General features: G+C 56.0%; 74 protein-coding genes and 2 pseudogenes (2 of these 76 cut by a window edge). 56 read left to right on the forward strand and 20 right to left on the reverse strand.

All coding sequences use genetic code 11. The features are described 5' to 3' along the window. The 4 genes in view from P3G59_RS10545 to P3G59_RS10560 are tightly spaced (at most 48 nt apart) and all read right to left on the reverse strand, a layout consistent with a single transcriptional unit that may run on beyond the window. Positions 1 to 387 carry the 5' portion of a tyrosine-type recombinase/integrase gene (locus tag P3G59_RS10545; protein ID WP_277762132.1) on the reverse strand. 726 nt of this gene lie to the left of the window's left edge, so only the first 387 of its 1113 coding nucleotides appear in the window; it begins with the start codon at positions 385 to 387; its stop codon lies off the left edge, out of view. Then, a complete protein-coding gene (locus P3G59_RS10550) occupies positions 387 to 599 on the reverse strand; it encodes a hypothetical protein (protein WP_277761460.1) in 213 nt (70 codons plus the stop codon). The genes P3G59_RS10545 and P3G59_RS10550 overlap by 1 nt, the downstream gene beginning before the upstream one ends. Positions 600 to 647: 48 nt before the next feature. Then, a complete protein-coding gene (locus P3G59_RS10555) occupies positions 648 to 983 on the reverse strand; it encodes a hypothetical protein (protein ID WP_277761461.1) in 336 nt (111 codons plus the stop codon). Continuing rightward, positions 976 to 1161, reverse strand: coding sequence for a hypothetical protein (locus P3G59_RS10560; RefSeq protein WP_277761462.1), 186 nt, complete (start codon positions 1159 to 1161; stop codon positions 976 to 978). The genes P3G59_RS10555 and P3G59_RS10560 overlap by 8 nt, the downstream gene beginning before the upstream one ends. 377 nt (positions 1162 to 1538) lie before the next feature. On the opposite strand from P3G59_RS10560, the gene P3G59_RS10565 reads away from it, so the two are divergent. From P3G59_RS10565 to P3G59_RS10580, 4 genes and pseudogenes are all read left to right on the forward strand, one after another. Further along, positions 1539 to 1841 (forward strand): DUF6388 family protein, encoded by a 303-nt coding sequence (locus tag P3G59_RS10565; RefSeq protein WP_277761463.1) that lies wholly within the window; start codon positions 1539 to 1541, stop codon positions 1839 to 1841. 54 nt (positions 1842 to 1895) lie between these two features. Further along, positions 1896 to 2108 (forward strand): hypothetical protein, encoded by a 213-nt coding sequence (locus P3G59_RS10570; protein ID WP_277761464.1) that lies wholly within the window; start codon positions 1896 to 1898, stop codon positions 2106 to 2108. A gap of 16 nt (positions 2109 to 2124) precedes the next feature. After that, a pseudogene (locus P3G59_RS10575) lies at positions 2125 to 2337 on the forward strand (phage tail protein); the annotation flags it as partial. Positions 2338 to 2371: 34 nt separating this feature from the next. Beyond that, positions 2372 to 3127, forward strand: a complete 756-nt coding sequence (locus P3G59_RS10580) for a zeta toxin family protein (RefSeq protein WP_277761465.1) — start codon at positions 2372 to 2374, stop codon at positions 3125 to 3127. Here P3G59_RS10580 and P3G59_RS29465 read toward each other — a convergent pair. Both P3G59_RS29465 and P3G59_RS10590 read right to left on the reverse strand, forming a co-directional pair. Continuing rightward, entirely contained in the window at positions 3084 to 3509 is a 426-nt protein-coding gene (locus P3G59_RS29465) for a hypothetical protein (RefSeq protein ID WP_347276972.1), read from the reverse strand. The genes P3G59_RS10580 and P3G59_RS29465 overlap by 44 nt on opposite strands. 159 nt (positions 3510 to 3668) lie before the next feature. Then, positions 3669 to 4907 carry a hypothetical protein gene (locus P3G59_RS10590; protein WP_277761466.1) on the reverse strand — a complete coding sequence of 413 codons (1239 nt, stop codon included), beginning with the start codon at positions 4905 to 4907 and terminating at the stop codon, positions 3669 to 3671. A 218-nt stretch (positions 4908 to 5125) separates the two neighbouring features. Between P3G59_RS10590 and P3G59_RS10595 the strand changes: the two genes are divergently transcribed. Beyond that, complete coding sequence (locus P3G59_RS10595; protein ID WP_277761467.1) at positions 5126 to 5989, forward strand: hypothetical protein; 864 nt, start codon at positions 5126 to 5128, stop codon at positions 5987 to 5989. A gap of 313 nt (positions 5990 to 6302) precedes the next feature. Continuing rightward, complete coding sequence (locus tag P3G59_RS10600; protein WP_277761468.1) at positions 6303 to 7352, forward strand: hypothetical protein; 1050 nt, start codon at positions 6303 to 6305, stop codon at positions 7350 to 7352. 228 nt (positions 7353 to 7580) lie between these two features. Here P3G59_RS10600 and P3G59_RS10605 read toward each other — a convergent pair whose 3' ends face one another. Next, positions 7581 to 7997 (reverse strand): Arc family DNA-binding protein, encoded by a 417-nt coding sequence (locus P3G59_RS10605; protein WP_122597666.1) that lies wholly within the window; start codon positions 7995 to 7997, stop codon positions 7581 to 7583. A gap of 315 nt (positions 7998 to 8312) precedes the next feature. On the opposite strand from P3G59_RS10605, the gene P3G59_RS10610 reads away from it, so the two are divergent. Both P3G59_RS10610 and P3G59_RS10615 read left to right on the forward strand, forming a co-directional pair. After that, positions 8313 to 8624: a DUF3077 domain-containing protein gene (locus tag P3G59_RS10610; RefSeq protein WP_277761469.1), complete on the forward strand. Its 312-nt coding sequence runs from the start codon at positions 8313 to 8315 to the stop codon at positions 8622 to 8624. After that, positions 8621 to 9412 carry a phage antirepressor KilAC domain-containing protein gene (locus tag P3G59_RS10615; RefSeq protein WP_277761470.1) on the forward strand — a complete coding sequence of 264 codons (792 nt, stop codon included), beginning with the start codon at positions 8621 to 8623 and terminating at the stop codon, positions 9410 to 9412. Before P3G59_RS10610 ends, P3G59_RS10615 begins: the two co-directional genes overlap by 4 nt. A 45-nt stretch (positions 9413 to 9457) precedes the next feature. Here the strand turns inward: P3G59_RS10615 and P3G59_RS10620 are convergent, their stop codons facing one another. Continuing rightward, the gene (locus tag P3G59_RS10620; RefSeq protein ID WP_277761471.1) at positions 9458 to 9883 is read right to left on the reverse strand and encodes a hypothetical protein; all 426 of its coding nucleotides are present in this window, start codon (positions 9881 to 9883) and stop codon (positions 9458 to 9460) included. A gap of 98 nt (positions 9884 to 9981) precedes the next feature. On the opposite strand from P3G59_RS10620, the gene P3G59_RS10625 reads away from it, so the two are divergent. The 9 genes from P3G59_RS10625 to P3G59_RS10665 all read left to right on the forward strand — a co-directional run bounded on the left by P3G59_RS10625 (position 9982) and on the right by P3G59_RS10665 (position 15129). Then, positions 9982 to 10227: a YdaS family helix-turn-helix protein gene (locus P3G59_RS10625; RefSeq protein WP_182400839.1), complete on the forward strand. Its 246-nt coding sequence runs from the start codon at positions 9982 to 9984 to the stop codon at positions 10225 to 10227. Positions 10228 to 10295: 68 nt separating this feature from the next. Continuing rightward, positions 10296 to 10718: a phage regulatory CII family protein gene (locus tag P3G59_RS10630; RefSeq protein ID WP_277761472.1), complete on the forward strand. Its 423-nt coding sequence runs from the start codon at positions 10296 to 10298 to the stop codon at positions 10716 to 10718. Between the two features lie 20 nt (positions 10719 to 10738). Beyond that, positions 10739 to 11239 carry a hypothetical protein gene (locus tag P3G59_RS10635; RefSeq protein ID WP_277761473.1) on the forward strand — a complete coding sequence of 167 codons (501 nt, stop codon included), beginning with the start codon at positions 10739 to 10741 and terminating at the stop codon, positions 11237 to 11239. A gap of 76 nt (positions 11240 to 11315) precedes the next feature. Then, positions 11316 to 11537: a hypothetical protein gene (locus tag P3G59_RS10640; RefSeq protein ID WP_277761474.1), complete on the forward strand. Its 222-nt coding sequence runs from the start codon at positions 11316 to 11318 to the stop codon at positions 11535 to 11537. A gap of 3 nt (positions 11538 to 11540) precedes the next feature. Then, complete coding sequence (locus P3G59_RS10645; RefSeq protein ID WP_277761475.1) at positions 11541 to 12305, forward strand: hypothetical protein; 765 nt, start codon at positions 11541 to 11543, stop codon at positions 12303 to 12305. Between the two features lie 289 nt (positions 12306 to 12594). Then, the gene (locus tag P3G59_RS10650) at positions 12595 to 13092 is read left to right on the forward strand and encodes an ATP-binding protein (protein ID WP_277761476.1); all 498 of its coding nucleotides are present in this window, start codon (positions 12595 to 12597) and stop codon (positions 13090 to 13092) included. Further along, positions 13089 to 14456 (forward strand): DnaB-like helicase C-terminal domain-containing protein, encoded by a 1368-nt coding sequence (locus P3G59_RS10655; protein WP_277761477.1) that lies wholly within the window; start codon positions 13089 to 13091, stop codon positions 14454 to 14456. Before P3G59_RS10650 ends, P3G59_RS10655 begins: the two co-directional genes overlap by 4 nt. Before the next feature lie 17 nt (positions 14457 to 14473). Beyond that, entirely contained in the window at positions 14474 to 14743 is a 270-nt protein-coding gene (locus P3G59_RS10660) for a hypothetical protein (protein ID WP_277762133.1), read from the forward strand. Next, positions 14740 to 15129 (forward strand): antiterminator Q family protein, encoded by a 390-nt coding sequence (locus tag P3G59_RS10665; RefSeq protein ID WP_277761478.1) that lies wholly within the window; start codon positions 14740 to 14742, stop codon positions 15127 to 15129. Before P3G59_RS10660 ends, P3G59_RS10665 begins: the two co-directional genes overlap by 4 nt. Before the next feature lie 89 nt (positions 15130 to 15218). Here P3G59_RS10665 and P3G59_RS10670 read toward each other — a convergent pair whose 3' ends face one another. Further along, a complete protein-coding gene (locus P3G59_RS10670; RefSeq protein ID WP_277761479.1) occupies positions 15219 to 16106 on the reverse strand; it encodes a hypothetical protein in 888 nt (295 codons plus the stop codon). Positions 16107 to 16277: 171 nt separating this feature from the next. On the opposite strand from P3G59_RS10670, the gene P3G59_RS10675 reads away from it, so the two are divergent. From P3G59_RS10675 to P3G59_RS10705, 7 genes are all read left to right on the forward strand, one after another. Further along, entirely contained in the window at positions 16278 to 16529 is a 252-nt protein-coding gene (locus P3G59_RS10675) for a hypothetical protein (protein ID WP_277761480.1), read from the forward strand. Positions 16530 to 16995: 466 nt separating this feature from the next. Beyond that, entirely contained in the window at positions 16996 to 17334 is a 339-nt protein-coding gene (locus P3G59_RS10680; protein WP_277761481.1) for a hypothetical protein, read from the forward strand. 735 nt (positions 17335 to 18069) lie between these two features. Next, the gene (locus tag P3G59_RS10685) at positions 18070 to 18441 is read left to right on the forward strand and encodes a chemotaxis protein (protein ID WP_121183968.1); all 372 of its coding nucleotides are present in this window, start codon (positions 18070 to 18072) and stop codon (positions 18439 to 18441) included. After that, the gene (locus P3G59_RS10690; RefSeq protein WP_277761482.1) at positions 18441 to 18758 is read left to right on the forward strand and encodes a hypothetical protein; all 318 of its coding nucleotides are present in this window, start codon (positions 18441 to 18443) and stop codon (positions 18756 to 18758) included. The genes P3G59_RS10685 and P3G59_RS10690 overlap by 1 nt, the downstream gene beginning before the upstream one ends. Before the next feature lie 53 nt (positions 18759 to 18811). Then, entirely contained in the window at positions 18812 to 19003 is a 192-nt protein-coding gene (locus tag P3G59_RS10695; RefSeq protein ID WP_277761483.1) for a hypothetical protein, read from the forward strand. Beyond that, positions 19000 to 19188 carry a hypothetical protein gene (locus P3G59_RS10700; protein WP_277761484.1) on the forward strand — a complete coding sequence of 63 codons (189 nt, stop codon included), beginning with the start codon at positions 19000 to 19002 and terminating at the stop codon, positions 19186 to 19188. The genes P3G59_RS10695 and P3G59_RS10700 overlap by 4 nt, the downstream gene beginning before the upstream one ends. Next, positions 19185 to 19439, forward strand: coding sequence for a hypothetical protein (locus P3G59_RS10705; RefSeq protein ID WP_277761485.1), 255 nt, complete (start codon positions 19185 to 19187; stop codon positions 19437 to 19439). The genes P3G59_RS10700 and P3G59_RS10705 overlap by 4 nt, the downstream gene beginning before the upstream one ends. 23 nt (positions 19440 to 19462) lie before the next feature. On the opposite strand, the gene P3G59_RS10710 is transcribed toward P3G59_RS10705, so the two are convergent. Next, entirely contained in the window at positions 19463 to 19792 is a 330-nt protein-coding gene (locus P3G59_RS10710; protein ID WP_277761486.1) for a hypothetical protein, read from the reverse strand. 76 nt (positions 19793 to 19868) lie between these two features. Between P3G59_RS10710 and P3G59_RS10715 the strand changes: the two genes are divergently transcribed. Genes P3G59_RS10715 through P3G59_RS10730 form a run of 4 tightly spaced genes read left to right on the forward strand, consistent with a single transcriptional unit; the run spans position 19869 to position 24405 of the window. Then, complete coding sequence (locus P3G59_RS10715; protein ID WP_277761487.1) at positions 19869 to 20390, forward strand: hypothetical protein; 522 nt, start codon at positions 19869 to 19871, stop codon at positions 20388 to 20390. A gap of 1 nt (position 20391) precedes the next feature. Beyond that, on the forward strand, positions 20392 to 21879 hold the full coding sequence (locus P3G59_RS10720; protein ID WP_277761488.1) for a terminase: 1488 nt from the start codon (positions 20392 to 20394) through the stop codon (positions 21877 to 21879). Then, on the forward strand, positions 21879 to 23339 hold the full coding sequence (locus P3G59_RS10725; RefSeq protein ID WP_277761489.1) for a DUF4055 domain-containing protein: 1461 nt from the start codon (positions 21879 to 21881) through the stop codon (positions 23337 to 23339). The genes P3G59_RS10720 and P3G59_RS10725 overlap by 1 nt, the downstream gene beginning before the upstream one ends. After that, positions 23314 to 24405: a minor capsid protein gene (locus tag P3G59_RS10730; protein WP_277761490.1), complete on the forward strand. Its 1092-nt coding sequence runs from the start codon at positions 23314 to 23316 to the stop codon at positions 24403 to 24405. Before P3G59_RS10725 ends, P3G59_RS10730 begins: the two co-directional genes overlap by 26 nt. Here the strand turns inward: P3G59_RS10730 and P3G59_RS10735 are convergent. Continuing rightward, positions 24394 to 24921 (reverse strand): hypothetical protein, encoded by a 528-nt coding sequence (locus P3G59_RS10735; RefSeq protein ID WP_277761491.1) that lies wholly within the window; start codon positions 24919 to 24921, stop codon positions 24394 to 24396. The genes P3G59_RS10730 and P3G59_RS10735 overlap by 12 nt on opposite strands. A 91-nt stretch (positions 24922 to 25012) precedes the next feature. On the opposite strand from P3G59_RS10735, the gene P3G59_RS10740 reads away from it, so the two are divergent. The 14 genes from P3G59_RS10740 (at position 25013) to P3G59_RS10805 (ending at position 35989) form a co-directional block, all read left to right on the forward strand. After that, positions 25013 to 25720, forward strand: a complete 708-nt coding sequence (locus tag P3G59_RS10740; protein WP_277761492.1) for a hypothetical protein — start codon at positions 25013 to 25015, stop codon at positions 25718 to 25720. A gap of 11 nt (positions 25721 to 25731) precedes the next feature. Next, positions 25732 to 26700 carry a major capsid protein gene (locus P3G59_RS10745; protein WP_182400876.1) on the forward strand — a complete coding sequence of 323 codons (969 nt, stop codon included), beginning with the start codon at positions 25732 to 25734 and terminating at the stop codon, positions 26698 to 26700. Between the two features lie 51 nt (positions 26701 to 26751). Continuing rightward, positions 26752 to 27327, forward strand: coding sequence for a hypothetical protein (locus P3G59_RS10750; RefSeq protein ID WP_277761493.1), 576 nt, complete (start codon positions 26752 to 26754; stop codon positions 27325 to 27327). Positions 27328 to 27384: 57 nt separating this feature from the next. After that, on the forward strand, positions 27385 to 27888 hold the full coding sequence (locus P3G59_RS10755) for a DnaT-like ssDNA-binding protein (protein ID WP_277761494.1): 504 nt from the start codon (positions 27385 to 27387) through the stop codon (positions 27886 to 27888). 16 nt (positions 27889 to 27904) lie between these two features. Then, the gene (locus P3G59_RS10760) at positions 27905 to 28273 is read left to right on the forward strand and encodes a hypothetical protein (RefSeq protein ID WP_277761495.1); all 369 of its coding nucleotides are present in this window, start codon (positions 27905 to 27907) and stop codon (positions 28271 to 28273) included. Then, positions 28270 to 28923 (forward strand): hypothetical protein, encoded by a 654-nt coding sequence (locus P3G59_RS10765; RefSeq protein ID WP_277761496.1) that lies wholly within the window; start codon positions 28270 to 28272, stop codon positions 28921 to 28923. Before P3G59_RS10760 ends, P3G59_RS10765 begins: the two co-directional genes overlap by 4 nt. After that, the gene (locus P3G59_RS10770) at positions 28920 to 29336 is read left to right on the forward strand and encodes a phage tail terminator-like protein (protein WP_277761497.1); all 417 of its coding nucleotides are present in this window, start codon (positions 28920 to 28922) and stop codon (positions 29334 to 29336) included. Before P3G59_RS10765 ends, P3G59_RS10770 begins: the two co-directional genes overlap by 4 nt. A gap of 70 nt (positions 29337 to 29406) precedes the next feature. Further along, the gene (locus P3G59_RS10775) at positions 29407 to 30063 is read left to right on the forward strand and encodes a phage tail protein (protein WP_277761498.1); all 657 of its coding nucleotides are present in this window, start codon (positions 29407 to 29409) and stop codon (positions 30061 to 30063) included. A 9-nt stretch (positions 30064 to 30072) separates the two neighbouring features. After that, positions 30073 to 30453, forward strand: a complete 381-nt coding sequence (locus P3G59_RS10780; RefSeq protein WP_277761499.1) for a phage tail assembly chaperone — start codon at positions 30073 to 30075, stop codon at positions 30451 to 30453. Positions 30454 to 30497: 44 nt separating this feature from the next. After that, positions 30498 to 30770, forward strand: a complete 273-nt coding sequence (locus P3G59_RS10785; protein WP_277762134.1) for a DUF1799 domain-containing protein — start codon at positions 30498 to 30500, stop codon at positions 30768 to 30770. Continuing rightward, entirely contained in the window at positions 30767 to 34096 is a 3330-nt protein-coding gene (locus P3G59_RS10790) for a phage tail tape measure protein (RefSeq protein ID WP_277761500.1), read from the forward strand. Before P3G59_RS10785 ends, P3G59_RS10790 begins: the two co-directional genes overlap by 4 nt. Further along, on the forward strand, positions 34096 to 34434 hold the full coding sequence (locus tag P3G59_RS10795) for a phage tail protein (protein ID WP_277761501.1): 339 nt from the start codon (positions 34096 to 34098) through the stop codon (positions 34432 to 34434). Before P3G59_RS10790 ends, P3G59_RS10795 begins: the two co-directional genes overlap by 1 nt. 9 nt (positions 34435 to 34443) lie before the next feature. After that, positions 34444 to 35223, forward strand: coding sequence for a phage minor tail protein L (locus P3G59_RS10800; protein WP_277761502.1), 780 nt, complete (start codon positions 34444 to 34446; stop codon positions 35221 to 35223). Position 35224: 1 nt separating this feature from the next. Next, positions 35225 to 35989 carry a C40 family peptidase gene (locus P3G59_RS10805; protein WP_277761503.1) on the forward strand — a complete coding sequence of 255 codons (765 nt, stop codon included), beginning with the start codon at positions 35225 to 35227 and terminating at the stop codon, positions 35987 to 35989. Positions 35990 to 36098: 109 nt separating this feature from the next. On the opposite strand, the gene P3G59_RS10810 is transcribed toward P3G59_RS10805, so the two are convergent. Both P3G59_RS10810 and P3G59_RS10815 read right to left on the reverse strand, forming a co-directional pair. Continuing rightward, positions 36099 to 36347, reverse strand: a complete 249-nt coding sequence (locus P3G59_RS10810) for a hypothetical protein (protein WP_277761504.1) — start codon at positions 36345 to 36347, stop codon at positions 36099 to 36101. Between the two features lie 79 nt (positions 36348 to 36426). Continuing rightward, positions 36427 to 36726, reverse strand: a complete 300-nt coding sequence (locus tag P3G59_RS10815; protein ID WP_277761505.1) for a hypothetical protein — start codon at positions 36724 to 36726, stop codon at positions 36427 to 36429. Between the two features lie 235 nt (positions 36727 to 36961). Between P3G59_RS10815 and P3G59_RS10820 the strand changes: the two genes are divergently transcribed. Continuing rightward, positions 36962 to 37468 carry a GNAT family N-acetyltransferase gene (locus tag P3G59_RS10820; RefSeq protein WP_277761506.1) on the forward strand — a complete coding sequence of 169 codons (507 nt, stop codon included), beginning with the start codon at positions 36962 to 36964 and terminating at the stop codon, positions 37466 to 37468. Between the two features lie 462 nt (positions 37469 to 37930). Here P3G59_RS10820 and P3G59_RS10825 read toward each other — a convergent pair whose 3' ends face one another. Continuing rightward, a complete protein-coding gene (locus tag P3G59_RS10825; protein WP_277761507.1) occupies positions 37931 to 38326 on the reverse strand; it encodes a GNAT family N-acetyltransferase in 396 nt (131 codons plus the stop codon). Between the two features lie 157 nt (positions 38327 to 38483). Between P3G59_RS10825 and P3G59_RS10830 the strand changes: the two genes are divergently transcribed. The 6 genes from P3G59_RS10830 to P3G59_RS10855 all read left to right on the forward strand — a co-directional run bounded on the left by P3G59_RS10830 (position 38484) and on the right by P3G59_RS10855 (position 40672). Further along, the gene (locus P3G59_RS10830; protein ID WP_277761508.1) at positions 38484 to 38669 is read left to right on the forward strand and encodes a hypothetical protein; all 186 of its coding nucleotides are present in this window, start codon (positions 38484 to 38486) and stop codon (positions 38667 to 38669) included. A 105-nt stretch (positions 38670 to 38774) separates the two neighbouring features. Beyond that, entirely contained in the window at positions 38775 to 38996 is a 222-nt protein-coding gene (locus tag P3G59_RS10835) for a hypothetical protein (protein WP_277761509.1), read from the forward strand. Positions 38997 to 39077: 81 nt separating this feature from the next. After that, positions 39078 to 39404, forward strand: coding sequence for a hypothetical protein (locus P3G59_RS10840; protein WP_277761510.1), 327 nt, complete (start codon positions 39078 to 39080; stop codon positions 39402 to 39404). Between the two features lie 2 nt (positions 39405 to 39406). Beyond that, positions 39407 to 39751: a hypothetical protein gene (locus tag P3G59_RS10845; protein ID WP_277761511.1), complete on the forward strand. Its 345-nt coding sequence runs from the start codon at positions 39407 to 39409 to the stop codon at positions 39749 to 39751. A gap of 61 nt (positions 39752 to 39812) precedes the next feature. Then, complete coding sequence (locus P3G59_RS10850; protein WP_277761512.1) at positions 39813 to 40406, forward strand: tail assembly protein; 594 nt, start codon at positions 39813 to 39815, stop codon at positions 40404 to 40406. After that, on the forward strand, positions 40403 to 40672 hold the full coding sequence (locus tag P3G59_RS10855) for a hypothetical protein (RefSeq protein ID WP_277761513.1): 270 nt from the start codon (positions 40403 to 40405) through the stop codon (positions 40670 to 40672). The genes P3G59_RS10850 and P3G59_RS10855 overlap by 4 nt, the downstream gene beginning before the upstream one ends. Here the strand turns inward: P3G59_RS10855 and P3G59_RS10860 are convergent. Further along, positions 40650 to 40874: a hypothetical protein gene (locus P3G59_RS10860; protein WP_003225208.1), complete on the reverse strand. Its 225-nt coding sequence runs from the start codon at positions 40872 to 40874 to the stop codon at positions 40650 to 40652. The genes P3G59_RS10855 and P3G59_RS10860 overlap by 23 nt on opposite strands. 130 nt (positions 40875 to 41004) lie before the next feature. Between P3G59_RS10860 and P3G59_RS10865 the strand changes: the two genes are divergently transcribed. The 6 genes from P3G59_RS10865 (at position 41005) to P3G59_RS10890 (ending at position 47853) form a co-directional block, all read left to right on the forward strand. Beyond that, positions 41005 to 44610 (forward strand): DUF1983 domain-containing protein, encoded by a 3606-nt coding sequence (locus tag P3G59_RS10865; protein ID WP_277761514.1) that lies wholly within the window; start codon positions 41005 to 41007, stop codon positions 44608 to 44610. After that, positions 44610 to 44906, forward strand: coding sequence for a hypothetical protein (locus P3G59_RS10870; protein ID WP_277761515.1), 297 nt, complete (start codon positions 44610 to 44612; stop codon positions 44904 to 44906). Before P3G59_RS10865 ends, P3G59_RS10870 begins: the two co-directional genes overlap by 1 nt. A 9-nt stretch (positions 44907 to 44915) precedes the next feature. Further along, complete coding sequence (locus tag P3G59_RS10875) at positions 44916 to 45641, forward strand: hypothetical protein (protein WP_277761516.1); 726 nt, start codon at positions 44916 to 44918, stop codon at positions 45639 to 45641. Between the two features lie 64 nt (positions 45642 to 45705). Continuing rightward, on the forward strand, positions 45706 to 46863 hold the full coding sequence (locus P3G59_RS10880) for a tail fiber domain-containing protein (protein WP_277761517.1): 1158 nt from the start codon (positions 45706 to 45708) through the stop codon (positions 46861 to 46863). A gap of 58 nt (positions 46864 to 46921) precedes the next feature. After that, complete coding sequence (locus P3G59_RS10885; RefSeq protein ID WP_277761518.1) at positions 46922 to 47344, forward strand: cell wall hydrolase; 423 nt, start codon at positions 46922 to 46924, stop codon at positions 47342 to 47344. Continuing rightward, positions 47344 to 47853 carry a lysis system i-spanin subunit Rz gene (locus P3G59_RS10890; protein ID WP_277761519.1) on the forward strand — a complete coding sequence of 170 codons (510 nt, stop codon included), beginning with the start codon at positions 47344 to 47346 and terminating at the stop codon, positions 47851 to 47853. The genes P3G59_RS10885 and P3G59_RS10890 overlap by 1 nt, the downstream gene beginning before the upstream one ends. A 67-nt stretch (positions 47854 to 47920) precedes the next feature. Here the strand turns inward: P3G59_RS10890 and P3G59_RS10895 are convergent, their stop codons facing one another. The 5 genes and pseudogenes from P3G59_RS10895 to P3G59_RS10915 form a co-directional block, all read right to left on the reverse strand. Further along, positions 47921 to 48739 carry a TIR domain-containing protein gene (locus P3G59_RS10895; protein WP_207867401.1) on the reverse strand — a complete coding sequence of 273 codons (819 nt, stop codon included), beginning with the start codon at positions 48737 to 48739 and terminating at the stop codon, positions 47921 to 47923. A gap of 253 nt (positions 48740 to 48992) precedes the next feature. Continuing rightward, positions 48993 to 49145 (reverse strand): annotated as a pseudogene (locus tag P3G59_RS10900) (DUF159 family protein); the annotation flags it as partial. Between the two features lie 23 nt (positions 49146 to 49168). Continuing rightward, positions 49169 to 49894: a hypothetical protein gene (locus P3G59_RS10905; RefSeq protein ID WP_277761520.1), complete on the reverse strand. Its 726-nt coding sequence runs from the start codon at positions 49892 to 49894 to the stop codon at positions 49169 to 49171. Between the two features lie 83 nt (positions 49895 to 49977). Further along, positions 49978 to 50187 carry a hypothetical protein gene (locus P3G59_RS10910; RefSeq protein ID WP_016774031.1) on the reverse strand — a complete coding sequence of 70 codons (210 nt, stop codon included), beginning with the start codon at positions 50185 to 50187 and terminating at the stop codon, positions 49978 to 49980. Between the two features lie 492 nt (positions 50188 to 50679). Then, entirely contained in the window at positions 50680 to 50958 is a 279-nt protein-coding gene (locus tag P3G59_RS10915) for a hypothetical protein (protein ID WP_277761521.1), read from the reverse strand. 154 nt (positions 50959 to 51112) lie between these two features. Between P3G59_RS10915 and P3G59_RS10920 the strand changes: the two genes are divergently transcribed. Continuing rightward, positions 51113 to 51336, forward strand: the 5' portion of a protein-coding gene (locus tag P3G59_RS10920; RefSeq protein WP_277761522.1) for a hypothetical protein. It continues 106 nt past the right edge of the window; only the first 224 of its 330 coding nucleotides appear in the window; it begins with the start codon at positions 51113 to 51115; the stop codon falls past the right edge of the window.

Below are 51336 nucleotides of genomic sequence, written 5' to 3' on the forward strand. Positions count from 1 at the left end.
ATCCAGCATCTCGGCGATCATGCGGATCGTGATCTGGTCGACCGCTTTGCCTTCGAACTGTTTCCGGAAGCGCCGGAAGTGCACGGCGTAAAGGCCCAAGGTCCCTTTTGCCAGTTCCCGTGGCGGCAGCACGTCGCGCTCGTATGTGTCCAGGAAGCCGGCGAACAATTCCGACGTGCTGCCCATCACGGCACCGATCAGGTCGGCGCCGCGCATGAACTCCAGATTCAACTGCTTCGCGGCATCGATCGCTTTGATTCGGTCGGAGCCGAACTGGAACCACTTACCGTCGGTAGGCCGGCGGTAGCGATAAGTCGAGCGCCGCGAATCGAAATACAGGTTCTGCGGGAGGCTCTTATTCGCCTTGTTGCGCGGCCGTGGGACCATCATGCAGCTCCTTTCAATACCATCGTGACCAGGTCGTTGCCTTCCGACTTGCTGAACGCCGTCCAATCGACGTACCAGAGTTTTCCAATCTGCTCACCGGGCACCTGACCGTTACGGATGTAGTTGCGGATTGCTTGGGGGCACGGGGGAGTGCCGTTTGCGCCCCATCGCCGACGTTGAAATTCGCTGATCTTGATCAATTCTCGATTCATTGATTACCTCGGAAGCATCCGCGACGGATCGGCTGACATCATGATGGATTAGGCGGTTGCCAACTGGGCGCGGCGGAGAGGGAAGGCCTCTCCCTCCCACGGTCCCGGCTTCCCGCGTATCACGCCATACTGTTTGTAACGCTGAGGTCTTTTGCTGGAGAACAGCTTCTCACAAGCTTCAAACAGGGCTTTCTCCCCCTTGAGAGCGATCAGCTCTTGCCCTGCAATTGACCCCACCTGAACCCATCCCGACTTGTCGCGACCATAGTTCTCAGTCTTGAACAGCCGGTAACGATTTCGGTGCCCAGTACTGGGAGAGGAGGTCTCAGTGTTCAGGTAGAAATGGATCCCATCCCGGTGAGTGCGAAGGATTGTTTTAGCCATTGTGCAACTCCGGTTTGGTTACGGAACGAAGGTTCAGCAGCTTGATGCCGCACGCTTTAGCCAACTCCTGCAGATCCTGTACGGTGGTCTGATCTCGCTTCATTGCCATTCCCAGATCTATCAGGCGCTGGCCGAACTCTGCAAATTCGCTTGCTTGGCTCTGTGTTTGATTCGTCATGGTCTGTCTTCTCAGTTGTTGTAGCCAAAAATGCACTTTCTCCAGACGAGCAAATGCCTGCCGCGTTTGTTGGCGTTCGCGCAGGATGATCAGAGCTCTAGGTTGTCGTGTGGCAAAGGAGATGCAGACAGAGATTAGCAAAAGCTAAAACAAAACTCAATGCGAGTTGCTAAATGTTATCTGAGATTCGCTTTCCCGGTTCAGGCCGAGCCAGTTGCCACTCGTGGTGGCGATTTAATGGTGCTAGATTTCGGCCACTGTATGTCGCTCGGCCTCGGCTTGAATAATCAGGTTTGGATCTGGTGACGACGAAGGCCGTAGGCGAGTGCTCCACTAGTACTCGATCCTGCACGGGTAGGGTGTCCAAGGAAGAACCTATGATTACGAATGATGAAGTGTACGAACTGGCCACGAAGATTTATCTAAAGGGAAATGCATCCTTGCAGGCTGCGCTAGCGGCGCTGGACCCCAATGAAGCTGATGCCCTAGGAATTACTGACGAGCAGCAGCGCGATCAGTTTTTACAACTGGCACTCCAAGCCGCCGCTGCCGATCGTGGTCTTCTTCCTTGGGCGTATATGCTGACTCTCGTAGAGACAAGTGGAGTCGACGTTCGGCACTTTCGTGAAAAGGCAGCTCGCGAAGAAGCTGAAGCCCTCGGATTGGATAAGCTGATCTAGCTTCTGAAAGAAACTTGACGACCGTATGGATAAAGCGGCGCGTGGAATAGACGAATGACCTCATGGCGAACCCTGGGTTTCTGGGGCAAGGTTTCGGCCTGTGTTTGGATGGTGTTCCTGGTGGTGATCGCTAGCGAATCAGGCGTTAGTTGGATGGATGGAGGTTCTTCCGGCCGTAAGCGCGTTTTCAGTCCTGGCTTTCTCGTGCTGTGCGTTTTTGTCGCTGTGGTAGAGCTCATACTACTTGACCACTTGTACGGCGCATGATTGTGATGGGGGGGGGGGGCGAACGGTTTATCCGAACCATGCGGGGATCTTCCTCGGCGCCGATCCGGCGTTGCCCGGTGGGGAAGTAGCAACGTTCGGCCCTGGTTCTTTCCTGCTGCACCACCTGTACGGCAGGCCGTCGGATGTAAACGTTTTCGGCGGCTCATGGCTTGACAGCACTGCGCTTGTGTACAGGATGGACGCTAAAGGTAAACTGTGCCAAATGTAGACCCAACTATTCACGTTGAGACGTTGAGCTTCAGATGACGAGAGACGAATTATTGATAGAGGAGGCAGCCTTCGAATTTGCAAGGCTTAATAGATCCGCTCTCGCCAGACGGATTGCCGACACCAACATTTTCCCACCAGAAGACTATCCGATCACCGTTTTTATGGCAGGCTCACCAGGTGCGGGAAAGACGGAGATCTCCAAAGCGCTCGTGGAAATCATTGAGGAAGGCGATAACGATGTTCAGGCCAGAAGGGTCCTGCGCATAGATCCAGACGACTTTCGAGTTTTAATACCAGGATACAATGGTAGCAATTCTTTTTTATTCCAAAGAGCCGTTACGAAAATTCTTGAAAAAGTGCTAGATCGAGCTTTTGAAAAGCGTATCTCCTTTATTCTTGATGGCACGCTGGCCAACATAAATGTAGCAAGACGTAATATTGACCGAGTATTGGGCAATCGCCTAGCCGCCCAAATTATGTATGTTTATCAACGACCTGAGTTGGCGTGGAAATTTGTTAGGGCTAGGGAAATTACAGAGGGGCGGAACATCCCAATGGATGAGTTCGTCAAACAGTACTTGGCAGCCAGAAGGAACATTGTCGAGATAAGGCGTTCCTATGGGGAAAGCTTGATCGTCAATTTGCTCGTCAAAAACACTGATGGCACTGATGGAGCGTACGAAGGCGACGTTACGGCGGACCAGATTGACGATCTGATACCTGAGACCTATGATCACATTGAGCTTATAGAGCTCTTAACTGAGGCAGAGAAAAATGAGTGCAGCTAAGACCGGAAAATCCAGTCCATTGGCTGAATTTTTCTGCAAAGCTTCCCCCGAGACCAAGCGGGACGTATTCACAGTGGCGATGACTAAAGCAATCGCTTCTCAACGTGACGTGCTGGATAAGGCGGAAGCTATCAAAATGGCGCGAAAGACCGAGAACGCGTCCGGTTGAAAGTACGTTGTGTAAAAAGCCCGGCCCAGCGCCGGGCTTCTTGTTTCTGTGATCCTGTGTTCCGCCCTCGAGCCGCTCAGTCGTCTCAGAGAACTTCACGCCAGCCTTTCGCACTAGCTGGCGCCACTCTTCAGCAGTGATTAGCCCCTCCTGTTCCATCGTGTCAGCCATTTTCAGCAGCTCGTCATACTGTTCCTCGGCGGCCATTCGCATTTCTGGCTCCTCCAGCAACTTGCGCCAGGCGGCTAGGGCTTGTTTTTCTCTTCTTCTCTCATGGCGATTCACCTAATGGAGTGTGAATCGGTAGAGCTCATCCGAAGCAGGAGGGTTCAGTTGCGGTGATTGACGCCCGTCTTAACCTAATCGCGCAGACTATGGCAAAGAGGGCAAAACGGCTAAGAGCTCATCCAGCGTCGCCTTGTCCCGATCAAAGTAAGCACCGCCGGCGTTTGTGACAGGGAACTGGAGGTCGCCAATCTCGACGACGTCTGCAACGGAAAATAGTGGGATCAGCTCAAACCCTTTCGCTTCTCTGATCTCGATCCGCCACGACTCATCATCCTCGGCTATCATCGCCGAAAAGACCTCCGCATCCTCCCGTGTACTGAAGAGCTGCAGCAACTCGATCGACCAGGATTTCCCATGGTCGCGATATCTCACGATGTCAGGCTCTCCATCGCTCAGAAGGTAATAGGCGCTCTTTTGTCCGAGTAGTTGAGCGTCGGGATGATTGGGGCCTCTCCGAATGATCCAAGCGCCGTTGGGGCCTTTGGCACTGATATGCGGGATCAGCGCGAACTGCTCGATCGTCGGCTCATCGTCAAACGGGTGATACGGTAGGGCTGGCCTGCCGAGGTGTAAGACAGTGGCGCCGCATCTCAATCTTCCTCGATGAGTCTCTGACGCGTCCCAATATCCGAAAAGTGAGTACCTGGCCATCAACCGAATGATCGCGGGCATTAGCGTCTGGGATTTTTTACCCATCATGGGCGAGACCCGTATGAGCCTACGGTCACGTTCGCTTAGCGCAGAGGTGTCGATGGGCTCGAGATCCTTCTGAGTGATCTGTACAAAGTCCCACGCGATGATTCCGTCTCTCTCCTGTACCACAAGCTGCTGAAGTCGCTCAGGGGCCATGTAGAGTTGTTCCGCTCGCAAGGGAATAGAGTCCGTCTCTCGTTCAGCGCGGCCGGCGCCTGGGTCCGGAGTGATCGAATTGATCGGCGCTCTCCAATCACACCCAGGACTGTTCCAGATCTGAACGGCGTTCTCGAACACGATACCAGCGGTGCTGCTCTCCGGCGTTCCAAAGTAATAGCGAACGTATTGAGGCGTGCCGAAGAATGTCTTTGTCATGGAGGTAGTCGAGGGATGGGTTCCCTCAACTACCTTGTATTCGAGGACGAGATCTAAGTCTCCGCATGTCACGGCGCCGCGGGCGTAGGAGCCCACCACCCACAAAGAGGTGATCTCAACCAGGGAAGTCGCCGGCCTGTTGAGGAAGTTTTTGTAGGCGATCGAGCGGACTGATGCCTCGTCCAGCCTCTGGCAGATTCGCTCCAGCTTCTTGGTAAATGACTCGCGGGGATAGCGCTTTTCGAGTGCGGGCATGCTAGTAACTTGGTTGTGTGGTGAGTAATTAACCCTATCACCATCAGACGTCTCGCTGCCATTAGCAGCTGGTAAAGGATTTCTGGGCGCAAGATAGCATGCGATACACTTATAATTATTCGTTTGCTCTAATTTAGCAATTCGTACTAAGGATTTTTGCATGGGCTCCTATTTGCTCAGCTATATATATTGACTCATACAGCGAAATGGAAATTGCCATGTCAATAATCGTAACGTTGGATATGTATTCTGGGAGGCAGAATCCGTCATGGGAGTTGTCTGAGGCAGATGCCAAAAAATTTATGAAGATGATGTCTAAAAGGAAAGAAATATCAACCACCACATCTCCAGGTTCGTTAGGCAGGCTTGGCTATCGCGGTTTGGTCGTGACGCATGCAACCACGCCTGTTGCCTCTGGAACTATGCAGTTTAGAGTGTTCGACGGTATTGTGGAGCCTGCAAGCCTTGCAGTACCTAATCTGATTGATAACGATAGTGAGGTCGAAGCATTTCTGATTGATGCGGCTGGGACCGCTTTAAGCTCAGATGAAATAGGCTTTATAAAGGGTGAAGTGGAAAAAAACGTAAAAGGCGGTGTTGCGAATAGTTTTCTGCAGTTTGAGATGTTGGCAGCACCGCCGTTTGATCCAACAAAGTGGAACAGCTCAGATGCGATAAGATTGCATAATAATTGTTATAACTATGCAAATGACAAGATCACCAACACATTTGCGCAACCAGGAAAAGGAAGCGGACAGGAAGGGCCCTATCCTCCAACGTGTCCGGGTACCGGCCAGGCAGCAGTACGGGATGGTCAAATTGTCGTAAAAAATCCTGACGTGTCTCCAGCCGAGGGGCAGATCATTGCCTTGGTCGTCTCTTCAACACCGGGCTTTTTCGACTACCACTGGTATCGGCGTGACTCGAATGGAATGTGGTCGCATAAGCCTGGACAAACCCCGGCGAAAAATACAGACAACTCTGGGAGGACAATATCTAACCCAGAAACCTGTGATCGTGGCCCCTACAATTTATTCTGTGGTTATTTCAATAGCATTCCTTCAAAAACTACGATTCGGTGACATTTCCTCATCCAGATCAGCCCGCCGTCGCGGGCTTTTCTGTGACCCCGCTTTTTTTCCTGTGCAGGCCTTCGATGCTTCTGGTGTGATAGCCAGTTCATCGATTAGGCGTATTCAATTTTCGCCTCCTTCTTTCGCTCCGCGCCCCGTGTTGAATGAATAGATCCTAATCTTGTCGATTCAGACCTCATGCCCGCTTATCAATACTGGCTTTGGGAGCATCTAGCTCGTTCTCGACTATTACATTTTGCTAACTGGCGATAGACTGGATGCTATCGAAATCGGAAGAGCCGAAGGGGCTGAGGTTAGGAGAATGGGTGCGTCTGACTTTTTGGATCGGATTTTTGAGAAATTTGTTTGTGTTACTGATTTGCTTGTAAGTGTTTCCTTCTCGGATGAAAAAAACGTGTTGTCCTTGCAAGAGGCCGCTCAGGTTGTACTTGGCTGTTTTCAGTCAGTGAATAGTTTGCTAGTCCCGCAGAAGCTGGATGCGACGGGTTTGCCTATAGATGATGACTCTAAATATGCTGTGAGTTTGCTCGAAAAAATAGCCGGCTCCTCAGACTACCGAGAACAGAGCTTAGGTCGATTTAGCGATGGTTTCTTTTTAGTGGCAGATGAGAGCTTGCGTTATGGGTTTAAGAACAATGTTTGGGATCTACTGAGTCGTAGTGGAATAGAGAATAGCTGGAGGATTAATCCAAAGGTTGGCGATCGTAAGCTTTCTATTCTTGCAAGTGTGTGGAAGGCGACGCCTAGAGAGATTAGTCTGCTTTTGGAGACTTACAATTATAAGCGTCCTGTCATTATTAAAAGTTTGCGAGAAGGATTTAATAATGATCGTATTACGTTAATAGATGAGGGCGATAGGCCAGATGTTCTTGGAATTGATCAGCAGATAAATTTGTTTGAAGTGGTAGGGTGGTTTGAAAATAATAATATTAAATGGCCTATTCCAGAAGTAGTTGATGTAGCGTCGCGTCGTTACGGTGGGATTGTAGGCTTAACAGCTGTAGATGAGGCTCGTCTTAAAGTTGTTGAGCGCAGATTGACTCAACTCGAGAACGAAAACCTTGCTTTGGTTGATGAGAACAATGATCTGAAGGTGTTGCTTGAGATCCAACAGCAGTCGAATTTGGCCTTTAAAACCGAAAGTGCAGGCGAGAGGTTCCCTTACTCAACCAAATTGCTTTCAGCAATGAAGCTCGCAGCGGAGCATTTCTGGATGGATTTCGACGCTGATCGGCCACCCCTTCAAAAACAGGTCAGAGCCTTTATCGCGGAGCGTGCGGGTATTCCGAATGACCGTAAGGCCGCGGAGCTTGCCGGGGCTATCAAGCCTGACGGTCAGCCAGACATTTGATGCCATATGACATAGTGACATGCCAGCATGTCACTACTTTCATCGCCTCTGCTCGTGCGGCATTCTTTCTCCCATGCACTGGGGTTCAAGTGAAAGAGACTACATAAGCCACTGATACCCCATTTCTCTTCAGAAGATGGCGTTCAGCTCGCGTGAAATGACTGATGAGTTCGGCGGTGGTGGGATTCAATACTAACGTGCGCTTTTCTGGCGTCACTTATTAGCAGGTCAAAATGATACGACGATTACATCACCGCCCCAGGAAATCTCATAGCCGGCACTCGTTAATTCCTGTTCGATCCCTCCGAAGATCTCATCACGCTCGTCCGAGGTCATGGAGTCCAGGTTGTACCCGACTAGCTCTACTGTTGTGCTGCTGAGCCCTCGAGAGACTGCTTCGTTGAGATCTTCCAGTAGTACTTCTCGGAGTGTTTGAGAGAGGTTGCGGCGAGCTTTCGCGGATAGCTCCTTCGCTCTGCTGGCTGGTAATAATTCAGGAACCGGCATCGCTTCAAAGACGCTGTCTTCGAGGCGAGCGATTATCTCCGCATTTAGGGAACGTTTTGCCTCTCTAGCAGCGTCTTCGATTTTTTCTCGGAGATCTGGAGGCATGCGTAATTTGAACTGCGAATCTTCTCTACTCATGCGGCAGATGATGGACCACGGTGGTGTTGACAGCAATAGGACCACCGTGGTTCTATGGTCTTGCGGACCACGGTGGTCCGTAAGGGGGGTGGCAAAATTGCGTAGCCAATATCAGTTGAAGGTTCGGCTTCCCGCTGAGCTGAAGCAGTGGCTTGAGACGGAGGCGCTATCTAATCGACGCTCTAAATCCGCAGAGATTGTATTTAGGCTGACGAAAGAGAAGTCGCGGTTGGAAGAGGTGAATGCCTTAAACGAAAAAGCCCCGGCGTTTGCAGACGCCGAGGCTCAGATGTGATTAATTTCGAGGTCAACCACATGAAACAGAATACGGCATCACAGGAAAAACTCAATGCTGGCGCCGTCAAGGTGCCACTCACCGTTGAGAACTCATTCGTTAGCTGTAATGTCGAGAGACAGGAGTTGTTTGCGGTGCGCCCAGGAATTCCTGCCGTGGATGCGCTTAACCAGGCGTCCTGCATTCTCTACAGCGTGAGGGAGTCGCTGTGTGAGGCCGGGATGCAAACGCTGGTCATATCTCCAAGCCAAGCATGGTTGCTCCACATGGCGGTCGAGTCAGCCAAAGCGGTTATTGACGCTGTGGGTGAAGGCCTGGAGAAGCTCGCATGAACAATTCCTTAAGCCAACATGGGTATCCAGCCGGCGCAGCGTCACATTTTCAGATTCACCAGCATGTGTCGCGGACTATGTCTTCCATTGATATTTCCGAGCTTGTCGGGTCGCGCCACGATAGCGTGAAGCGCACCATCGAACGCCTTCAGGAGAAGGGGGTTGTGAGCTTTACACCGTCGGTGGAAACCTCACACGAAGGTGCAGGCGCGCGGCCCGTGGAAGTTTACTTGGTCAACAAGCGCGACAGCTTCATTATCGTCGCCCAGCTATGCCCAGAGTTCACGGCTCGCCTGGTCGATCGCTGGCAGGAGCTGGAAGAGCACCTTGTAAAACCTGACTACTCTGCAGCCCTTAGCGATCCCCGTACGCTCCTTGCATTGCTCACTGAAAACGTTACGAAGGTCGTCGCGTTAGAGGCGAACAACACTGAACTGATCAAGGAGAACCACCTGTTGGAGGTGAAAGTGGAGCAGGACGCTCCGAAGGTGGCATTCCACGACATGGTCACGGTGTCGCACAAGACGTACAACGCAGCCCAGGCAGCAAAGATCATTGGTACCGGCCGTACGCGCCTGCTGCAGTTCATGCGCCAGAAGGGGTGGGTGACGAGGAGTAATGAGCCTTACCAAGCGAAGATCGAAGCGGGCCTGCTTGATGTGAAACTGGGTACGTTCGAGCATCCTTTAGAGGGCACAGTCCCAACCTGTTCAACGCTGATCACCGGAAAGGGGCTCACCAAGCTTCAGGCCATGTGGCTGAGCAGGGAAGAGGACTTGCTTTCCTAGAAGTGAAGAGAGCCCGGCCTAGCGCCGGGCTTTTACTTTCTGGTCTCATGACTTTTCAGAGTTCGCCTTCTCGAGCAGGCCGGCGATACCTTCAAGTAATATCAGATCTGACTCCCTGAGCTTTCCCTTCGCCGCGGCGCGGGCCAGTTTGTCGATGATGGCAATCGATTTAGCTGAGGCGGTCCCAAGCATCGCCTGATAGGCAGGGGATTGTTCCCGGACGACTTCAAAGCGGGCGAACTCACCCTCAATCACGTTGGAGCCGTAGCCTGCCGGGTTGACCAGTACGCCAGGCGCCAAGCCGATTTTCTGCTCAAGGTTCAACGCCGCTTTCTCGCCCAAACCTCGATGACCATTGAGAATCTGTGACAGATAGGAAGCGTCCAAATCGTGCTGTTCGGCAAATTCTTTTTGGCTGAGTTGGCCGATTACGCGCCGCAGCGCTTCGACCCTAAGAGTTTTCATATCCATAGACGAATAATGGTCTCGATTTAGCAGTTGGTAAATTACAAATAGCTGTTGCTGAATAAATTAGCAATGTGTAATCTGAAGCTCTTTCGGAGATCACCATGACGCTACTCGAACTCATCCGCTCCTTGGAGCCGGCGCAACTGGATGCTCTAGCGGAGCGAAGCGGTACAAGCGTTGGCAACCTCAAACAGATTGCTTACGGATACCGACTCGCAGGACCTGGCCTGGCGATCAATCTTGATCGCGAGTCGGGGAGGGCGGTGACGTGTGAAGAACTGCGTCCTGATATCGACTGGGCTTATCTGCGCAATTCACCTACCAGCTCCGAGCAATCTGCCGCCTGATCCGATGAGCAAAGTTTCGCTCATCGACAAGACGTGCCGCCACGACAACAACGAAGGGGTTTCCCGAGATGGAACAGGTACATCGCGCAATTCATGAAGCAGTGCTTGATGCGGGTCCTAAGCAACTGGCGCACCTGATGGGCATGAGCCACACCGCGTTGCTCAACCGCAGTAACCCAAATGACGATTCGCACCGACTGAACCTGGAGCAGTTCCTACAGATTCTGGTGCACAGCAAGAACCCTGAACCATTGCAGCTACTTGCGGGGGCTTTGGGTTACGAGTTGGTACCCCAGGTGAAGCCTGAAGGGGTCAGCTTGGTGCAAGCGTTGGTGAACTTGGCAGCAGAGTCTGGCGACGTTTCTCGCGCTGTCCACGATGCCCTGGCGGATGGTCGTGTGACCCAAATTGAGAAGGCAGGAATCCAGAAGGAAATCGGCCATGTGCGCGAGAGCTTGCTGGTTTTGGAGGAGTCCGTGAGGGCCGCGTGAAGAGGCTGTCAGGACAGGGCTTGCATTATTTCAAACGGGTGGATGATGAGATTCGCCCGGGTCAGAAAGCAATAAACCCGGCTGGAACCGGGCTTATCAAATCGTCCTGTGCAACCAGGACAACACATCTCACAGAGGTACTAATCATGGCACACGCAATCCGTAGTGAACAAGTCAGTTCGAATGTGCATGCATTCCCTCGTTCTCAGGTACGAGATTCTGAAGTTACGTTGTACGAAGCCAAAAAAGGGAGTGCGCTGCATGGTTTGACCGAAGAGCAACGCATCGCGGTCGCGGAGCTCATCCAGGCCGAGCGGAAGCATGCGGTTAGATGGTGGACATTTCTCAACGAAATGCGCGCGCGTGGCTCGTTGCCAGATTGGGTCAAGAATCAAGGTGTCGGTACCGGCCCTGAGTACGATCGTTATCGGGGGGATTGTGAGGCTGTAAACCTGGAACTCTACGGAACCCGGCGAGTGCATGCCGCGGGTGGTTATTGCAGCGTGGAGTTCGACGCATGAGCCTGCCAAATATTCCCATGACACCGAGGGCCGATTCATCGGGCTCGGCACACATCGTAGGCCGGGAGAAAACTAAATGAGGTCTCTCCTTAAGTCGCCTGTGGAACCCACCACGCCCTGCAAGATAGCTGGACCTTGGCCTGTCTATACCAGCTTCCGAAATCTCCCTGAGCGTGATCGCTGGGTGCTTTACGGAAGTGCCAAGGCGTATAGACAGGCCTTGGAAGATCAGGGGTTCATCATGGCTGAGTCTTACGACGCTTTCATCAAGCGTGTGACCAACGAGTTGGAGCTCTGAACTATGAGCATCATTCGCGCCCCTCGCCCAGAGGGGAACTTCTACCTGTTGAGCAAAAGCATCAGTGAGGACCGACGATTGAGTTGGGGCGCTCGCGGCATGTTGGTGTTTCTGCTGGGTAAGCCTGACCACTGGAAAGTCTCTCCGGCACATCTGCGCGGCGAGACAGCGGCATCTGCAAAACCCACTGGCCGGGATGGGATCTACGGGCTCCTGGACGAGTTGATTAACGCCGGTTACGTGCGTCGAGAGCAGTCACGGAGCGAGGCCGGCGTACTCGGTGAAGTGAACTATTTGGTCTCGGAAACACCGCTTCCGGATTTACCGTATCCGGCTGAACCGCATACGGCTCGACCGCATACGGCAAATCCGACACTAGTAAGTATTGAAGGTAAGCAAGGACTGAATGAAGCAGTAAAGACTGAAAAATCTGCAGGCGAACCGAATCTGATGGAGGCCTTCGAGCAGTTCTGGAAGCTGTACCCAAACAAGGCAAGCAAGAAGGACGCTCGTAAGGCTTGGGAGAGATTGAAGCCAAATGCCGAGCTTCAGCAAACCATGTTGACCGCATTGGCCCAGCATCGACTTTCCCGAGATTGGTTGAAGGATGACGGTCAGTACATTCCCCATGGTTCCCGTTGGATTAACGGAGAGAAGTGGAACGACGTACTGAAAACCGCAGGCACGAGCTCAATTTCGGCTTACCACGGTCTGCCAAGCCATACGCAGGAGCTATACCCGGAGGTGAAGAATGGCGCGAACTTCTAATTTTTGCCGGCAGCCTTGTGTCCGCTTTTTTGATCTCGAATGTCCGGTGCATGGCTCGGTGAGCAGTTCCGAAATTGAGCAGTTCGACGGCTCTGTTTTGCCACGGGGCTGCAAGCATTGCCACTGGGAGGCTCTGCACACTGCTCCGAAGTCGACGGAGGCACACATCCTGGCGAGAGGTAGGAAGAAAGCCGAAGACCTAAACAGGCTGCTTGTAGGCTCTGGTATCTCCCCACGTTTCAAAGGGTGCACCTTCGACACCTACAGGACCGCTGAAGGAGGGGCTGGTATGGCCAAAGCTCTAGGTGCCTGTAAAAACTATGTTGCCCAATTTACCGACAACTATGCCGCCGGCCGTTCACTTGTCCTTTCCGGCAATGTCGGTAACGGGAAAACCCATCTTGCTTGCGCGATGGTCCAGGCAGTCATCCGTGAGCATGGAGCTCAAGCGGTAATCGTCACCGCAGCTGAGATCATCCGCGTCTTCAAGAGAGCGATGGATCGCAGCTCCGAGTATTCGGACAAAGATGTCCTCGACGAGCTGGCGAGTTTCGACTTGCTGGTGATTGATGAAATTGGTGCTCAAAGCGGCAGCGCATATGAACTAGGTGTTCTTCATGAGGTGATCGATCGCCGTTACCAGCTTGTCTTGCCAACTGTCGTGGTTTCCAACTTGGCTGCTGCGGATCTAGCTCGTTACATCGGAGACCGAGCGCTCGACCGCCTGCGCCAGGCCGGCGGGAAGGCTATTGGTTTCAACTGGGCATCCGCGCGAGGTGCTGTATGACACGAGAACTGTTTAGCGATGAGGCGGAGCACGCTTTGTTGGGCGCTATGATGTTGGACTCCGACTTATTCGACTCCATTACAGCCCAAGTGCAGGTGTCGGACTTCCATGACCCAGAGAATGCTGCGCTGTTCCAGACGATGATTGGCTGTCACGCGGCAGGATGTCCCGTCGACCCTGTAACGCTGCATGACTTCGCCGAATATTTGCCAAGCGGCACCCGCACCATGGCATATGCGGGCGAGCTCGCCCGCAACACGCCCAGCACCGCCAACTGGAAGGCTTACGCCAAGGTTGTAACAGAGCGGGCCGTGCTGCGCCGCCTTGTGGATGCTGCTGACGCGGTGCGCGAACTAGCAACCGAGAATCGACCGGTTGCCGAGATCATAGCCAACGCCCAGCAGGCAATGGCCGATCTGCGCGACCTGCAAACCGGTGAACCGGACTTTAAGCGGATGGATGAGGTGGTAGCGCGCAACGTTGACACCATCGACGCAAAGTTCAACAAAACGGTGCAGTCAGGTTTGTCTACCGGGTTGGTGGATCTGGACAAGCTCATCCGCGGCCTGCGGAAAAAGACCGTCACCATAGTGGCCGGGCTGCCAGGGAGCGGTAAAACCACGCTCGGCCTGCAGATAGCCCAGCACATCGCCTGCAGCGGTGCCGGAGTCGGCATGGTGTTCTCGTTGGAAATGCCGGAGGAAGAGCTGGGCAACCGCGCGCTCGCGTCAATTGGCGGCATCGACCTGCGAAAACTCGATGACGGACAGCTGCAGGACGATGACTGGCCGCGCCTGACCTCGGCGGTTAGCAAGATCCTTGATGTTCCGCTGTTCGTTTCCGACAAATCTGGGCTGACGGTGGCGCGCATCCGCAGCATTGCTCGCCAGGTGCAGCGCGCTCATGGACTCGACGTGGTGGTGATCGATTACATCGGACTGATCGGCTCCAATGGCAAGGCGTTCAACCGCACTTCGGAGCTGGGAAAAATCTCGACCGGCATCGTGAACATTGCCAAGGAGCTGGAGGTGCCTGTGATCCTGCTGGCGCAACTGAACCGCAACTCGACGAACCGCCCGGGTAAGAAGCCAATCGCCTCTGACCTGCGTGACTCTGGACAGATCGAGGCGGACGCTCACTGCATCATCCTCGTTCACCGCGACAATGACTCCGAAGAGGGGCAGAACGGCGTTACCGAATTGATCATGCCCAAATGTAGGCATGCGCCGGTCGGCTCCTGTCTCGTTCAGCAGCAAGGCCAGTACGCCCGTTTCGTTAACTTCGCCGGTAACCGGGAGCCGTCTGACGAAGAGGTCGAGATGAATCGCCCCTTCGCTAGTAAGTACAGGGGAAGTACTCAATGAATGATCGAGTTGCTGCAATGCAGCCGCGCAAGGCTATGAGTGATTTGGAGCGCAAGTTTTTGAAGGTCGCTGGCGAAGAGCTATCCAAGGTTAAGTTGGGTGGTCCGATCGCACTCGCGTATCTGTTGGACATGGTCGCGAGTTGGCATGGCAGCCGAGCACAGATTGGTTTCCATGACTTCGGCCAGCGGTGGCTGATCGAAGGTAATGCCAAGAACAAACCTGCTGACCGGTTACTGCGTGACCTATTTGGCCTAAGTGATCCGGACCCGAGGAAGGCTGCATGAAAAAACGAACGTACATCGGTAAGCCCTTGGGAGATACCGAGTGGATGCTGGAGCAGTGGGGCTTTTGGCGAATGGACGGGATGGGCGTGCCAAGCTACATATCGCCGCTCTACGCACTGATCCGTGACAACACACCGTGCGAGGGTGGGGTGAAGGAGTACTCAATGACCGATGATCTGGCTCTCGTGTTGGACGGGGCAGTCGCCCGTCTGACGATACGCGATCAGCAGATGGGAAATTTCATCTGGTTGTACTTTGGCGCGAAGTGGCCAGCTTTGAGGATTGGCAGGGAAAATGGCATAGGCGAGGCGAAGGCTCGTGAAGTCATTAAGGCCGGAGTAGCATGGATCGATTGCGCTTTAGAGACGATTCGCGAGGCTGCGTAGGCCTGAGCTAATAGGAGGAAATCATTTCAAGATATCCTCCTATGCAATTTGGACGGGCGAAGCTCACAACGTTATGGGGGCTGTCAGTTTCAAAGAATAGGAGGAAGCACCTTAAACCGGGCAATCAATAAATCATCCACGCCTGTGGACATACGGTGCCAGCTCTTTTTCGAAGTTATCCGGCATTGGATATCTAGCGACTGACCTACATGGCGATCCAGAATCGTCATCACCAGCTTAGAAGTATCACAGGATCCGACTAGCCCCTTGGTGGATGACCATGCGATCGAGTAGCTCTCTGGATCGTATGCTGGATCTACCTCTAACTCTAAGGTCAACGTATCTCCCGGGCGAAGGTGGTGATTTGGATTGGTCAAATAAGAAATGGATAAGGCGGCGTCTTGACCGCGCATAATCTGGCCACGCGTGAAGGTTTGTCCAAATGAATCGGTGATCCGAAGTATCAATGGCACGTCATATTCTTGCTGCATATTTTGACCTTTGTAGTGCTCTCGGAGTGATTCAATAACGTCATTGCTGTAGCAGATGATTTGTTCAGCAGCCCGAGCGCTGATTGCGTTTGCGTGCGCGAGATTATTGCGCGGTGACTGTATTCTGCCGAGGAAAGTTCTGGCTTCTTCTCTGCCGTCAGGAAAGGCATGAGAGAGAGGCGTCCTAAAGTGAATTTTGTAAAGATCTGGTTTGCATAGGATTTCGATTGCATCGTCGAGTAGGACGGCATCGATCTTTCGGGGATATCTCGACGGTTCACGAAGCTGACGCTCTACGACTTGGTGGGCAAGTGCATGTTTTATTAAACGATTGCCTTTTGCGTCCTCATAAGAAAAGTAATCTCCGTAGACCGGAGTGAGGGTGTCATCGATCAGGCGTCGAAGCCAATGTTCAAGAGATTCGATTTTCTGCTTACAGATGGAGCGGATATCGGAGTCGGGGAGTGACGAGAGCAATATGGTCATTGGCTGGTTACGGAGTTGGTGAGTCGAAGCGCTGTACGCGCTGTGATGAGGAGTAGAGAGGAATCACCCCGTAAAATAATTCTTTCCTCGCGGATAAACACCTGTTTTCATGGCACAGTATTTAGCTTTTTAAGTGCGACGCAACAGACAAAGCTCGAAAGGATTCAAATCGTGGAATACACCGCACCTACTCTAGCCGCCGAATTGAAGCGTCAGATGATCAGGCAGTTGCCGTCCAGGCCGCTGACCGGTGGCGGATTTCATCATTTTGAACTCAGAGCATCGGTCATTGCTGAAGTCAGCGCTGAAGTGTCCTATGAAGCGTTTGAGACAGTGTTGCTGGATTTGAGCGCAGAATGCCCGGAGTGGGAGATAGAGCTTGAGGGTAGCCATGACAACCTGAAGGCGACCTTCACGAGATAATTCGTGCATTTTGCTGCAGCTTGCGATGTCAAACGGTGCTAATGTCCGCTAGGTTGAACCTGACACAGAGAATGCATGGAGGTGTCTATGGAGACTGTCGCAGATTTTGAAAACCAATTGCTCCTGGCGATCAGTCGATCTACTGAGCATGGCCCCGTGGGTATTGCCATTGAGCGTAACCCTGCGCCAAATGCTAAAGAGCACTGGCATCGTCTGAAATCATGCTTGAACGATTTGGTTGAGCGCGGACTTCTCAAAGCCTTTACATGTTCGCTTTCTCACTCACTTAGGCATGACGTCACTCGATCTGGGTGGATGCACCTGCGAGTGTTACGCAAGCGCAAAAGACTTCCGTAGGATCGCTGTATCATAAGCCCAGCCATCGTGCTGGGCTTTTTATTTGGTGCTTCAACCTTAAACGCATTTAGTGAGATACTGGCATTTCGCCATTAATCAAGAGATGCTCATGAGCAATTTGATGTTTGTTGTAGACGTTTTCGTATCGTGTTTTCACCAGATTCCAACAGCAATCGTGGCAGGGCTAGCCACCTTCGCGGCCCTATGGTGCCGAAAACAGTCATATGAGAATCAGACCGCATGGACAATTGGCCTTGTGGTCGTGCTCTGTCTTTGGGCGATTTTCCCACAGGGTTATCACCTAATCTCACCGCCTGACGTAGAGCATCACCTTGGAGGCGGTCTTGCTCCGCAAGCACCGAATTACAGTGCAATGCTCGTTGCAGATGTGATCATGACTATCGTGGGGTGGGTTATCGCAAAAATCGTCTGGGATCGAAACAACTAAGCACTCGCCATGGCTATGCCAAGGGACTGCAGGCTGTCGATCTCTCGTTTCCATGATTCGAAAACCCGGCTAGATGCTGGGTTTTTATGCCTCAAATTTACCGCAGCTAGGGCGGCCTCACGGAGGCCTGGACGTCGATAGTCGGGTAGTGCGAAGCACTGAATCAACGCCGGCAGCCCGCGCACCCTGATCTCAAACTTGCTTTCGGGGTGGCGCGTGACTGGATCAGCGAGATCGATGCATAGGGGCGTCGACGTTGAGAAGGCCTTTGGCGGACAGCTCGGAAAGACGAGCGCACCTATTCAGGGCCTCTGCATTCGCAGGGGCTTTTTGTTTTCGGCTCCCCACACCCATTGCTCCGAGCTGGGAGTGCAGCTGGGGCTGACTTACTTCAAGGCCTCCGTTACGGAGACTATAGAACCGTCCTCGAGGGATCTCCTGTCTTGCTCCGATCGAACAATCCGCATGTTCTTAGGCGCGTTGACTCCTAGAGATACGGTGTCGCCTTCGACCTTGATCACTTTGATTTGGATTTCGTCGCCGATGTATAGGCGTTTATTGGGCGCTCTGGTTACGACTAGCAATGGGTATCCCTTCTGAATTGGCTCCTTTATCCGCGGGATTAATCGCATGAGTTCCGCGCAAAAGATGTAAGACTTGTCTGGTTGTTCTGCCGAAAAGCCTTATTTAATCCTTCACTCCCTGACCGGGAGAACAACAAGACATGGAGCGACGATGGATCCTACTGACCTCGGCCCAGGCACAGCTACCTGGCTGGGCGGTAGTGCCACGGTGATACTCGGCGGGCTGCTGTGGTTGCGGAAATTCCTCTCGAAGGATGCCGCAGACCGGGCAATGGACAACGCCGATATCGGCACCGTCCGCCGCCTCAATGAACTGCTCGATTCGGAGCGCACCGCCCGAAAGGAAGCGGAGGCTCGTGCCGATCAGTTCGCAAAAGAGCGCAACGACCTGGCTGCTTCGGTTGGCCGCATGGAAGGGAAGATTGAAGCGTTGACCAGTCAGGTCGCCCAGCTCACGGAGCGAGTGACCCTGCAGAGCGACGAGATCACCCGTCTGCGGAACAAGCTCGGAGGTGCTGTGTGATGGACAGATGCGCGATGGAATTCATTGCTCGCCGCTGGTGGCGCCGGGCAGAAGTTTGGGCGATCGCCATTGTGCTGGTCGCCGGCGGTTCGGTGCTGGGGTATCAGGCCTGCTACTGGTCGCTTGCCGAGAAGCAGGCGAAGCAGGTCGAGGAGATCCGTAGCGCGTACGCCACCGCCATGAATGAGCGTGACCAGCGTTTGGACGAATTGACCCGGAAGACTGGAACGGCCGCCGAGAAGGCATCGAAGGCCGCAACCACTGCCACTCAGGCGGCGGACAAGGCGCTTGAAGCGGTTGATCGGGTAAGTCAGTAAGTCGCGACACGTTTCGCGAATCAGCAAATTGTGTCGCGACACTGGAGAGGGGCATGACCAACGTAACTCGCCTGCGCCACGCGCTGCCGTTTAGCCAGGACATCAACAAGGTACTGACCGAGCTGGATAGCGCGATCGCCAAGGCAATCGACGCTGCCAAGGCTGCCGGACTTCCTCAGGGCCTGATCGTCGCCGAGCTGCACGGACACGCCCACGCTCAGACCCATAACATGGTGAAGGCATGACCGCAGACATTCACGACATCGCTGACCATCGCCCGCACCTGACGGTGACGGCTGATAACGGCGTCCACGTGCTGCCTTGTTACCTGGTGCGATCAGTGATCGCCGGCGACAAGCCATCGGCCGTCCTGACTGAGCCAGTGCTGCGCCGGATCATCGAAGAGTGGTTCCAGAAGGTGACCGCATGACTGCAAAGCTCGTTGAGTTCAAGCGTGAGGGTTGGCGCGACGCCGCCGAGACGCTACGCAAGATTGCTGATGACCTCGATGCCGGTGTGCACCCGGAGTGCACTGTAGGCGCGCTGACCCTCATGAGGCCGAAAGGCGAAGTGACGGTGTTCGGGCTGGGACCCAAGTGCGACGACCTGCAGTGCTTGGGTGCAATGCGCTTGGGTGAGCAGAAGCTGATTGATGTGCTGCTAGATGGCGGGGAAGGGTAGGCATGTTGTAGGTGAAGGCGCAGCTAGCCATTCATTTTGACTGCCAATAGAGCGCGATCCTCTGGGAGCGGTTGGAGTACGCCCGGACTTGAACCTGAGCACAGGTACAGGAAGTACCGGCCGTGCTGGTCGCGCAAAATTCGATAGACCTCCGCCGGTCGCTGCCTGCTAGGTGCTTGGCTCCTGTTCGTGAGGAGATCGTAGGCATTGATTTGCATGCGCTCCAAGGCTCCTTTGAAATCAGTTTCAACTTTTGTCTTCCATTGCCGCGCCTGGCGGATCTTGACGAATCCACAAAACGAAATGAATAACACCAAGACGACCAGCGCGACAACCTTCAATCCCTGCTCCATGCGCTCGCTCCTATCCACGTGATAAGGGATAAGCAATAGCGCATCCAGCCACGAATTCAACCCTTCGAGTAAGAGTATGACAACCAAGCAACCCGACTGGGAGGCGATCGAACGAGCCTACCGGGCTGGTCTGCTTTCCCTGCGCGCCATAGCCTCAGAGCATGGAGTGGCGCATAACACGATCATGAAGCGCGCGGAGAAGGAAGGCTGGCAGCGCGACCTGACGAGCAAGGTCAGATCCGCAGTGAAGGACAAGGTGACCAGATCGGTGACCACGGATGGTGACCAGAAGAAACTGGTCACTGATGCCGAAATTATCGAAGAAGCATCCGATCAAGCAGCGGCTGTTGTGCTTGCGCACCGGTCGGGCTTGGCACAGTGGCGAGGCATCGCGAGCAAGCTCAGCGCGTTCCTCTCCAGCGTCACAGTCACTGAAGAAAACCACGGCGACTTCGCTCGGTCACTAAATGCTGGCGTCGACGCTCAGCTCAAAGTGATCAAGGGTGAGCGCCAAGCATTCAATCTCGACACGGAAGAGGGCGACAAGACAGTCGACACCCTGGCCGCGATGATGGACGAACTATCGAAGGACGCCTGACATGAAGCCCGAGCACATGAAGCTGCTCCGGGATAAGCGTTGGCGGTTGAACAATCTCTACTTCATCACTGATAAGCAGGGCAAGAAAGTCCGCTTCCGGATGACGGACGAGCAGATTGAATACTTCGATGGGATGCATACCCGCAACATCATCCTGAAGGCTCGTCAGCTCGGCTTTACGACTGAGTGCTGCATCATCCAGCTCGACGCTGCTCTGTTCGAGTCGGCGAAGTGCGCGTTGATCGCCCATACCCTGAACGACGCCAAGCGCTTGTTCCGGGAAAAGGTGAAGTACGCCTACGACAACCTGCCGAAAGAGATCCGGGCGGCGAATCCGGCGAGCAACGACGCCGCCGGCGAGCTGGTGTTCAGCAAGGGCGGCTCGCTCTATGTCAGCACCTCATTCCGGGGCGGCACGCTGCGTTACCTGCACGTCTCTGAGTTCGGGAAGATCTGCGCCAAGTTTCCGCACAAGGCGCGCGAGATCGTCACCGGTGCCTTTGAGGCGGTGGCCACTGACTGCTTTGTCACGATCGAATCAACGGCAGAGGGCCGGGCCGGTTACTTCTTCGACTACTCACAGAGCGCCGAGAAGCAACTGCTGTCCGGTACGCCGCTCGGCAAGCTGGACTGGAAGTTCTTCTTCTTCAGCTGGTGGAAGAACAAGGCCTACTGGCTCGACCCGGCCGAGGCGGTTATTCCGCAGCGCCTGACCGACTACTTCAGCGAGCTATTCGCCAAGCACGGCATCGACACGAATCCTGGCCAACGCGCCTGGTATGCCGCCAAGGAGAAGACCCTCGGCGACGACATGAAGCGGGAATATCCGTCTCTGCCGGCGGAGGCGTTCCAGCAGTCGATCGAGGGCGCTTACTACGCTCAGCAGTTCAACAAGCTGTATGCCGCACAGCGCATCGGCACGCTGCCAGACAACAGCCATCTGCCGGTGATGACCTTCTGGGACATCGGCGTCAGCGACTCCACGGCCATCTGGTTCGTGCGTCAGGTTGGCGAAGAGTTTCACGTCATTGATTATTACGAGAACTCAGGCGAGGGCCTGCGGCACTACATGAAGGTGCTCAAGGACAAGGGTTACACCTACTCCGAGCACTGGGGGCCGCACGACATCGACAACCGCGAGTTCGGCAGCGATGCCAAGACTCGCCGAGAGCTGGCCCGCGAGGGTTATGAGATCGACGGCGAGAAGTACAGCATGACCTTCGAGATAGTCCCCAAAATTGGCATCAACGACGGCATCGAACAGGTTCGCGAGATCTTGCCGAAGTGCGTGTTCGACGAGGCCAGGTGCGAAGAGGGGATCGGTTGCCTCGAAAACTACAAAAAAGAATGGGACGACAAGCGCGGCTGCTGGAAAAACAACCCGCTCCATGACTGGACCTCTCACGGCTCCGACGCATTCCGGTACTTCGCTGTCGCGAAGAGCGCCAGGAAGCCGGCCACCAAAATCAGAATGGGATTTGCACGCTGATGAGCGACGTCACTTTCACTCGCCCCGAGTACGACGCGGCGAAAAATCGCTGGCGCTTGGTGCGCGACGTCTGCAAAGGCTCGGAGACCATCAAGGCCGCTGGCGATATGTATCTGCCGCGTCCCAATGCTGCTGATACCAGCCAGGACAACAGGGAACGCTACGACGCGTACAAAAAGCGGGCTGTGTTCTACAACGCCACCGGCCGCACCAAGCACAGTCTGGTCGGCGCGGTGTTTCGCACCTGGCCAACCCTTACGGTTCCGTCGGCGCTCGATTACGTGGCGAAGAACATCGATGGGCAGGGCGTGAGCGTTTATCAGCAATCCCAGTCGGTGATCGGGCATCTGCTTGAGGTCGGGCGTCACGGGCTTCTGGTGGACTACGCCGCGGTTGAGGCTGGAACAGTCAGCAAGGCCGACGAGCTTTCCGGTCGTGCCCGCGCGAACATCGCCAGTTACACCGCAGAGTCGATTATCAACTGGAAGACGCGCCAAGTTGGCGGCCAGCACCTCCTGAGCCTCGTCGTGTTGCGCGAAACAGTCGACGTCGATACGGACGACGGTTTCGGCAGTGAGAAGGTCGTTCAATACCGTGTGTTGCGCCTCGACTTCTCTGGCAAGTACACGCAGGAAGTCTGGGAAGAGGGGCCGAGCGCCACAACTCAGAAGGTCGCGCCGTTCACACCATTGAACGGCCTGGGCCGACCTTGGCAGGTGATCCCGTTCCAGTTCGTTGGCAGCGAGAACAACGACACGAGCATCGACGATTCACCTCTGTACGACATGGCTGAGATCAACATCGGCCATTACCGGAACAGCGCGGATTATGAAGAGGCTGCCTACCTGGTTGGGCAGCCTCAGCCATGGATGTCTGGCCTGAGCGATCAATGGCGCGATCACTTGGAGAAAGAAGGCATCTACCTCGGCTCCAGGGCGCCATGGTTGCTTCCTCAAGGCGGTGCCTGCGGCATGATGCAGGCACAGCCTAACGCTGTCGCCAAGGAGGCCATGGAGTCCAAGAAGCAGGACATGGTTTCGCTAGGCGCCCGACTGATTGAGCGTGGCAGCGCGGTGAAGACCGCCACCCAGGCCGACAACGACAGCGCCGCCGAACATAGCGTCCTGTCTCTGGTGGTCAGCAACGTCAGCGAGGCCTACAGCCAGTGCCTGGCGTGGATGGCTGAGTTCGTGAATGCTGCCGGCGAGGTGGTCTACAAGCTCAATCAGGACTTCAGCCAGATCACCCTTGATCCTACGGTTCTGGTTGCGCTGTTCAACGCGGTGCAGGGCGGCAAGCTGCCGGAAGGTGATTTCTGGCAGTACCTGCGCGATCGCGGCGTGATCAACCCGGAGAAGACCGACGACGAAATCCGGGACGAACTCGAAGCGCAGAGCACCGGGCCAGCCCTGGATGATGACGAGGTAATCCCGAATGGCGGCAAACCAAGCAATCCTTGATGCCACGATCCGGCACGCCGTCTTCCTCGAGCAATTGAAGTCGGGGGAGGTGGCGAAGTTCGCGCCGTTCCTCAAGGAGATCGACCGCTCGATCCGTGAGCGGCTGACCCGGGCCGACCTGACGGATTACACCGTCGCTCGGCTTGAGCGGCTGCTGAGCGAGGTCGACAGCCTGCTGCTGGGCATCTTCGACCGGTACAGCGAGAAGCTGAACCTCGATTTGGTGGATATCGCCAACTACGAGGCCGAGTTTGAGGCGACCAGCCTGACCCGGGCCGCGCCGGTTGGCGTTTCGTTCGACGCGGCGGTACCAGGTGCAGCGGCAATCCGCGCTGCAATCCTCACCAACCCACTCAGCGTGCGCGGCGCGGACGGCGGCAAGCTGCTCAAGTCGTTCATTGATGGCTTCACCGCTACTGAGCGGCAACGCCTCACTGGCGCGATTCGGCAGGGCTTCTTCGAAGGCCAAACCAACTTCCAGATCATCACGAACATTCGCGGCACCAAGGCGCTGAAGTACAACGACGGCATCCTGGCCACGACCAACCGCAACGCCGGCGCCATCGTGCGGACGGCGGTGCAGCACGTCGCCACCCAAGCGCGCATGGAGACGCTGAAAGCGAACTCCGATGTCGTGCCGTCGGTGGAATGGGTCAGCACGCTGGATTCGAAGACGACCAGCCAGTGCCGGACGCTCGACAAGCGCCGTTTCAAGCTAACCGAAGGACCGAGACCACCGATCCACATCAGCTGCCGTTCGACGGTGGTGGCGGTGACTCGCTTCAGCGCGCTTTTCGCCGAGGGTGCCACGCGGGCATCCATCGGCGATAGCGGCGCGCAGCAGGTAAGGGCAGACCTTAGCTACTACGACTGGCTCAAGCAGCAGCCAGCAGCGTTTCAGGACAAGGCCATCGGCCCGGTTCGGGCGAAGCTGTTTCGCCAAGGCGGCCTGAGCGTCGAACGCTTCGCCGAGCTGCAGCTTGATAGAAATTTTTCACCTCTGACGCTCGCACAGATGAGGACTCTTGAGCCTCTGGCGTTCGAGCGTGCTGGCTTACAACTCTGAGCATTTCGAACGCTCATCTTCGAAGGAACGCATGTGTTTGATGTAGTTGCCATTCCATCCGCTGAATGACTCTTTGGCGGCTGCAATCGCACTTTCCATTTGCTCGTTGGTGTGGGCCGAGAGTCCAAGCTGTACTGTCACTGCGAGCTTTAACGCAACGTAGTTGAGCTCGACAGGGGCATATGCAGTTAGTGCAAATGCAGATTTCATAACCTGCTTACCCGGTTCTCTTGGTATCTCCTTAGCGCCTGCGAAAGATCCTAAGAAGCTGCCCATGTCGCCGAGCAGATATTCTGCCTTTTTTCGAGTGATCATTTCTCGTTCGTCCACGCGCTTTATGCAACCTTCGATGCGGTTCAGCTTTGCTGACGAAACAAGCGCATATGCGCCGAAACCGGCAGCAACAAGCGTTGCGAAGGCTGTAATGGATGTGACAAGCAATGTATTCGATACGGTAGCAGGGTCCTTGGTCTCCTGAGAGCTCAGCTCACGTTTCGCTCGGGTCGTAAGGCGCATTCCACGATTTCTCTTTAATTCGGGCCGAGAACTCTACCCGGATTTTCACCACGCAGGCAGGGCCTGCACCTACGTCTCTGGGAGACAACCAATGCTGAAATTCCAACTGGATACCCTGGATGGGGTAGATGAAGCCGTGCGCGCTCTTTACACCGAGAAGGACGGCAAGTTCGTACTCGGCATTGAAGGTCTGCCGCAGCAAGAAGATGTATCCGGCCTAAAGGCCAAGGTTGATGAACTGCTCGGCGAGAAGAAGGCCGCCGAGAAGAAGGCTCGCGAAGCCGAAGAAGCTGCGCGACTGGAGCGGGAAGAACTCGCTCGCAAGTCCGGCAACGTCGAAGAACTCGAGCGTTCCTGGACAGAGAAATTCACTCGCCGCGAAGCTGAGCTGACCGGCACGCTGGAACAGGAGCGGGCAACGCTGAGCGGGCAGATCCGGGATCTGACTGTCGGCCGTACCGCTACTGATATCGCGTCTGCCCTGGCTGTTCAAGGCAGCGCCAAAGCCCTGTTGCCGCACATCGAGCGCCGTCTGAGCGTCGAGCAGCGCGACGGGAAGCCTGTTGTGGTCGTACTCGACGCGCAGGGCAAGCTCTCGGCGGCAACGCTGGACGAGTTGAAAGCAGAAATCGCGAATGACGCGGCGTTCGCGCCGCTGATCGCGGGCAGTAAAGCATCGGGCGGCGGGGCCGGCGGTGCAGGTAGCGGGGGCGGGGCCCCGAAAGGAAAAATCGGCGGTACCAAAGAGGAACGCACGGCTGCGATCGCAAGCCGGTTCCCAGATCTCCCTCAATCGTAAGGAAATAACTCATGTCCCTGTCGCAAATGCAGGTCTTCAACCAGTACATCATGCCTGCGACTCTCGAGACGCTGGATCAGTACCTGGCCGCTTTCAACGCTGCGAGTCGCGGCGCTATCGTGCTGTCCCCGGACGGCTTCACTGGCGACTTCCTCCAGGAGTCGTTCTTCCAGACCCTGGCTGCAGCTCAGCGCCGCGTGGACCGCTATAGCGCCAACGCCGCTGTTGCTGCCACCGACCTGACCGAACTGAAAAACACTTCGGTGAAGGTTGCCGGCGGCTTCGGCCCGATCCGCTATGAGCCATCGCAGATGACCTGGCTGGAGCGCCCGACCGCGCAAGGCATCGAAGTCGCGAGCCGCGCGTTCGCTGAAATCCTGCTGAAGGATCAGTTGAACACTGCGATCGCGGCGCTGGTGGCAGCAATCACCGCCCAAGCGGCAGCAGTCAACGATGTGTCGGCTACCGCAGGTATCAGCTACGCCGGCCTGAACAACGCGCATGCGAAGTTCGGCGACGCCAGTCAGAACTTGGTCACCCAGGTGATGCAGGGCACCAGCTACCACAAGTTGGTCGGCCAGAACCTGGCGAACCAGCAGCAGCTGTTCCAGGCGGGCAACGTTCGCGTGGTGGACATCCTCGGCAAGATCTCCGTTGTGACGGATGCCCCTGCGCTGATGCAGACCGGCACCCCGAACAAGGAAATCATTCTGTCCTTGGTGCAGGGCGCTGCACTGGTCCACGACGGCCGCGACATCATCAGCAACGTCCAGACCACCAACGGCAAGGAGCGCATCGAGACCACGCTGCAAACCGATTACACCTTCGGCTTGGGCCTGAAGGGCTACACCTGGGATACCACCACCGGCGGCAAATCGCCAACCGACGCTGAGCTGGCGACCGGTACCAACTGGGACAAGACCGCCACCAGCATCAAGCACACCGCCGGTGTGGCTCTGATCGGTGACGCCTCCAAATAACACAGCGATGTCCAAGCCGGGACGTGTGCCCGGCTTGGCGGAGATGCAATCATGAGCAACAAAATCTGGTATCTGCCCGGACCGTTTCACCAGTACCGGGAAGACGTGAAGGCGCTGGCGAAGGAACACGGCCTGCGCATCATCGACGCGAGCATCACCGAAAGTCGCGATGGTGAGGCCGATGATGTGCCGGAGGTGACGGTGCGGCAGGTTGAGTCGGCGCCGGTGTTGCTGATCGCCGATAGTGGTGATCACGCTGCGCTGCAGGAGCTGATCGACAAGTTGAATGCGGAGCGTGACGGCATCGTGTTGCTGATCGACGCCGCTGAAGGTCTGTCCGATCTGGAACACCCTGGCGCCGGCGAACTGCCAATCCGCCTGTTCGGTGCGCTGAAAGCCATACATGAGGGGTTCGAAACCCTTACGGGTGAGCGCGACAATTTGGTTGGCGAGGTTGAATCTCTCCGCGCTGAAGTCGAACGCCTGAAGGCTGCAGCGGAACCGGTCGACAATGCCGAGAAGATCGCGAACCTCAAAGCGCAACTCGACGCCGCCAACGTGACGTATCGGGCGAACGCCTCGGTAGAATCGCTGGAAAAGGCAGTTGCTGACCTGCAGCAGGCGTAATCACCCGGGTGCCCGGTAACGTGGCATCCGGTCCAGAACACCACAGCGAGCTGATTCATGACTCTCATCATCGAGGACGGTACCGGCAAGCCTGACGCCGAAAGCTACGCATCCGCCGAAGACCTGGCCATGTACGCCGTGAAGTTCGGCGTGACCATCCCGGCGGAAGTGCCAGCACAGGAAGCCCTGTTGCGCCGGGCCGCGCTGGCAATGGATGGCATGACGTGGAAGGGGCGGAAGACCAACAGCGAGCAGGCGCTGTGCTGGCCGCGCCGGGGCGTAGAGCTGGACCGCGAGATCAAGCCAGACCACTACCTGCCAGCGCGGATCCAGTACGGCCAGATGGCTTTGGCTGCCGAGATCCACACCGACGACGTCGACCCGATCGAGAAGCGCAAAGGCGCGGTGACGCTTGAGCGCGTCGAGGGCGCGGTAACTCGTGAATACGCGACGATCCCTAACACCAGCGGCCGACTGTTACCGGCGGCTCCGGACCGACCGAGCGCCACGCAGTTTGCTGACTATCTACAGAAGCGCGGACTGTTCGCAGTGCGCGCATAGCTGAAGCGGAGCCACCATGGCCTTCTACGACGAAATGGCCGTGATGGCTCTGGAGATGATCACAGAGTTCGGCCAGCCCGTGACCATTAGCAAGACGCAGCCGGGCGAGTACGATCCTGAAACAGGTGGCGATTCACCGGGCGCCACCATTGAACAGACCGCCCAAGGCATCCTGCTCGACTTCACCGGTCAGGAATTCCAGAATAACAGCCTCATCAGGCAGGGCGACAAGAAACTGAAGATCGCCGCGCAGGGTTTGGCCTGGGTGCCGGGCCTGCTCGACAAGGTGGTCGCCCAGGGTCGCACATGGGCAATTGTCCCGCCGCTGAAAGAGGTCAATCCAGCCGGCACGCCGATCCTGTATGAGCTGCAGGTTAGGTCGTGAGCAAATACTCGGGCCTCAACGGCAGCTTTGCCGAGAACATCCGCCAGTTTGCCGAGCAGGCCCAGACAGGGCTCGACGCCACCTTCCGCGAAATCGTGATCGAGATCGGCAGCAGCGTCATCCGCATGTCACCGGTGGGTAACCCCGAGATCTGGGCCGCGAACGTGGCGCATCGCGCTACCAACACCCGTGCCGCTGATCACTACGATTTCAAGGTCGCCGTGCGCAACACCCTCATCAATCTCGATGAGAACAACTTCACCAAGGCCGGGAAGCTTAAGCGCGGCGTGAAGTACGCCAAGCCGCTGACAAAGGCTGAGCGAGACCAGAACTTCAACGTGAACGGACTGGTTGCCGGCAAGGATTACGTCGGCGGCCGGTTCCGCGGTAACTGGCAATTCTCGATCGGGGCGCCGGCTGAAGGTGAGCTTGATCAGGTCGATCCGGCCGGCGGCGTCACGCTGGCGAAGCTTAGGCTTCAGGTCGAACAGCTGACCATCGGGCAAACGGCGTACATCGTGAACAACCTGCCATATGCGGTGCCGCTCGAGTACGGCCATTCCAAACAGGCACCGGGCGGCATGGTGCGCATAACCCTCGCGCGGTTCCAGCAGATCGTCGACGAAGCCATCAGGAACAACCAGGTATGAGCCACAACATCATCGCTTCGATCTACGAAGCCAGACTGATTGCCTGGGCGAAAGCGCTGCCGGTGCCCATCAAGGTTGTCGTCGAGAACGAGACCTATGAGCCTGGAACTGGCGTCACCTACCTGCGAGCTTTCACTCTGCCGGGCGACACCGCAAGCGGCACGCTCGGCGGTGATCACAAGCTGTTCACGGGGGTGTTTCAGGTCAGCATCGTGACACCAGCAGGGAAGTATCGCGGCGCGGCGGGCGCGCTGGCTGACCAGATCGCCGCGCTGTTTCCGCTGTACGAGCGAATCACGAAGAATGCACTGACCGTGGTGACCATGACGCCAGTCGATCAAGGGCCAGGTATCCCAGACGACACGACCTACACCGTTCCGGTTTCGTTCGCGTACCGCGCCGACACCAACTAATCCGCCCATTGGGCAAACCCAGAACCCGCCATTGAGCGGGTTTTGTCATTTCTGAAGAGAGGAAAACCCCATGGCCGGCATTCAAATGCCCAACGGCGCGACGTTCGAAATTGCTTCCGCCTATGGCGCTGCAATCCCATTCACCGCCCTGACCAATGCCAATCCGGCAGTGGCGACCGCTGCAGCGCACGGACTGGCCGAAGGCGACATTGTCGCTCTCAGCTCTGGCTGGACCCGTCTGGACGGCCGCGCCGTGCAAGTCGGCGAGATTGCCAGCGGCACCTTTGCGCTCGATGGCGTGAACACCACGAACATTCAGCAGTATCCGGCCGGCTCGGGCGTCGGTGCCGCTCGCGAGGTGACGACCTTCACCGAGATCTCGAAAATCACCGAGCTCGGCTCGAGCGGCGGCGACCAGCAGTTTCTGACGTTCGGCTTCCTGGCTGACGATGATGACCGCCAGATGCCGACGACCAAGAACCCGATCACGCTGACCATCACGGTCGCCGACGAGCCGTCGCAGCCCTATGTCGATGTTTGCGAGGAGGCTGACGACGACAAGCAGGCCCGCGTTCTACGCCTGAACCTGCCGGGCGGCAGCCGCATCATCTACAACGGCTACGTCTCAATCACTTCGACCCCGACCATGTCGCGCAACAACCTGATGACCCGCGTTATCAGCATCGCGCTGACCGGTCGCCCAACCCGTTACAGCGCCTCGGCGTAAGGAAGGCACATGGCAAAGTTCACACTCGTCCGGAATCCAACCTTCAACCACGTCGTCATGCTGCCAACGGTAGGTGGTGACCCGGTCAGCGTCGAGTTCGAGTTCAAATATCGCGATCGCACCGAACTCGCCGGGCTCTACGCGGAGTGGGGTGAGCGTCACAAGGCGCTCAAGGAGAAAGCGGAAGAGGCCGGCATTGAGCAGTTCACGGCTTTGCTGATTGATCTGCAGGTCGAGCAGTTGAAGGCGATTGTCGCCGGCTGGGATATCGCCGAAGAGTTCAACGACGAAAACCTGCGCATCCTGGTCAAATCAATCGCCGCCACGCCGGGCGCGGTGCTGGCCGCTTATTCCGATGCCTTCAGCAACGCACGCCTGGGAAACTCCTAAGCGTCTCCCGCAAGCTGTACGAGGCGGGGCCGTCAGCCGAATCGCTGGCGGCCTTCGGCCTTTCTCTTCGTGACATACCCGATGAGGTCTGCGAGGTCTGGCCTGATGTGTGGCAAGCCTTCAAGGTCTTCGAGGCCATGGGCACCCAGTGGCGTACAGGCGCGTGCGGCGCTACCGGACTCGATTACACGTCAATTCGCCATGTCGCCGGCTTCCTCGGGCTTACCCGGTCGGAGGTCGCCGACGTCTTTCCAGATATCCGCGTCATGGAAGCCGAAGCCCTGCGGGTGATGGCGGAACAGAGGGACAGTAAATGAGCACCACCTTCGCGTCCCTCGGTATCGAGGTGAACTCCTCGTCGGCATCCAAGGCGGCTGACGATCTCGACAAGTTGGTCGACTCGGCGGTCGATGCCGAAAAGGCGATTGATGATCTCGGCAAGTCGGGCGAAGGCCTGGCCAATACCGGCAAGAAGATCAGCCAGGCCGAGAACGAGGCTGCTCAGGGCATCGACAAGGCCACGGGCGCCAAAGAGCGTCAGGTCGATGCCAGCCGCAAGGCAGGTGCCAGCGCGGCCAGTGAAATCGCAATCATCAGCCAGCTCGACAAGGCGATGTCCGGCAACATCGGCAGCATGGAGCAACTGATCCAGGCTGAAGGCTTGCTTGAGCGAGCCAGGAAGGGCGGTCTTGTCACGATTGAACAGCAGGAGGCTTATCAGGACCGGCTCGGAAAATCCTTCGATAAGATCGAAAAAGCTGAAACCAAGGAGGTGGCGCAGAAGCAACGGCTGATCGAGGCTGAAAACCGCCGGATCGAAGCGCTGAAACGGACTGTAAATGGCATTGATCCGGTCACGGACAAGCTTGCCAAGCTTGAGGCTCGTGAGCGGGCTCTCAACGAACTGCACAAGATCGGTGAGTATGGCGCTGTTCGTTACAACGAAGCATTGGCAAAAATTGGAAAGGAGCGCTCCGGTCTCACCGCGACAGAAACTGCATTCGACAAGCTGAAGCTCGGCACCCGCCAGGCGCAAGAAAACGTGATGCAGCTGACCAATGCCCTGCAGTCCGGGGATTGGGGGAGTGGTGCGCGGGCTGTCGCTCAGTTGGGCGCCGGTGCGGGTGCGTCTGCCAAGAGCCTGGCTGCAGCACTGATTCCCGCCGGCTTGCTGGCCGGTGTCCTCGGCGCGCTGGGCTATGCCTACTTCGACGCGCAGAAGCAGGCCCGCGAGTTCAACGTCGCCATCAACGGCGGATCGAACGATGCCGGTCAGAGCATTGCCAGCCTCAAGGTGATGGCCGATACCGCCGGGGCGATCACTGAGAACTTTGCAGGCGCTCGCGAGGCGGTGATTGCACTGGCTTCCGGTGCCGCTACCAGCGGCGTCCAAATGCAGAACCTGGCTCAGGCCGCCGCAGCAATTGGTGAGGTGACAGGGAAGGGCGCTGGAGGCATCGCCAAGTCGCTCGCGAATGCCGGTGACACCGCCACAGAAGCCGCGGAGAAGATCAGCGACCAGTATGGGCTGCTCACCTACGAGCAGTACCAGACGATCAAGGCGATTGATGATCAGGGCGATCATCAGCGAGCGCTGGACACCCTGAGTGAAGATCTCAATCAGTCGGCCCAGGAGCGCTTGAAGCATTACCGCGAATCCCTGTCCGATATCGAACGCGATTGGGATCGGGTGAAGGTGGCCATCAAGGGCGCCTATGCTGAAGTCAGGTCAGAGATTTTCCCTGATCTGGCAAAGCAGATTGAGATCACCCAGCGCGTGCTGGATACCCGGAAAGGGGGCGGGGTCACAGGTGCAATATCAAACGGGCTGAGCTCGCTCAATTCCTTTCTGGGGTTGAGCGACGGTGAGAACGACGACTCGACGCCGGCGCTGGAGGCCAAGCTTGCGGGGCTGAAGGCTCGTCTGTCGGCGAGCGAAAGCAATGCTGCCGCGACCGGCGAGGAGACGCGGGCGAACAAGGAATTGATCGCTGTCCAGAAGGAACTGGATAAGCAGATGGACAACCTGAATCCGCTCGCGAAGCGTCGGGACGCGTACAAGAAGCTCGACGACCAGTTCACCAAGCTCTATCAGAACGCGGAAAAGACAGGTCAGAAGTCAGCGCTGCTGGATGGTGTTCAGTTTGACGGGAAGAAGTTTTCCGGTGGCGCCTACGACCAGTTGCGCAAGGCAATCGACGAGCAGAAAAAGGATCCCAAAGCTGCCGCGGGTAGCGTCGATCTATCCGGGTTCAATGACTCGAAAAACGCGCTCAATACCGTGCTCGCCGAGTACAAAAATGCTCAAAAGGATTTGGAGGCTTCGCAAAAGGCCGGGCTGATCTCGCAGGCTGATTATCTGCAAGCGCGTGAAGCCATGATCGGCAACGAGCGCGACGAAGTTACTGCTGCGTATGAGGCTGAGATCACCGCACTGGAAGCGGCGAAGAGCAAAGCCGGCACATCGGCCGCACAGCGCATCCAGCTTGACCAGAAAATCGCCGACGCCCGGGCCGCCATGGTCAAGGTGCAGCAGGACGCTGACACCGAATTGAGCGTGCTGGCGAAGAACGAAGAAGGGCGGCTGAAGAAGCAGGCACAAGCAGTCAACACCTACACCAGTGCACTGCAACAACAAGTCGAAACGCTACGCGATCAGGGTCGAAGAGCAGCGGCAGGCATTGGCCTGGGTGATCGTCAGCGAGATCTGATGAATCAGCAGAACGGCATCGATGATCGCTTCAACCAGCAGAAGCTGGATCTGGCGAATCAGTACGGCGATGGCTCGCGCGGCATGAGCCTCGACGAGTACACGCAGAAGCTGGCGGCACTGAAGGCTACTCAGCAGGACCTGCACGATACGGTTCAAGCCAACTACGACGAGATGACAGTAGCCCAGGGCGACTGGACTGCCGGAGCCTCGTCGGCATGGCAGAACTATCTCGAGTCCGCGCAGAACGTCGCGGGGCAGACGAAAAGCCTGCTCACCAATGCGTTCAGTTCAGCAGAGGACGCTTTAGCCAGTTTCGCCATCAACGGCAAATTCTCGTTTTCTGACTTCACCAAGTCGGTGTTGGCGGATATGGCGAAGATCGCTACCCGACAGGCTACGTCACAAGGGCTCAGCGCGCTGTTCGGTATTGCCGCATCCGCGGCTGGTTCCTACTTCGGTGGTGGTGGCGGGAATGGCCTCGCGGCTGGTTCTGCCGGTGCTGTTTCGTCAGATCTTGGAGCTTCGCAGGCTGGCTATACCGGTATCGATTTTTCTGGATACCGAGCGGCTGGCGGACCTGTTGCGCCGAACTCTCTGTACGAAGTCAACGAACTGGGGCCGGAGCTCTATAACGAGGGCGGACGGTCGTTCCTGATGACGGGTGCAAATGGTGGGAGCGTTACGCCGCTGACTACCGGTGGCGGGCCTGCGCTGGCTGCGATGTCCGGTGGTGGCGGCAACACGTACAACTTTCCGGTGGCGGTCTCGGTGCAGACATCTGGGGGCGACGGGGCGGGTGTTTCGCAAGAGACAACCAACCAGCTCGGCAAGAGCATCCAGCAGGCAGCCAAAACCGAAGCGGAAACCGCGATTGCCAGAGCGTTGCAGCCGGGCGGTTCGATCTGGCGCCTGACAAATGGGAGGGCCTGATGGCCATCGAGAAATTCACCTGGCCAACCGAGCGCGGGGAAACACCCGACATCAATTATCGGGTGCGCACCTCGAAGTTCGGCAACGGCTACGCGCAGAACGTCGGCGACGGCCCGAACAACAAAGAGGACTCGTACCCGGTTACCTGCGTAGGTCAAAAGGCCAAGGTGCTGGAGATCATGGCTTTCCTCGATCGGCACGCCGGGGCGAAGGCGTTTTTCTGGACAACCCCGCTCGGCGAGCTCGGGCTGTTCACCTGCAAAAATCCCGCTCCCACACCAATGGGCGGCGGCGTCTTCAAACTCACCGCGACATTCGAGCGGGCATTCCAACCATAAGGGGTAATCATGCCGCTGATCAGTGACATCCAGGTGCTTGAGCCTGGCAGCGAAGTGCTGCTCTTTGAATTGGACGGCACCGACTACGGCGCGGATGTTCTGCGCTTCCACGGGCACGCGATTCCGCACACTTCGGCCGAGTTGCACGCGATTCCGCACACTTCGGCCGAGTTGATTGCCGCCGGCGACGACGCGGACCAGCTGCCGGCGAAGGGAATTTATTGGCAGGGCAACGAGTACAGCGCCTGGCCGATGCAGATCGACGGCATCGAGGCGAACGGCGACGGTACCGCGGTGCGGCCAACGCTGTCGGTCGGCAACGTTAACGGGCGCATCACTGCGCTCTGTCTGGCGTTCGAGGATCTGCTCGAGTTCAAGCTGACCATGCGTCACACGCTGGGCACGTACCTGGACGCGGCGAACTTCCCAGCCGGCAACCCAACGGCAGATCCAACCCAAGAGTCGATCGAGGTCTGGTACATCGACCAGAAGACGAACGAGGACGGGGAAACGGTCAGTTGGGAGCTTGCCAGCCCGGGCGATGTCGGTAACGAGTCCATCGGCCGGCAGGCTACGACGCTGTGCCATTGGTGCCTCACTGGCGGTTACCGAGGGCCGAACTGCGGCTACACCGGCCCCTACGTGACCAAGGACGGCGTCGTTACTGACAATCCTGAACTCGACGAGTGCGACGCCACGCTGGGCAAGGGTTGCATCCCACGCTTCGGCGAGGGCAACCCGCTGCCTTTCGGTGGCTTCCCGGCCGTTTCGCTGATCGCACGGAGCTGACATGCGCAAGCACATTCTGAACGCGATCCAGGCGCACGCGGCGGCCGAGTACCCGAAGGAGTGCTGCGGCCTGCTGCTGGGCATCGGTCGCAAGCAGCAGTACTACCCGTGCCGCAACGTCTCGACCGAGCCGAACGAAGAGTTCCGGATCGATCCCGAGGAGTACGCGGCGGCGGAGGACGTCGGCGAGGTGATCGGTGTGGTGCACTCGCATCCGGACGCCACCAGCAGGCCGTCACCGCGTGACCTGGCCATGTGCGAAGCGACCGCGTTGCCCTGGCACATCCTGAGCTGGCCCGAGGGCGACCTGCGTACCGTGATGCCTACCGGCGAGGTGCCGCTGCTGAAACGGCCTTTCGTCCATGGCGCTTGGGACTGCTGGCAGGTCTGCGCCGATTGGTACAAACGCGAGTGGGGGCTGGAGTTCGAAGCCTTCAAGCGCGCCGACGGCTGGTGGGAGAGCAAGGACAACACCAGCCTTTACGAAGCGAACTACGAAGCCGCCGGCTTCTACCGGGTCGACCAGCCGCAGCGTGGCGACATGATCGTAATGGAAGTAGGGCGGACGGTTTACCCGAATCATGCCGGGATCTTTCTCGGCGCTGATCCAGCGCTGCCAAGTGAGGACGCGGCAACATTCGGCCCTGGACCATTCCTACTGCATCACCTATACGGCCGACCATCGGAGGTCATTGTCTTCGGCGGGCCGTGGCTCGACCGTACACGCCTGATTCTCAGGCACAAAGATGCACAACCAAGCACATGAGATGCGGCACAGCCGCTGGAGAAAGAGATGAAAAGCGCAATCGAATCAGCAGAAAAAACCGCCAGCGGCAAGCCGGTCTGGCGGCTTACAAAGAGTGGAAATTTAGAGATTAATTGCGGGTCTTGTCCGCGTTGAGCATTTGTTGGAGCTGTGCCAAGTCTGTTTTCAGAATGTTCAGCGGCCATTCGTAAGCTGTTTTCGCCGCGCCGCTCTCGCAGCCTTGCGAAGGGTTATCAGTGAAATATTGAGCCGCTTTTGTGAGTGCTGCGCCGTCAAAGCCAGGTGTTGATCGAATGGTCGCAGACAGTGATACCAGCGCCATCAGCACGCCTTGCTCGAAAGGGGAAAGCTGTTCCACATTGACCTCCAGGTCATAAACGCGCCGAAATTGGCGCAATCCCAGTCCTTGGGCTTGCAGGCAAAGGACTGGGCGTTAACTACTCGGTAGAGCTTGTAATTCGCCAGATTTTCTTTCGCACGTCATAGCTGAAATCAAATTTGCTTACATGTACGGGGACTACGATAGGCTCCCCTGCATCGTTGATTGTATTGTAAGAATCAAAGATGTAGCGAAGCTCACCTTCAATCGTAATGGCATTGCTCTTCGTCAAAATCTCTTGCGGTTTTTTTTCAAGCAGGCCAGGGTTTTTCTCACTGAAAATCAGATTAAGTCGATGTGTTTTCGCATCCTCATAATCCTTTAGGAGATAGTCGGGGATAGTTACTGCTTTTGTCATCTTGCTAATTCCAAGTTGTGAGGGCACAACGCTACTACGCCCCGGCCAGGCCCTGTTACTGGCTTTCCATCCACACTGGATGCCCGGACAGGTTGCTGGTAATAGCTTGCGATAGAAGCCTTGTCATAGAACCTTGTGAGGCGCTCGCCTCTATGAGCTGAGATCTAGGGTTGCAAGCTTTTACCGGGTACTATCTGAGACGTCATTAGGAAAATCCAACACAAGGAATACGTGCATGAGTGTTTCGGTACTTGAACTGGAGTCAGTAGACCGCGCTGTTGCAATCGATGTGGGAACCAGCTGGCTGCAGAATGACCCGGATAGTCCGTTCCACGCAGTGATTGATGGTCAGGACTTGATAGAGGAACGCTGCCTCTTGATCCGGGCTGATATTGAGACGCCTGAACGGAGAACCACCGGCCGTGTTGGATTTTGTAGCGTTCGAGTATGTGATGAGTTTGTAGAGCTGTATCGTTTCTATGTGGCTCCGCATTTTCGACGGTTGGGGATTGCTCGTAAAACATTGGCACTGTTTTCTGAGTATGTATCGAACGAAGGATTTTCCGAATTCTATATTGAGGTAACCAAAAAGGAAGCGCTGGAGTTTTGGAAGGTTGCAGCTCAGGATTTCGCCGTTACCCCGGCAGGCCACATGAAGTGGAAGCTGAGCTTCGCCCCAAAGGATCTTCAGTCAAGGGAGCAAAGCATGGGCTGCAGTGGTGCGAATGCTAGTAGTGCATGACCTGCTGCATGCGATGGATTGGTGCTCAGTTTTGCGCGTCGTGTGGCTATGGTAGATTCCCGCTATTAACAAGGATCTAACACATGCGGATTTTGATTGCGGCGATAGCGGTAGCGCTGTTGGCGGGGTGTTACTAACGACTCGGTCAGTCCTAAAAAGGACGGTCGAGGCAGAGCTACTCTTGGAGAGCTTCAGACTGCGGATCAAGAATCTTGAGTAGCATCTGGGCATGCTCTGCACGAGTTGCTCTGTAGAACATACACCGGTCTAGAAGGATTGTTTTCATGCTTCGGGCTGACGCAAGATGTCTGGGCTCGACAGAGATCGTTGCAGTCTTGCCGCTCCGGGTATCGGTCACTTCCAGATTGTAACGTCCAATCAAACCGTCATCACGTTTGGTGTGACCAAGGAATTTGAAGGTGAGGGCTGCTCCGGGCACGTTTTTCCCCAGGTGGATCTGCGTCAAAGTATCTTCTCTAAAGTACCGACATCAGTATTTACGCGAACATATCCTTTGCTCTCGTACCAGCAGGCTAACTCTTCGTGAGTTCGTTCGCTCCAATCAAGAGATCTAGCGTTTAATCTAATCTTTGTATTTCCAAGTTCAGCCGCAATACCCTCTGCTTGTGACAAGAGCCAATTCCCAATACCCCGGTTTCTGAAATTACTCAGTACGAAGATTTCGTAGATGAAACCCTCGGGATTTCCCCAATCTTCGTAGATTAGGAGCCCTACTTCTTCGTCACCTGATAGTGCGATGAAGTCGTGTGTCTTGGGACTTGAGCCTTTGTGGTAGCGCTCTTGAAGCACGGCGCTGTTGACTTCTTGCAGATTACTAATTTTCTTTAATTCGAACATACCTTGTCCTGCTGCGGGGAGGGGGGCGGCAAGAGGCTACTATCCAGAGGGAAAGGGCGTTACTGGGCATTTGTACAGGAATGCATGCATGCCGGAGGTCGTGATAGATTCTGGTCAACCGGCCATCAGGGCAGGACGAATGAAGCAAGGAGCTACCATGGCAACACCTCCCAAGAAAAGTTACTTCACTGTTAAGTATGTGCGGACGAAACCAGGTGTGACGGCTACCAGAAGCGTTGGTAGCAGGTCGATCTCCGCTTATACGGCGCAGGAAGCTATTAATGTGCTCGCCAAGGAATTTGGCAAAATCTATCCAGGGTATGACATCGAATACACTGCGTAAGCGTCGTTTGGTACATTTGCGATCAAAGCCCAGCCTACCGCTGGGCTTTTTGCATCGGTTCATCGGGTGCTTTACATTGCTGGCATTTCCACAGGAGTGACCTGCATGAAACTGATCGTAGGAGCGCTGGCTTTAGCGCTCCTAATGGGGTGTTCCCAAAAAAGGCAACCACTCGATAATCGTGACCCTTGCTTAGATTTCGGCCCCCCTGAAAGCTCAGGTTTTAAAGCTTGCTTAGATCGTCGAGCCCAAGCTCTGAAGGACCTGCTTGAGGGCACTGGTAGAAAACAGTATCAAATAGTTTTCGATGAAAAGGTCGATCCCTGACTCGAAACCACAAGCGCAACTGTAATTGGTATTGGAGCAGTAGCGCTGCGTGCTTCAGCCGATCTGCAATCGGAGCCGTAAATGGAGCTGTTTCGCTTAAACGAACTCTTTTTCGATCACAATTGCGTAGCTGCGATGAATCTCGAAATGGTGGATTTCAAGTACAACCTCAGCCTGACTATGTCTTCCTCGGAGGATCCAGAAACCAAGGGTGTGACGGCTGTATTTCATGATGTCAGCTCACTGAATCTAAGCGGCTTCGGTGGCGGACTAACCCAATTCATGGACCTCGTCGTAACTCGCATCGACCGCGGTCTGGATAGAATCCGTTACGAGCTAAGGGATATCGAGGACGAAAAAATTTCGTTCTATTTCTTCACCTTCAGCGTGCGAGACCATAAGGAGTAAATATGCGGGTTGTGATAGGAGCGCTGGCGGTAGCGCTGTTGGCTGGGTGCTCGTCGCCCGGAGATGTGAAGAAGAACGATCCGACCATCAGCGCATCTACCATTAAATCAGCCAAGAAGTACGCTTTGTGCGTATTCCCGAAGTGGCAGGAGCAGCGCTCGACTTCGACCATGTCTGAGACAGAGAACGGCTATCGGCTGGTCGTTGCTACTGACATGATGACCGATGAGGTGCTTGAAGTTTCCAGCACTGGAGCAGGCAGCAAAGTCGCACTGTACCAGCGGTTGCCATGGTCCAAGATGTGGGGCCGAGGCGCGTTAGAAGCCGCTGTCCGCGAGTGTTTGTGACACGATCAAATTAATCAAAACCGCCAATTGGCGGTTTTTTTTCGTCAGGAGAGAACGCGTGATGGCTGCGGCGATTTCAATACCAACAATGACCACCATTCTGCTTTCCGGCCCGCTGGCGCGCCTATTCGGGCGCGTGCATTACCGAGAGCTCGGCAGTAAATCGGTCGGTGAGGCGTTCCATGCACTAAAGTGCACAATCGAAGGGTTTGAAGGGGCAATCAAGGATCTGGATCGACGGGGCATGCGGTTCGCAATCTTCCGCAACCGGCAAAATGTGGGTGAAAAAGATTTTGCACTTGGAGGCGCTCAGGAAATTCGCATCGTCCCGGTGATATCTGGTAGCAAGCGCGCGGGCGTGCTTCAAACAATTATCGGCGTTGTGCTGATTGCGGCCTCTTTCTTCGCTGGGGGGGCCGGCCCTTCGTTGTTCTCGGCCGGCCTCGCAATGACCGCCGGCGGCGTCATTCAGATGCTCAGCCCTCAGGCCGCAGGCCTGAAGCAAAGCGCATCCCCCGAAAACGCCCCGTCCTACGCCTTCGGCAGCGCCAAGAACACCACGGCCAGCGGCAACCCGGTGCCGATTTGCATCGGTGAACGCCGGTGGGGTGGGATGATCATCTCAGCCTCGATCCTGGCTGAGGACAAAGCATGACCAACCATTCGACTTACCAGATCACCGTTCGCGACCTGTATCGGATCGAGAATGGGGTTGTTTGCGGCGACGAAGCGATCGTCGCCATTACATCTCAGGGACAGGAGATCGACCGCCTTCGGTTCGCTGGGAAATGCTCCTCGGCAGACGGCTTCTCGCGCAACTACTGGGGCAAGCCCGGGCTAACCGCCTCGCTGATTTCTGGTAACTGCAAGATCGAATTCAGCGTGCAACAGCCTGGCGCTATGGCTGAATTCCGCCCATGAAGTTGTCGGTGCCAAGTTCGTGAGAGCCGTACTCCACCTGATATCCAGTTCCGCGATTCGCGGCTTCAGACTCAGCAGCGTCCTTCGATGCGTAAATGTCGATGAACTTCCAAGGCGCTGATTGAATAACGCCCCAGCCAAGCACCCAGCCAGAGTTGTCGGGATCTTTCGGCAAATTCTTCGCAAGACTTCTGATTGACATGACCGCTCCTTGGTTGTGAGAGGTCAGGAAATTACTACTCCACAGCGCGTGGTCGCTACTGGCATTTCATCCACGCTGTATGGACACCCACACCGCCCCCGAGGCGGTTTTTTTATGCCTGGAGGAAAGCATGGGCGCAGCGCAACAGATCGAGATCCACGGCGAGAAGGGCGGCAGCAGCAAGCCGAAATCGCCGGTCGAAGCCAGTGATAGCCTGCGCTCGACCAACCTGGCGAAACTGCTGATCGCCGTAGGCGAGGGTGAGTTCGACAGCGTCCCGACCGATTACGACATCTACCTGGACAACACACCGATCCGCGATGCCAGCGGCAACTACAACTTTCCGAACGTGAAGTGGGACTGGCGCCCGGGCTCTGTGGATCAGACCTATATCCCGGGTATCCCGTCCGTGGAGAACGAGACTTCGCTGAACATTGAGCTGCGCAGCGATACTCCGTGGGTGCGCTCGATTACCAACACTCAGCTTTCGGCCGTTCGCATGCGCTTGGCCTGGCCGGCTCTGCAACGCTCCGATGACCAGGGCAATGTCGGCGGCTACCGGATTGAGTACGCAATCGACGTGGCCACCGACGGTGGCGCTTATCAGCAAGTGCTGCTGGACGCCGTCGATGGCAAGACAACCACGCGCTACGAGCGCTCGCGCCGCATCGATTTGCCGAATGCAAGCACCGGCTGGCAGATCCGCGTTCGCCGCCTGACGCCGAACCAGAACACCAACAAGATCGCCGACACGATGCTGGTGGCCGGTTATACCGAGGTGATCGACGCTAAGCTGCGCTACCCGAACACCGCGCTGCTCTACATCGAATTCGACGCCGAGCAATTCACCAACATCCCGGCTGTTACTGTGAAATGCAAAGCCCGGCGCTGGATGGTGCCGAGCAACTACGACCCAATCCTACGAACCTATACCGGGACTTGGGACGGCTCGATGAAATCGGCCTGGACCAATAACCCGGCGTGGATCACATATGGCATTTGCACCGAAGAGCGCTTCGGTCTGGGCAAGCGCATCAAGCCGTTCATGGTCGACAAGTGGGAGCTGTACCGGATCGCCCAGTATTGCGATCAGCTTGTGCCGAACGGGCTGGGCGGTCAGGAACCGCGCTTTCTCTGCGACATGAACCTACAAGGCAAGGCTGATGCCTGGTCGTTGTTGCGCGACATCTCGGCGATTTACAGGGGCATGACCTACTGGGCGCAGGGTCAGTTGGTGATGCAGGCGGACATGCCGCGCGCACAGGACTTTGACTACGTGTTCACCCGGGCCAACGTGATCGACGGCAAATTCTCTTATGGCAGCGCCTCGGCGAAGACTCGTTACACCCGGGCCCTGGTCAGCTATGACAACCCGGCGAACAACTACGACACTGACGTTATTCCGTTCGCCGACCTTGATCTGCAACGCCGCTATGGCGACCGCCCGACCGAACTGAGCGCCATTGGCTGCACCCGCGCATCTGAGGCCCAGCGCCGTGGCAAGTGGGCGATCTTGAGCAATAATCAAGACCGCACCGTGTCGTTCAAGACCGGCATGGAGGGCGTTATTCCTCTGCCGGGCCACATCATCCCGGTGGCGGATTCGCTGCTGGCTGGGCGGGAGGTCGGCGGACGGATCTCGTCAGCTGCTGGCCGCGTGGTGACGCTCGATCGCGATACCCAGGCCAAGGCCGGTGATCGGTTGATCATCAACCTGCCGGGCGGCCGCGCCGAGGGCCGCACCGTGCAGAGCGTCAATGGCCGCGCCGTGACAGTGACTGTCGCATACAGCGAGCCACCGGTAGCGCAACTGCAATGGGCGCTCGACGCCGATGATTTGGCGATCCCGCTGTACCGCGTGCTGCGCACCAAGCGCACAACCGAAGGCGACTTCGAAATCAGCGCGCTGCAGTTCGAGCCGAGCAAGTTCGCTCACATCGACACCGGCGCTCGCCTTGAAGAGCGGCCAATCAGTGTGATTCCGATCACCGTCGTACCAGCGCCGGCGAGCGTTACCCTCACGTCGACGTCTTCGGTGGTCCAGGGCTTGGCCGTGGCCACAATGACGATCAGCTGGCCTGCCGTGGGCGGCGCAGTCGGTTATGACGTGGAATGGCGCAAGGACAGCGGCAACTGGATCAAGGTCCAGCGCACCGGCATGACCAACGTGGACGTGGTCGGCATCTATGCCGGCGCCTACGTGGCCCGGGTGCGTGCGGTGAGTGCGTTCGACATCTCGTCGCAATGGCGCAATTCGATCCTGACCAACCTCAGTGGTAAGCAAGGATTGCCACCCGCATTGGCGTATCTGAAAACGATCAGCAAGGTTTACGGCATTGGTCTGGAGTGGGGGTTTCTGCCTGGTGCGGAAGATACCCAGCGCACTGAGATTTGGAACAACAAGATCAACGATCTGGCGACAGCCGTGAAGCTGGCGGATTTCGCCTATCCGCAATCGAATCACGAAATGCAGAACATCGTGCCAGGCACCAGTCTGTTCTTCTGGGGGCGACTGGTGGATCGCATTGGCAACGTGGGGCCATGGTACCCGGCAGTAAATGGTATCAACGGCCAGGTGAGCATCGACCAGTCTGAGTACGAGCAGTATTTCCTCGGAAAAATCCAAGAGTCAGCCTTGGGAGAGCAGCTTTTCAAAGAGATCGGCAAGATATCCGGCGACAGTGAAGGCTCGGTCAACGAACGGCTTGAACAGGCCAAGCAGGAACTGGAAGACCTGATCGGCGAAATCACCGATGCGATGGTCTACGACCCGGCGAAACCGTATGGGAAGGGCGAGGTGGTGCGGCTCGATGGTCGCCTGTTCTCGGCCATCAAGGCTGTTCCCGTTGATACGCCTCCGCCGAATGCCGAGTTCTGGTACGACATGGGCACGATTGCCGAAACCTCCAATGCAATGGCGCTGCAGATCCAGAAGCACACCGCCCAGATCGATACCATCGACGGCAAAGTCACGGCGCAAGCATCGACGATGCAGGCGCTGCAAGCGGCCTGGCGGGAGGACGATGGTACGGGGGCAATGAATGAGGCCCTGAAGGCGTATCAGAACACGGCCAGCATCGTGACGAATGACAAGGTAAGAGCAGAGGAGAATCTGGCGTCGGCTATGCGCATCACCACCCTTGACGCAGCCGTTGGCAAAAACGCTGCCAACCTCACCACGCTTGAGGAGGTGGTCGCCACTGACAAAGAAGCAACCGCCCAGAAAATTGAAACGCTCACTGCAACAGCCAATAACGCTACGGCGAAGGCCGAGTTTGCCAGTACGGCTGTTTCCGGTCTCAACGGTAAGGTTTCCGCGCTTACCACCATCAAGACTTCTACCACGGTGGGAGGCAGAACGGTGATGGCGGGTCTTGCCATCGGCGTGGAAGGAGAGCAGCAGGAGTCGCAGATTCTCGCATTCGCTCAGCGATTCGCGATTCTGGATGAAGTCAGTGGCCAGATGATTGCGCCGTTTGTTGTACAGGGCGGCCAGGTTTTCATGAACACCGCAATCATCAGTCAGGCCTTCATCAAGGAACTGGTGCTCGGCATGACGCTGCGATCGGCGGCGCTCAACTCGCAAGGGTTGCCACTGCTGGAGATCAATATACCGGCGGGTACATTCACGCTTCGCGGCCAGTCCAGCACGGGTTATACCCTGCTGAACAACAACGGCATCTACGTCTACGACTTGAATTACATCGAACGCGCAGCGCTCGGGAAGATGACGTAATGGACTATTACGGTGCGAGAACGAAAGACGCGATGGGGCGGGTGACACTGGAGTCGTCAACGATGACGGTCCGGTCGATTGTGACAAGGCAAGTCACCGTTCCTCCCATTACCAGTGACTTCACCAGCTTCATCAACATGCCGGAGATCACTGCTCAGTCGTTTGTCTGTGTGACGTTGCCCGACCCAACCAATGAGGGGGCTTCGCTGCCAGCGGTGTTCTGGTCGCCGGGCCAGCTCAGGGTCCGGCGCGGGCAGGGGTTGGTGCTCAACGTTTTTATTTTGACCTATCAATAGGAGGAGGGCATGGATTACGGATTCAGGTCGCGCAACGGCCAGAACTTCTTTCAGGTCGATAGCGAAAACAAAGTGCTTAACGTGGCGGCTTTCGGCACCTATACGATCGGAAAGCCAGCGACGGCGCCCGTAACTATTACGCAAGCAGTCATCACTTATCCATCACCGATAACTACCACTGAAGCACCGCATGTGTTCCTGAACCCCTACAACCAAGGCATGTACCACTCATTGGTTCAGATGGGCGGGCCAGGGAACTGGACGGGTTTCTATTTCAGGCTGCATCTGATGTCGCCGTTCAATAGCTCCGACTGCAGTGGGCGCTGGCTCGTCGCAACATTCCGTTCGACTTCGCCACCCAACGAATACGACCTGCGCTTGCGCAACGCTGCGGGCGAGCAAATCTTTGTCGGCGCGGACAATCTTCTGGTGATGACCGGGCTGCCGATCAACGAAGGCTGGTCGCTCGATAATCGCGGCGGCGAGGTCTCTGGGATCTACTGGAGCGGATGCCAGATGCCCTGGACGGGGTCTTACGATGACTATTTTTTAGCATCCACATTACTCGGCGGAAAAATCTACAACGGCAACACCACACTGCAGACACCATGCGGCTTTCATGCGGGCGTTCGTTCGACGCTCAACGGTTACGTGGGAGCCATGGTGAGCTCGGAAGGCGGAACGGCCAAGAGCGGGCGAACCACATTTGCGGCCAAGCCCATGCGGCCGCTGTGATCCGGCCGCAAACCATCAGCCCGCCGAGTGCGGGTTTTTTATTGACCAAATTTAAGGAAATGCCATGCCCTGGCTCAGAGGTGGGACCGTCGCGGTCACCAACGGATCAACGACCGTCATTGGCACAAATGCAGACTTCGCAGCGAACTCCCGGATCGGTGACGCATTCATCGGTCCCGATGGGGGCAGCTATGAGATCGGCAATGTTGCGAGCGCAACAGTGATTTCGATCATTCCGGCTTACAAGGGGCCAACAGCCAGCGGTGTCGCCTACGCCATCATGCCGGTGCAGGGCTATCCCAAGGCTCTGGCCGACTCGTTCAACAGCATCAATCGTCAGTGGGGATCAAAGCTTGAGGCGCTTGGCACCACCGGCAATTACGATGTTCTGCCGGTGCTGAAAGGGGGGACCGGAGCAACAACCTCAGGGGACGCACTTGTCAATTTAGGCGCCGCCAAGTCCGGAGCAAACGGCGATATCACCTCCATTACAGGGATGACCACAGCTCTGTCCGTTACTCAAGGTGGTACGGGAGGGAAAACACAGGCAGCCGCACGAACCGGCCTAGGATTGGGTGGAGCTGCTGTATTGGATGTGGGCACTGCTGCTGGAACCGTCGCAGCTGGTAACGACTCCCGTATTACTGGCGCCGTGCAGACTGGATCGGCAGCGAACGTTCTGACTTTGCGCCTCAACAACGGCCCGACTTTGTCCAGTAGCGGGGGCTACTTAATATCAAATGCCGTGTTTTTCCCGCCAGGATACCGATCAAACAACGGAACAAGTGCAGGCTCAAATCAGTGGAACCTCTTCTGGGCTGGTTCTGGAATGCAAGTATGGGTGGACGGATCAAACACGGGAACGATCCAGTACACAGCCTCAGACGAGCGCATCAAAGAGGACATCGAATACGTCCAAGACACTGCTGGCGATCTTTCATTGGTGGAGTCGTTGAGGCCGGTTACCTATCGGTTTTCGGAGCGGGGACCCGTTTCTCGGTCCGGCCTAAAGCGCGGCTTCATCGCTCAGGATGTCATGCAATCGGATTCAGCGTTGGTGACTGGAGAGGTCATTGAGGGGGAAGCGAAGGACAACATCACCTCAATTCTTTCGCTTGATTCCCTTGGTCTTGTTTCCTATCTGGTTGGTGCAGTTCAAGAACTTTCAACGAAAAATAAGCAGCTAGAAAACCGAATCAACGCGATTGAGCAAGTCCACTAACTTGCCGTTTCGAATACACCCGCCGCTGAGCGGGTATTTTTTTGCCTGGAGAAAAGTGATGACTGTTACCGAAAAAGACCGCGACATCCTCGCGCGAACTATTTGGGGTGAGGCGCGCGGTGAAGGAACGGCTGGCCAGATCGCCGTGGCGTGGGCTATCCGCAACCGCGTGTTCGACGGCAAGACCAATTCGTGGTGGGGCGAGGGCTATGCAGGTGTGTGCCAGAAGCCGTACCAGTTCAGTTGCTGGAACAAGACCGACCCCAACTATCAATTCTTGATCGGCGTGAAGCAGATCCCTTTCCGCGAACTGGCGCAATGTCGGATCGCTGCTGACCAGGTGATCGACGGCAAGGTCCAAGACCCAACCGGCGGCGCCACACACTACTACGCCACCACCATCAAGGCGCCGGCCTGGTCGGCGAAGGCGAAACAGACTCTTAAGTTGGGCGGCCACGTCTTCTTCAAGGATGTGCCGTGATGGTCGCGCCGTGGAAAGCGGTTGGCTTTCTGGCGATGGTGCTCGGCGGCTTCGGCAGCGCCTGGCAGTTTCAGGATTGGCGATACGGCCAGCAGCTTGCCGAGCAAGCGCGCCTGCACGCCGAGATCCTTAATCAGTTGACCGAGGCAGCGGCGACAGCGCAGCAGGCCGAGCAGGACAAGCGCCTCGCGCTCGAGCAGCGGCTGGCAACCAGTGAGCGAACCCACTATAAGGAACTGAGCGATGCTCAACGTGACCAAGATCGCCTGCGCGATCGCCTTGCCACTGCTGATGTGCGGCTGTCAGTCCTCCTCGACGCAACCGACGTTGCCAAAGGCTGCGACGTGCCAACCACCTCCAGCGCCGGCGGCGTGGATCATGCAACCGTACGCGCCCGACTTGACCCGGCGCATGCTCAACGAATTATCGCCATCACCGACACCGGCGACCGGGGATTGATCGCGCTGCATGCGTGTCAGGACTACATCAACGCATTGAGTCGGCAGTAGGGCCTCAACTCAAAAGCTGTTGATTTGCGATGTGCCGAAACCGCCGAGTGGTCGGAGTTGGAGATTATTAAATGTCAAGTATCAGTTTTTTTGCATCGACAATAAGTTTTGGTGACAAATACATATTAATTGACTCCATGCTGACGGAGCCATTCGGCCCAAACCCAAAACCTGACGATATTGACTCGATTCTTATAATTGAATGTAGTTCGTTATTAGCCATTGCCCGTACTTTCTTGATAATCGAGTTTTCAATGTTTTCTAATTTCAAGCAGAGCTCTTGCCTCGTTGGATCTAAGCGTTCGCAACTTTCAATTAGTCCTTTTAGCTCTTTTGCTGGGAGTAAAAGCTTAATCGCTGTTGCTATATTTGCACCTAGGTTGTGTGTATACTCAAAATCAATTAGCTTTTCTGCCAGTTCGTTGAAATCTGTTTTTAGTTTTCCTCTACCGCCTACCGCAGATTGTAGTGATTTGAATGCGAATTCAAGCTGGCTTGCTTGATTGCCCGATATGGCATTTAGATTATTCAGTGGTGAAGGCAGAGTGCTTGGTGAAGCTCCTGAATGGCATATCGGAAGCAAAGGGATTTCATTTTTTTCTTCGTTTATGTTAATCAGGTTTCTGATCCATATCGCTCCGAGCTCAAAGTTTATCCAGTTTCGCTTAACGGATGTGTTACTTATTAAATATATTGCTGCTACGCAGTTGGTTAATCCATTTTCTATTTTTTTTAGAAAATTTGCGCCAGCTGGAATACTGGTTCCATCTGATGAAACAAAAACATCAACAAAGCCGCTGAACTCTTCTACTATCGCTTGCTGTATGATAAGTGCAAGTGCTTTTTCTTCGTGTATGTGTGAGAGGAAAATCATCTTCTGTGACATGTTATGTGCTCATGTTTAGGCGTTGTGGGTTGTAGCATCAATTTGAGAGCGTAACAGTCTTTCAAGTCGGAGCCTATCATGAGATTTAATGATCTAAAAAGACCTAACACTTCATCCGTTTTTACGTGCTCAACGATTTTAATCTTCCAAAGGTGTCGGTCTGCCCACCTTTCTACGGCATCGAAAAAACTTTGTGCAATCCTTGGTCAGTGCGGGGCCATCCCTGGCGGACCGTATCGGCGTGCAGGAACTAGCATTCTTTATTTGATAGAGCGAGCTAGAAAGTCGGCGCTGCGTTGTACCGTTCAAAGGATTGCTCCCCGGTCGAGTTGATCAGGGCGTTCGGCATGCTCAGCGCTGCAACGATGTCGTGAATGCCGCTACACTGGGAGAGTCGTCCGCACATTGCCCGTTTCTCGCATCGATCTATCAGCGTAGACCTAATGGCGCTGTCTTCGTCACAAAACCTTTTCCGGCGCAGGCCTGGCAATCATCGCGCGCATCAAAGCGATCAAGGCAGGCAGGGCAAATGCGGAAAGCTGCCGACTCAATGTGAGGCCGCACCTTTTCGAAAGCGCGCAGATCTCGTTCCTCCTGCGCGACTTGCGCAGCATCTATAAGCGCTCGATAGGCGTCAGCGTCAGAGATAGAGTGGTAGGTGATGCCGGCGATCATTCGTTCGGTCTCGACCAACTGATACTGGCGCCCATTCAATTCCAGCACCAGGCCGGTAATTCTTCCAATCTTCCGCGAAAGACCCAAGGTCAGCCGCACACAATCTGCGTCAGAGTAGACCTTGCCGTCGTAAGCGAAGGACGCGCCGCGCGGTTCATCACTTTTAAAGTTGAAGATTGACCGGCTGATAGTGCCCAGCAGATTCCCGTTGTCGATTTGAACGACGTCATAGGTCGAGGCGCCGCGGTAGTGCCCGGGCGAATTCTGCAGCTCCTCGATAGCGTGCCAGTACGCGGCGTCTGCCATTTCGTTCATATCGAACTGCTCAAGCTGGTCGATCAGGCCTTCATCGCGGAGCGTGGCTGCCATCTCGTGGAGGGTTTCCCGGTGCCCCTCTGGGTTTTGCAGGCGGAAGTCCTGGTCATTGAGAGCTACGCGCCATCGCTGGAGCCGGAGGGTTTTTGCTTGGTCGAAATTCATGCTGCTGAGTTCGCTGTACAAATGCTGTATGCATGTACAGTAATTGAGGCGTGAGAGGTGGGCGAGGGGTAGGCGACGAGCTGTCAGTCGGGCGTCATTAAAACTGCCAAGGTCATCTTGATGAATTCTTCGTTCTTGTCGATTGCCCAGAGGGCGCCGCGGACATTCTCGGCCACATCGGCCGATCCGCGCTGCTCGACCCAATTGGATAATTCCATGATGGCGGCTTCGAGGGCGAGTTGGTTTTCGTTGATCTTGAAAAGCAGGGAAGGGAGTAGGTCAGAGTTGGGCATTTTCGGTTTCCTCCGTGGAGTAAACCAGAGTAGCAGGGTGTGTGTTCAGTCGACAGAACGCCGGGGAAGGGGTTGCGCAAAACCTCCTCTGGAGGCCGCGTATTTTCGTTTGCATAAGCACAAAAAAACGGATGTTTTGCTATGCGTAAATCAAGCCTTATTCTTTTGATATCAATAGCTTGCGTGTCTTCAGCCCCCAGCATGGGGTGCTAGGGGTCGAGTGTTCGAATCACTCCGTCCCGACCATAATTCCTGAGTAAAATCAGACAATTAAGCCGATCATCTAGATCGGCTTTTTTGTGCCTGCGCAAAACTCGCAGGACAGTGTTACTCACGCCGATGACGAAATCTTTCATGAGCATTTCTTGAGTGTGATGCCCGTGGCATCCCTTCATGAGATACCCGAACGGCTTTCTTATCGCCATCGCGTCTGGTTTCGCTAATCGCCCCAGTTTGCATACGCCATCGTCGGGGGGGGGGGGAACAGGAACGTTACTGCGCAGGTTTTTTCTTGATGTCATGCGAATCACTTGAAGTCGCGGCATCCTTTTCAGTTTCGTGCGACTGCGCGCCGGCGTTGCCGCCTGACGATTCCTCGCCTTTCTTGTTCGCCTTTTCTTCATTGGATTGTTTGCTGCCTGATTGATTGACTCCCGGCAATGCGGTCGGCGGGGCAGCAGATCCCGCAGTGGTCTTTTCGGCGGCCATGGCGCACGCCGGGCCGATGAGGAGCAGGCTGGCGAGGGACAGGGCAGCAATGTTCTTGTTCATTATCTGTGCGCTCCACTGAGGGGTGTTCAGTTTGGAAGTGCAGATAGGCGAAAGGTGCGAGCCACCGGACGAGTGGCAGGAAGGCAAATTGCTGGCCCCCAGACTTTCGCTTCACCGGCAAAATCGCCTTTTTTCAAAAGGTTAGGTTGGCTATATGCGGACGATTGTCATAACCGTTGCAACGCTTTCCCTGGCTGTCCTCGCGCAGGGAGTGCAGGCGAGAGAACTGAGCAAGAGCCATCGATTTGCGTGCACTTGGGGTTCGGATATCGCTGCCGGTGCTCAGCAGTCGAAGCTCGCTGGCGTCTCCCTTTATGGCGCACGCAAACAGTTGCAGGTGCGCCGATTCCAGCAACCCTGGATGCGCATGACGGCGAT

Origin of the sequence: Pseudomonas sp. A34-9, assembly GCF_029543085.1 — a bacterium.
Taxonomy (GTDB): Bacteria; Pseudomonadota; Gammaproteobacteria; order Pseudomonadales; family Pseudomonadaceae; genus Aquipseudomonas.

Coding starts and splice junctions, on each gene's coding strand:
- P3G59_RS10685 (WP_121183968.1), top strand. CDS start 18,070: ATGGATCCTACTGACCTCGGCCCAGGCACAGCTACCTGGCTGGGCGGT.
- P3G59_RS10630 (WP_277761472.1), top strand. CDS start 10,296: ATGGAACAGGTACATCGCGCAATTCATGAAGCAGTGCTTGATGCGGGT.
- P3G59_RS10650 (WP_277761476.1), top strand. CDS start 12,595: ATGGCCAAAGCTCTAGGTGCCTGTAAAAACTATGTTGCCCAATTTACC.
- P3G59_RS10705 (WP_277761485.1), top strand. CDS start 19,185: ATGACTGCAAAGCTCGTTGAGTTCAAGCGTGAGGGTTGGCGCGACGCC.
- P3G59_RS10740 (WP_277761492.1), top strand. CDS start 25,013: ATGCTGAAATTCCAACTGGATACCCTGGATGGGGTAGATGAAGCCGTG.
- P3G59_RS10905 (WP_277761520.1), bottom strand. CDS start 49,894: ATGAATTTCGACCAAGCAAAAACCCTCCGGCTCCAGCGATGGCGCGTA.
- P3G59_RS10550 (WP_277761460.1), bottom strand. CDS start 599: ATGAATCGAGAATTGATCAAGATCAGCGAATTTCAACGTCGGCGATGG.
- P3G59_RS10645 (WP_277761475.1), top strand. CDS start 11,541: ATGAGCATCATTCGCGCCCCTCGCCCAGAGGGGAACTTCTACCTGTTG.
- P3G59_RS10725 (WP_277761489.1), top strand. CDS start 21,879: ATGAGCGACGTCACTTTCACTCGCCCCGAGTACGACGCGGCGAAAAAT.
- P3G59_RS10890 (WP_277761519.1), top strand. CDS start 47,344: ATGGTCGCGCCGTGGAAAGCGGTTGGCTTTCTGGCGATGGTGCTCGGC.
- P3G59_RS10830 (WP_277761508.1), top strand. CDS start 38,484: ATGGCAACACCTCCCAAGAAAAGTTACTTCACTGTTAAGTATGTGCGG.
- P3G59_RS10610 (WP_277761469.1), top strand. CDS start 8,313: ATGAAACAGAATACGGCATCACAGGAAAAACTCAATGCTGGCGCCGTC.
- P3G59_RS10730 (WP_277761490.1), top strand. CDS start 23,314: ATGGCGGCAAACCAAGCAATCCTTGATGCCACGATCCGGCACGCCGTC.
- P3G59_RS10715 (WP_277761487.1), top strand. CDS start 19,869: ATGACAACCAAGCAACCCGACTGGGAGGCGATCGAACGAGCCTACCGG.
- P3G59_RS10825 (WP_277761507.1), bottom strand. CDS start 38,326: ATGTTCGAATTAAAGAAAATTAGTAATCTGCAAGAAGTCAACAGCGCC.
- P3G59_RS10860 (WP_003225208.1), bottom strand. CDS start 40,874: ATGTCAATCAGAAGTCTTGCGAAGAATTTGCCGAAAGATCCCGACAAC.
- P3G59_RS10910 (WP_016774031.1), bottom strand. CDS start 50,187: ATGCCCAACTCTGACCTACTCCCTTCCCTGCTTTTCAAGATCAACGAA.
- P3G59_RS10735 (WP_277761491.1), bottom strand. CDS start 24,921: ATGCGCCTTACGACCCGAGCGAAACGTGAGCTGAGCTCTCAGGAGACC.
- P3G59_RS10870 (WP_277761515.1), top strand. CDS start 44,610: ATGGACTATTACGGTGCGAGAACGAAAGACGCGATGGGGCGGGTGACA.
- P3G59_RS10820 (WP_277761506.1), top strand. CDS start 36,962: ATGAGTGTTTCGGTACTTGAACTGGAGTCAGTAGACCGCGCTGTTGCA.
- P3G59_RS10555 (WP_277761461.1), bottom strand. CDS start 983: ATGGCTAAAACAATCCTTCGCACTCACCGGGATGGGATCCATTTCTAC.
- P3G59_RS10745 (WP_182400876.1), top strand. CDS start 25,732: ATGTCCCTGTCGCAAATGCAGGTCTTCAACCAGTACATCATGCCTGCG.
- P3G59_RS10570 (WP_277761464.1), top strand. CDS start 1,896: ATGACCTCATGGCGAACCCTGGGTTTCTGGGGCAAGGTTTCGGCCTGT.
- P3G59_RS10625 (WP_182400839.1), top strand. CDS start 9,982: ATGACGCTACTCGAACTCATCCGCTCCTTGGAGCCGGCGCAACTGGAT.
- P3G59_RS10835 (WP_277761509.1), top strand. CDS start 38,775: ATGAAACTGATCGTAGGAGCGCTGGCTTTAGCGCTCCTAATGGGGTGT.
- P3G59_RS10565 (WP_277761463.1), top strand. CDS start 1,539: ATGATTACGAATGATGAAGTGTACGAACTGGCCACGAAGATTTATCTA.
- P3G59_RS10640 (WP_277761474.1), top strand. CDS start 11,316: ATGAGGTCTCTCCTTAAGTCGCCTGTGGAACCCACCACGCCCTGCAAG.
- P3G59_RS10755 (WP_277761494.1), top strand. CDS start 27,385: ATGACTCTCATCATCGAGGACGGTACCGGCAAGCCTGACGCCGAAAGC.
- P3G59_RS10850 (WP_277761512.1), top strand. CDS start 39,813: ATGGCTGCGGCGATTTCAATACCAACAATGACCACCATTCTGCTTTCC.
- P3G59_RS29465 (WP_347276972.1), bottom strand. CDS start 3,509: ATGCGAATGGCCGCCGAGGAACAGTATGACGAGCTGCTGAAAATGGCT.
- P3G59_RS10660 (WP_277762133.1), top strand. CDS start 14,474: ATGCAGCCGCGCAAGGCTATGAGTGATTTGGAGCGCAAGTTTTTGAAG.
- P3G59_RS10915 (WP_277761521.1), bottom strand. CDS start 50,958: ATGAACAAGAACATTGCTGCCCTGTCCCTCGCCAGCCTGCTCCTCATC.
- P3G59_RS10840 (WP_277761510.1), top strand. CDS start 39,078: ATGGAGCTGTTTCGCTTAAACGAACTCTTTTTCGATCACAATTGCGTA.
- P3G59_RS10895 (WP_207867401.1), bottom strand. CDS start 48,739: ATGTCACAGAAGATGATTTTCCTCTCACACATACACGAAGAAAAAGCA.
- P3G59_RS10790 (WP_277761500.1), top strand. CDS start 30,767: ATGAGCACCACCTTCGCGTCCCTCGGTATCGAGGTGAACTCCTCGTCG.
- P3G59_RS10805 (WP_277761503.1), top strand. CDS start 35,225: ATGCGCAAGCACATTCTGAACGCGATCCAGGCGCACGCGGCGGCCGAG.
- P3G59_RS10690 (WP_277761482.1), top strand. CDS start 18,441: ATGGACAGATGCGCGATGGAATTCATTGCTCGCCGCTGGTGGCGCCGG.
- P3G59_RS10795 (WP_277761501.1), top strand. CDS start 34,096: ATGGCCATCGAGAAATTCACCTGGCCAACCGAGCGCGGGGAAACACCC.
- P3G59_RS10600 (WP_277761468.1), top strand. CDS start 6,303: ATGGGTGCGTCTGACTTTTTGGATCGGATTTTTGAGAAATTTGTTTGT.
- P3G59_RS10665 (WP_277761478.1), top strand. CDS start 14,740: ATGAAAAAACGAACGTACATCGGTAAGCCCTTGGGAGATACCGAGTGG.
- P3G59_RS10620 (WP_277761471.1), bottom strand. CDS start 9,883: ATGGATATGAAAACTCTTAGGGTCGAAGCGCTGCGGCGCGTAATCGGC.
- P3G59_RS10710 (WP_277761486.1), bottom strand. CDS start 19,792: ATGGAGCAGGGATTGAAGGTTGTCGCGCTGGTCGTCTTGGTGTTATTC.
- P3G59_RS10595 (WP_277761467.1), top strand. CDS start 5,126: ATGTCAATAATCGTAACGTTGGATATGTATTCTGGGAGGCAGAATCCG.
- P3G59_RS10560 (WP_277761462.1), bottom strand. CDS start 1,161: ATGACGAATCAAACACAGAGCCAAGCAAGCGAATTTGCAGAGTTCGGC.
- P3G59_RS10720 (WP_277761488.1), top strand. CDS start 20,392: ATGAAGCCCGAGCACATGAAGCTGCTCCGGGATAAGCGTTGGCGGTTG.
- P3G59_RS10815 (WP_277761505.1), bottom strand. CDS start 36,726: ATGACAAAAGCAGTAACTATCCCCGACTATCTCCTAAAGGATTATGAG.
- P3G59_RS10875 (WP_277761516.1), top strand. CDS start 44,916: ATGGATTACGGATTCAGGTCGCGCAACGGCCAGAACTTCTTTCAGGTC.
- P3G59_RS10885 (WP_277761518.1), top strand. CDS start 46,922: ATGACTGTTACCGAAAAAGACCGCGACATCCTCGCGCGAACTATTTGG.
- P3G59_RS10670 (WP_277761479.1), bottom strand. CDS start 16,106: ATGACCATATTGCTCTCGTCACTCCCCGACTCCGATATCCGCTCCATC.
- P3G59_RS10605 (WP_122597666.1), bottom strand. CDS start 7,997: ATGAGTAGAGAAGATTCGCAGTTCAAATTACGCATGCCTCCAGATCTC.
- P3G59_RS10695 (WP_277761483.1), top strand. CDS start 18,812: ATGACCAACGTAACTCGCCTGCGCCACGCGCTGCCGTTTAGCCAGGAC.
- P3G59_RS10855 (WP_277761513.1), top strand. CDS start 40,403: ATGACCAACCATTCGACTTACCAGATCACCGTTCGCGACCTGTATCGG.
- P3G59_RS10615 (WP_277761470.1), top strand. CDS start 8,621: ATGAACAATTCCTTAAGCCAACATGGGTATCCAGCCGGCGCAGCGTCA.
- P3G59_RS10590 (WP_277761466.1), bottom strand. CDS start 4,907: ATGCCCGCACTCGAAAAGCGCTATCCCCGCGAGTCATTTACCAAGAAG.
- P3G59_RS10775 (WP_277761498.1), top strand. CDS start 29,407: ATGGCCGGCATTCAAATGCCCAACGGCGCGACGTTCGAAATTGCTTCC.
- P3G59_RS10770 (WP_277761497.1), top strand. CDS start 28,920: ATGAGCCACAACATCATCGCTTCGATCTACGAAGCCAGACTGATTGCC.
- P3G59_RS10880 (WP_277761517.1), top strand. CDS start 45,706: ATGCCCTGGCTCAGAGGTGGGACCGTCGCGGTCACCAACGGATCAACG.
- P3G59_RS10845 (WP_277761511.1), top strand. CDS start 39,407: ATGCGGGTTGTGATAGGAGCGCTGGCGGTAGCGCTGTTGGCTGGGTGC.
- P3G59_RS10800 (WP_277761502.1), top strand. CDS start 34,444: ATGCCGCTGATCAGTGACATCCAGGTGCTTGAGCCTGGCAGCGAAGTG.
- P3G59_RS10680 (WP_277761481.1), top strand. CDS start 16,996: ATGAGCAATTTGATGTTTGTTGTAGACGTTTTCGTATCGTGTTTTCAC.
- P3G59_RS10655 (WP_277761477.1), top strand. CDS start 13,089: ATGACACGAGAACTGTTTAGCGATGAGGCGGAGCACGCTTTGTTGGGC.
- P3G59_RS10760 (WP_277761495.1), top strand. CDS start 27,905: ATGGCCTTCTACGACGAAATGGCCGTGATGGCTCTGGAGATGATCACA.
- P3G59_RS10865 (WP_277761514.1), top strand. CDS start 41,005: ATGGGCGCAGCGCAACAGATCGAGATCCACGGCGAGAAGGGCGGCAGC.
- P3G59_RS10700 (WP_277761484.1), top strand. CDS start 19,000: ATGACCGCAGACATTCACGACATCGCTGACCATCGCCCGCACCTGACG.
- P3G59_RS10750 (WP_277761493.1), top strand. CDS start 26,752: ATGAGCAACAAAATCTGGTATCTGCCCGGACCGTTTCACCAGTACCGG.
- P3G59_RS10580 (WP_277761465.1), top strand. CDS start 2,372: ATGACGAGAGACGAATTATTGATAGAGGAGGCAGCCTTCGAATTTGCA.
- P3G59_RS10780 (WP_277761499.1), top strand. CDS start 30,073: ATGGCAAAGTTCACACTCGTCCGGAATCCAACCTTCAACCACGTCGTC.